The 57,319-nt window shown below is 62.1% G+C and carries 51 protein-coding genes and 1 pseudogene (1 of these 52 cut by a window edge); 32 read left to right on the forward strand and 20 right to left on the reverse strand.

Going from position 1 to position 57,319, the window contains the following annotated elements; genetic code table 11:
* Together NCS03_RS20480 and NCS03_RS20485 are read right to left on the reverse strand one after the other, a co-directional pair.
* A pseudogene (locus NCS03_RS20480) lies at nucleotides 1-526 on the reverse strand (IS3-like element ISBcen22 family transposase); the annotation flags it as partial.
* Between the two features lie 139 nt (nucleotides 527-665).
* The gene (locus NCS03_RS20485) at nucleotides 666-1,421 is read right to left on the reverse strand and encodes a GntR family transcriptional regulator (RefSeq protein ID WP_034470980.1); all 756 of its coding nucleotides are present in this window, start codon (nucleotides 1,419-1,421) and stop codon (nucleotides 666-668) included.
* Between the two features lie 164 nt (nucleotides 1,422-1,585).
* Here NCS03_RS20485 and NCS03_RS20490 point away from each other — a divergent pair, with 164 nt between their 5' ends.
* From NCS03_RS20490 to NCS03_RS20520, 7 genes are all read left to right on the forward strand, one after another.
* Nucleotides 1,586-2,806 carry a pyridoxal-phosphate-dependent aminotransferase family protein gene (locus tag NCS03_RS20490; RefSeq protein ID WP_250529677.1) on the forward strand — a complete coding sequence of 407 codons (1,221 nt, stop codon included), beginning with the start codon at nucleotides 1,586-1,588 and terminating at the stop codon, nucleotides 2,804-2,806.
* On the forward strand, nucleotides 2,803-3,567 hold the full coding sequence (locus tag NCS03_RS20495; RefSeq protein ID WP_250529678.1) for a 2-keto-4-pentenoate hydratase: 765 nt from the start codon (nucleotides 2,803-2,805) through the stop codon (nucleotides 3,565-3,567). The genes NCS03_RS20490 and NCS03_RS20495 overlap by 4 nt, the downstream gene beginning before the upstream one ends.
* A 54-nt stretch (nucleotides 3,568-3,621) precedes the next feature.
* Nucleotides 3,622-6,660, forward strand: coding sequence for an FAD-binding and (Fe-S)-binding domain-containing protein (locus tag NCS03_RS20500; protein WP_250529679.1), 3,039 nt, complete (start codon nucleotides 3,622-3,624; stop codon nucleotides 6,658-6,660).
* Between the two features lie 253 nt (nucleotides 6,661-6,913).
* Entirely contained in the window at nucleotides 6,914-8,203 is a 1,290-nt protein-coding gene (locus NCS03_RS20505; protein ID WP_250529680.1) for an MFS transporter, read from the forward strand.
* 65 nt (nucleotides 8,204-8,268) lie between these two features.
* Entirely contained in the window at nucleotides 8,269-9,078 is an 810-nt protein-coding gene (locus NCS03_RS20510; RefSeq protein ID WP_008347833.1) for an enoyl-CoA hydratase/isomerase family protein, read from the forward strand.
* Nucleotide 9,079: 1 nt separating this feature from the next.
* Complete coding sequence (locus NCS03_RS20515) at nucleotides 9,080-10,318, forward strand: CaiB/BaiF CoA transferase family protein (protein WP_250436430.1); 1,239 nt, start codon at nucleotides 9,080-9,082, stop codon at nucleotides 10,316-10,318.
* 93 nt (nucleotides 10,319-10,411) lie between these two features.
* Nucleotides 10,412-11,560 (forward strand): DSD1 family PLP-dependent enzyme, encoded by a 1,149-nt coding sequence (locus NCS03_RS20520; RefSeq protein ID WP_250529681.1) that lies wholly within the window; start codon nucleotides 10,412-10,414, stop codon nucleotides 11,558-11,560.
* On the opposite strand, the gene NCS03_RS20525 is transcribed toward NCS03_RS20520, so the two are convergent.
* The 6 genes from NCS03_RS20525 to NCS03_RS20550 form a co-directional block, all read right to left on the reverse strand.
* Nucleotides 11,557-12,606, reverse strand: a complete 1,050-nt coding sequence (locus NCS03_RS20525; RefSeq protein WP_250529682.1) for an FUSC family protein — start codon at nucleotides 12,604-12,606, stop codon at nucleotides 11,557-11,559. The genes NCS03_RS20520 and NCS03_RS20525 overlap by 4 nt on opposite strands.
* Nucleotides 12,607-12,851: 245 nt before the next feature.
* Nucleotides 12,852-14,048 (reverse strand): c-type cytochrome, encoded by a 1,197-nt coding sequence (locus tag NCS03_RS20530; RefSeq protein ID WP_175980686.1) that lies wholly within the window; start codon nucleotides 14,046-14,048, stop codon nucleotides 12,852-12,854.
* Nucleotides 14,049-14,122: 74 nt separating this feature from the next.
* Complete coding sequence (locus tag NCS03_RS20535) at nucleotides 14,123-15,862, reverse strand: methanol/ethanol family PQQ-dependent dehydrogenase (RefSeq protein WP_250436434.1); 1,740 nt, start codon at nucleotides 15,860-15,862, stop codon at nucleotides 14,123-14,125.
* Nucleotides 15,863-16,102: 240 nt separating this feature from the next.
* Nucleotides 16,103-16,384 (reverse strand): pyrroloquinoline quinone biosynthesis peptide chaperone PqqD, encoded by a 282-nt coding sequence (gene pqqD / locus NCS03_RS20540; RefSeq protein ID WP_175980691.1) that lies wholly within the window; start codon nucleotides 16,382-16,384, stop codon nucleotides 16,103-16,105.
* A 66-nt stretch (nucleotides 16,385-16,450) separates the two neighbouring features.
* The gene (pqqA, locus tag NCS03_RS20545) at nucleotides 16,451-16,525 is read right to left on the reverse strand and encodes a pyrroloquinoline quinone precursor peptide PqqA (RefSeq protein WP_008347847.1); all 75 of its coding nucleotides are present in this window, start codon (nucleotides 16,523-16,525) and stop codon (nucleotides 16,451-16,453) included.
* A gap of 206 nt (nucleotides 16,526-16,731) precedes the next feature.
* Nucleotides 16,732-18,675: a sigma-54-dependent Fis family transcriptional regulator gene (locus tag NCS03_RS20550; RefSeq protein ID WP_250529683.1), complete on the reverse strand. Its 1,944-nt coding sequence runs from the start codon at nucleotides 18,673-18,675 to the stop codon at nucleotides 16,732-16,734.
* A gap of 353 nt (nucleotides 18,676-19,028) precedes the next feature.
* Here NCS03_RS20550 and NCS03_RS20555 point away from each other — a divergent pair, with 353 nt between their 5' ends.
* Nucleotides 19,029-19,223: a hypothetical protein gene (locus NCS03_RS20555; protein ID WP_008347853.1), complete on the forward strand. Its 195-nt coding sequence runs from the start codon at nucleotides 19,029-19,031 to the stop codon at nucleotides 19,221-19,223.
* Nucleotides 19,224-19,371: 148 nt separating this feature from the next.
* On the opposite strand, the gene NCS03_RS20560 is transcribed toward NCS03_RS20555, so the two are convergent.
* The 3 genes from NCS03_RS20560 to NCS03_RS20570 all read right to left on the reverse strand — a co-directional run bounded on the left by NCS03_RS20560 (nucleotide 19,372) and on the right by NCS03_RS20570 (nucleotide 22,728).
* Nucleotides 19,372-20,016 (reverse strand): LysE family translocator, encoded by a 645-nt coding sequence (locus NCS03_RS20560; RefSeq protein ID WP_250529684.1) that lies wholly within the window; start codon nucleotides 20,014-20,016, stop codon nucleotides 19,372-19,374.
* 96 nt (nucleotides 20,017-20,112) lie between these two features.
* On the reverse strand, nucleotides 20,113-21,636 hold the full coding sequence (locus NCS03_RS20565) for a sensor domain-containing diguanylate cyclase (RefSeq protein ID WP_250529685.1): 1,524 nt from the start codon (nucleotides 21,634-21,636) through the stop codon (nucleotides 20,113-20,115).
* A 255-nt stretch (nucleotides 21,637-21,891) separates the two neighbouring features.
* A complete protein-coding gene (locus NCS03_RS20570) occupies nucleotides 21,892-22,728 on the reverse strand; it encodes a FadR/GntR family transcriptional regulator (RefSeq protein ID WP_008347857.1) in 837 nt (278 codons plus the stop codon).
* Between the two features lie 212 nt (nucleotides 22,729-22,940).
* Here NCS03_RS20570 and NCS03_RS20575 point away from each other — a divergent pair, with 212 nt between their 5' ends.
* From NCS03_RS20575 to NCS03_RS20605, 7 genes are all read left to right on the forward strand, one after another.
* Entirely contained in the window at nucleotides 22,941-24,149 is a 1,209-nt protein-coding gene (locus NCS03_RS20575; protein ID WP_008347858.1) for an ABC transporter substrate-binding protein, read from the forward strand.
* Between the two features lie 84 nt (nucleotides 24,150-24,233).
* Entirely contained in the window at nucleotides 24,234-25,094 is an 861-nt protein-coding gene (locus NCS03_RS20580; RefSeq protein ID WP_250457235.1) for a branched-chain amino acid ABC transporter permease, read from the forward strand.
* A 23-nt stretch (nucleotides 25,095-25,117) separates the two neighbouring features.
* On the forward strand, nucleotides 25,118-26,113 hold the full coding sequence (locus NCS03_RS20585) for a branched-chain amino acid ABC transporter permease (protein WP_250529825.1): 996 nt from the start codon (nucleotides 25,118-25,120) through the stop codon (nucleotides 26,111-26,113).
* A complete protein-coding gene (locus NCS03_RS20590) occupies nucleotides 26,110-26,877 on the forward strand; it encodes an ABC transporter ATP-binding protein (RefSeq protein ID WP_008347861.1) in 768 nt (255 codons plus the stop codon). The genes NCS03_RS20585 and NCS03_RS20590 overlap by 4 nt, the downstream gene beginning before the upstream one ends.
* Complete coding sequence (locus NCS03_RS20595) at nucleotides 26,874-27,575, forward strand: ABC transporter ATP-binding protein (RefSeq protein WP_175980699.1); 702 nt, start codon at nucleotides 26,874-26,876, stop codon at nucleotides 27,573-27,575. Before NCS03_RS20590 ends, NCS03_RS20595 begins: the two co-directional genes overlap by 4 nt.
* Before the next feature lie 36 nt (nucleotides 27,576-27,611).
* The gene (locus tag NCS03_RS20600; protein WP_008347863.1) at nucleotides 27,612-28,871 is read left to right on the forward strand and encodes a Zn-dependent hydrolase; all 1,260 of its coding nucleotides are present in this window, start codon (nucleotides 27,612-27,614) and stop codon (nucleotides 28,869-28,871) included.
* Nucleotides 28,868-30,349: a M81 family metallopeptidase gene (locus tag NCS03_RS20605; RefSeq protein WP_250529686.1), complete on the forward strand. Its 1,482-nt coding sequence runs from the start codon at nucleotides 28,868-28,870 to the stop codon at nucleotides 30,347-30,349. The genes NCS03_RS20600 and NCS03_RS20605 overlap by 4 nt, the downstream gene beginning before the upstream one ends.
* A 24-nt stretch (nucleotides 30,350-30,373) precedes the next feature.
* Here NCS03_RS20605 and NCS03_RS20610 read toward each other — a convergent pair whose 3' ends face one another.
* Entirely contained in the window at nucleotides 30,374-31,195 is an 822-nt protein-coding gene (locus NCS03_RS20610; RefSeq protein ID WP_250436448.1) for a hypothetical protein, read from the reverse strand.
* 94 nt (nucleotides 31,196-31,289) lie between these two features.
* On the reverse strand, nucleotides 31,290-32,756 hold the full coding sequence (locus tag NCS03_RS20615) for a mannitol dehydrogenase family protein (RefSeq protein WP_250457242.1): 1,467 nt from the start codon (nucleotides 32,754-32,756) through the stop codon (nucleotides 31,290-31,292).
* 121 nt (nucleotides 32,757-32,877) lie between these two features.
* Here NCS03_RS20615 and manD point away from each other — a divergent pair, with 121 nt between their 5' ends.
* From manD to NCS03_RS20675, 12 genes are all read left to right on the forward strand, one after another.
* Nucleotides 32,878-34,086, forward strand: a complete 1,209-nt coding sequence (gene manD / locus NCS03_RS20620; RefSeq protein ID WP_250529687.1) for a D-mannonate dehydratase ManD — start codon at nucleotides 32,878-32,880, stop codon at nucleotides 34,084-34,086.
* A gap of 47 nt (nucleotides 34,087-34,133) precedes the next feature.
* Complete coding sequence (locus tag NCS03_RS20625) at nucleotides 34,134-35,504, forward strand: MFS transporter (protein ID WP_250529688.1); 1,371 nt, start codon at nucleotides 34,134-34,136, stop codon at nucleotides 35,502-35,504.
* Nucleotides 35,505-35,559: 55 nt separating this feature from the next.
* On the forward strand, nucleotides 35,560-36,597 hold the full coding sequence (locus NCS03_RS20630; protein ID WP_250529689.1) for an L-idonate 5-dehydrogenase: 1,038 nt from the start codon (nucleotides 35,560-35,562) through the stop codon (nucleotides 36,595-36,597).
* 91 nt (nucleotides 36,598-36,688) lie between these two features.
* Nucleotides 36,689-37,987 carry an MFS transporter gene (locus tag NCS03_RS20635; protein ID WP_250503618.1) on the forward strand — a complete coding sequence of 433 codons (1,299 nt, stop codon included), beginning with the start codon at nucleotides 36,689-36,691 and terminating at the stop codon, nucleotides 37,985-37,987.
* Nucleotides 37,988-38,052: 65 nt separating this feature from the next.
* Nucleotides 38,053-38,859, forward strand: a complete 807-nt coding sequence (locus NCS03_RS20640; RefSeq protein ID WP_008347879.1) for a GntR family transcriptional regulator — start codon at nucleotides 38,053-38,055, stop codon at nucleotides 38,857-38,859.
* 132 nt (nucleotides 38,860-38,991) lie between these two features.
* Nucleotides 38,992-40,146, forward strand: a complete 1,155-nt coding sequence (locus NCS03_RS20645) for an efflux RND transporter periplasmic adaptor subunit (protein ID WP_239294906.1) — start codon at nucleotides 38,992-38,994, stop codon at nucleotides 40,144-40,146.
* A 1-nt stretch (nucleotide 40,147) separates the two neighbouring features.
* The gene (locus tag NCS03_RS20650) at nucleotides 40,148-40,840 is read left to right on the forward strand and encodes an ABC transporter ATP-binding protein (protein ID WP_008347883.1); all 693 of its coding nucleotides are present in this window, start codon (nucleotides 40,148-40,150) and stop codon (nucleotides 40,838-40,840) included.
* A 6-nt stretch (nucleotides 40,841-40,846) separates the two neighbouring features.
* On the forward strand, nucleotides 40,847-42,001 hold the full coding sequence (locus tag NCS03_RS20655; RefSeq protein ID WP_250529690.1) for an ABC transporter permease: 1,155 nt from the start codon (nucleotides 40,847-40,849) through the stop codon (nucleotides 41,999-42,001).
* A 9-nt stretch (nucleotides 42,002-42,010) separates the two neighbouring features.
* Nucleotides 42,011-43,177 (forward strand): ABC transporter permease, encoded by a 1,167-nt coding sequence (locus NCS03_RS20660; RefSeq protein WP_250529691.1) that lies wholly within the window; start codon nucleotides 42,011-42,013, stop codon nucleotides 43,175-43,177.
* Between the two features lie 103 nt (nucleotides 43,178-43,280).
* Nucleotides 43,281-43,673, forward strand: a complete 393-nt coding sequence (locus NCS03_RS20665) for a tautomerase family protein (protein WP_008347888.1) — start codon at nucleotides 43,281-43,283, stop codon at nucleotides 43,671-43,673.
* Nucleotides 43,674-43,702: 29 nt separating this feature from the next.
* Nucleotides 43,703-44,074: a GFA family protein gene (locus NCS03_RS20670; RefSeq protein WP_008347889.1), complete on the forward strand. Its 372-nt coding sequence runs from the start codon at nucleotides 43,703-43,705 to the stop codon at nucleotides 44,072-44,074.
* 142 nt (nucleotides 44,075-44,216) lie between these two features.
* Complete coding sequence (locus tag NCS03_RS20675; protein WP_008347891.1) at nucleotides 44,217-45,686, forward strand: alkaline phosphatase family protein; 1,470 nt, start codon at nucleotides 44,217-44,219, stop codon at nucleotides 45,684-45,686.
* Between the two features lie 16 nt (nucleotides 45,687-45,702).
* Here NCS03_RS20675 and NCS03_RS20680 read toward each other — a convergent pair whose 3' ends face one another.
* Entirely contained in the window at nucleotides 45,703-46,221 is a 519-nt protein-coding gene (locus NCS03_RS20680; protein WP_250529692.1) for a GNAT family N-acetyltransferase, read from the reverse strand.
* 245 nt (nucleotides 46,222-46,466) lie between these two features.
* Between NCS03_RS20680 and NCS03_RS20685 the strand changes: the two genes are divergently transcribed.
* From NCS03_RS20685 to NCS03_RS20705, 5 genes are all read left to right on the forward strand, one after another.
* Entirely contained in the window at nucleotides 46,467-47,552 is a 1,086-nt protein-coding gene (locus NCS03_RS20685; RefSeq protein WP_008347896.1) for a linear amide C-N hydrolase, read from the forward strand.
* Nucleotides 47,553-47,659: 107 nt separating this feature from the next.
* Complete coding sequence (locus NCS03_RS20690; protein WP_175980727.1) at nucleotides 47,660-48,346, forward strand: DUF3348 domain-containing protein; 687 nt, start codon at nucleotides 47,660-47,662, stop codon at nucleotides 48,344-48,346.
* A 10-nt stretch (nucleotides 48,347-48,356) separates the two neighbouring features.
* Entirely contained in the window at nucleotides 48,357-50,603 is a 2,247-nt protein-coding gene (locus NCS03_RS20695) for a DUF802 domain-containing protein (protein ID WP_250529693.1), read from the forward strand.
* Nucleotides 50,600-51,247 carry an OmpA family protein gene (locus NCS03_RS20700; RefSeq protein ID WP_008347904.1) on the forward strand — a complete coding sequence of 216 codons (648 nt, stop codon included), beginning with the start codon at nucleotides 50,600-50,602 and terminating at the stop codon, nucleotides 51,245-51,247. Before NCS03_RS20695 ends, NCS03_RS20700 begins: the two co-directional genes overlap by 4 nt.
* Complete coding sequence (locus NCS03_RS20705; protein WP_250436471.1) at nucleotides 51,240-51,821, forward strand: DUF2894 domain-containing protein; 582 nt, start codon at nucleotides 51,240-51,242, stop codon at nucleotides 51,819-51,821. Before NCS03_RS20700 ends, NCS03_RS20705 begins: the two co-directional genes overlap by 8 nt.
* A gap of 42 nt (nucleotides 51,822-51,863) precedes the next feature.
* Here the strand turns inward: NCS03_RS20705 and NCS03_RS20710 are convergent, their stop codons facing one another.
* The 6 genes from NCS03_RS20710 to NCS03_RS20735 all read right to left on the reverse strand — a co-directional run.
* Complete coding sequence (locus NCS03_RS20710) at nucleotides 51,864-52,847, reverse strand: transketolase family protein (RefSeq protein WP_008347908.1); 984 nt, start codon at nucleotides 52,845-52,847, stop codon at nucleotides 51,864-51,866.
* A complete protein-coding gene (locus NCS03_RS20715) occupies nucleotides 52,844-53,686 on the reverse strand; it encodes a transketolase (protein WP_250529694.1) in 843 nt (280 codons plus the stop codon). Before NCS03_RS20715 ends, NCS03_RS20710 begins: the two co-directional genes overlap by 4 nt.
* Before the next feature lie 24 nt (nucleotides 53,687-53,710).
* Nucleotides 53,711-55,039 carry an MFS transporter gene (locus NCS03_RS20720; RefSeq protein ID WP_250436473.1) on the reverse strand — a complete coding sequence of 443 codons (1,329 nt, stop codon included), beginning with the start codon at nucleotides 55,037-55,039 and terminating at the stop codon, nucleotides 53,711-53,713.
* A gap of 55 nt (nucleotides 55,040-55,094) precedes the next feature.
* Nucleotides 55,095-55,844 carry an SDR family NAD(P)-dependent oxidoreductase gene (locus NCS03_RS20725; protein WP_175980737.1) on the reverse strand — a complete coding sequence of 250 codons (750 nt, stop codon included), beginning with the start codon at nucleotides 55,842-55,844 and terminating at the stop codon, nucleotides 55,095-55,097.
* 93 nt (nucleotides 55,845-55,937) lie between these two features.
* Nucleotides 55,938-56,831: a LysR substrate-binding domain-containing protein gene (locus tag NCS03_RS20730; RefSeq protein ID WP_175980739.1), complete on the reverse strand. Its 894-nt coding sequence runs from the start codon at nucleotides 56,829-56,831 to the stop codon at nucleotides 55,938-55,940.
* A 6-nt stretch (nucleotides 56,832-56,837) separates the two neighbouring features.
* Nucleotides 56,838-57,319, reverse strand: partial view of a peroxidase-related enzyme gene (locus NCS03_RS20735; RefSeq protein ID WP_250503623.1) — the 3' portion only. It continues 106 nt past the right edge of the window; 482 of the gene's 588 nt are visible here — the last part of the coding sequence; its start codon lies beyond the right edge, outside the window — the gene reads right to left on this strand; its stop codon occupies nucleotides 56,838-56,840.

Consider the following 57,319-nt stretch of genomic DNA (forward strand, 5'->3'; position numbering starts at 1 on the left):
TCGGCGTAGAGCCGATAGACCCGATTACGGCTCACACGCCAACCTTCACGCTTGAGCAGCACGTGCACGCGCCGGTAGCCATATCGAACGCGCGTCTGCGCAATCTCGCGCATGCGTTGACGCAGTGCCGTTTGCGGGTCCTTGACGCTGCGATAGTAGTGGGTACTGCGAGCTTGCTTGACCAGCCGGCACGCCCGCTGCGTCGGAAGACCGTAGTGATCCACGATGTAGCTCACTGCCTGTCTCTTCAGCGCGGGCGCGGCCACTTTTTTGTGGCGATATCCTGCAGGATGGCCTTGTCCAGACTCAGTTCCGCAACTAGCTTCTTGAGCCGCTCGTTCTCATCCTGGAGTTGCTTCAGTTCGCGGACCTGGTTCGACTCCAGACCCGCGTACTGCTTCTTCCATCGGTAATACGTCTGCTCCGATATCCCGAGCTGCCGAACCAGATCCGCCACCGGCATGCCCAGCTCAGCCTGCTTGAGCGCGGCCACGATCTGCTCCACCGAATATTGCTTGCGCTTCATCGCCAACCTCCCGTTCCTATTGGGAAAATTGCCTCCGAAACACTAACACTCATTTGTGTCCAGGATTTCTAGAGCAGATCATCTGACGCCCTTCGCGCCATACCTTACCTTCCGCGAAATCACGCGACCGTTCTATTCGCTACCGCCCGTCCGGCGTCGGCTTGGCCGTTGAGCGCTTTCTCGATGGCGCCGGCTTCACCGTCGTCAACGTGCGCTCCGCGAGCACCGCATCGCGCTTGGAGAGCAAATGCTTGCGCAGGATCTCGCCCATGCGTCGGCCATCGCGCGTTTCGAGCGCTTCGATCATTTCTTCGTGATCGCGAATCGCGCTGTCCCACTTCGGTGTCTGGAAATTCGAACGAAAGCGCAATGCCATGAGACGCCGGTTGATCGATACGTAAGTCTGACGCAAGGCCGTATTGCGCGCCGCTTCGTTGATCTTGTCGTGGATGGCCTGGTTGCGGCTGTAGTAGCCGGAGAGATCGTTCTGCGCGCGGCACGCGAGCATCGCGTAATGCAGCGCCTTGATCTCGGCGATCTCCAGCGGCGTGATGCGCTCGCACGCGAGTTCGCCTGAGAACGCCTCCAGCCCGCTCATCAATTCGAACATCTCGCGAATCTCGAACTCGCTCATCTGCGATACCGACGCGCCCCGGTTCGGCGAAATCTCGATCAGCCCTTCGGCCGCTAGCACCTTCAACGCCTCGCGCAGCGGCGTGCGCGAAATGCCGAGCGTCTCACACAGCTTGCGCTCGTTGAGCTTGACGCCGGGAGCAAGCAAGCCTTCGACGATGAAGCCGCGCAAGTGATCGACGACGGTGTCGTGCAGACGCAGGCGCTCTAACTTCGGAAGCGAGGACGAAACGTGCACGTCTGGTAAATCGGGATTTTGCATTCAATACCTCGCAATCTATTTACGGCAATTTTAACGCAGTGCCAGCGGAAAAAACCGCCAGCGGGTTATCCCTAGGCCGTTCGGCCTATGTATTCCTTTACCTGCGGTGGTCGCTGCGTTATTGTATTTTGCATGCAAAATTACATTTATAAGGACGCGGACCCATGTTGAAGCTCGATTTCCATCCTGCTGGCCGTCACTTCCTGCAGATCCCGGGGCCGAGCCCTGTGCCCGATCGCATCCTGCGCGCGATGAGCTATCCGACGATCGATCACCGTGGGCCGGAGTTCGGCGCGCTGGGTCTCAAAGTGCTCGATGGCATCAAGAAGATCTTCAAGACGAGCCAACCGGTGGTGATCTATCCGGCATCGGGCACGGGCGCATGGGAAGCGGCGCTTTGCAACACGCTTAGTTCCGGCGACACGGTGCTGATGTATGAGACGGGCCACTTCGCAACGCTATGGAAGAAGATGGCCGAGAGCCTCGGGCTGAAGCCCGAGTTTCTCGGTCTGCCCGGCATCGAAGGCTGGCGGCGCGGCGTACAGGCCGACATGATCGAGAAGCGTCTGCGTGACGACACGAATCACGCTATCAAGGCCGTCTGTGTCGTCCATAACGAAACTTCGACGGGCGTGACATCGGATATCGCCGCCGTGCGACGCGCGATCGACGCCGCGAAGCATCCCGCGCTGTTGATGGTGGACACGATCTCGGGTTTGGCATCGGCTGACTATCGTCACGATGAATGGGGCGTCGACGTGACCGTTTCCGGTTCGCAGAAAGGTTTGATGCTGCCGCCGGGGATCAGCTTCAATGCGGTATCGGAGAAGGCGCGCGAGGCGTCGAAGCGCGCCACGTTGCCGCGCGCATTCTGGGATTGGACCGACATCATCGAGATGAACAAGCAAGGCTACTGGCCTTACACGCCGAACACGAACCTGCTCTACGGCCTCTTGGAAGCGCTCGACATGATCCTTGGCGAAGGGCTCGACAACGTGTTCGCGCGCCATCAACGGCTCGCGGCCGCGTGCCGCGCGGCGGTGAACGCGTGGGGACTGGAGATTCAATGCGCCGATCCCGCCGTGTATTCGCCGGTGCTGACGGGCGTGATGACACCCGAAGGCGTCGATGCCGATGCGGTGCGCAAGCTCATCTACGAGCATTTCGATCTGTCGCTCGGTACGGGGCTCGGCAAAGCGAAGGGCCGCATGTTCCGCATCGGTCATCTCGGCGATTGCAACGACCTCACGCTGATGGCCGCGCTCACCGGTTGCGAGATGGGACTGAAGCTCTCGGGTATCGCGTTGAAGGACAGCGGCGTGGCGGCGGCGATGAACTATCTGACGAGCCACGTCGCGAAGCCCGCGTTGAAGGCGGCCGCATGAGCGCCGCGTTCGACGCCGATGCGCTCGCGCGGCTTCTCGTCGACGCGCGCGCGCATCGGGCGAAGCTCGACGCGCTGCCCTTGGGCGCACGTCCGTCCGACGCCGACGATGCCTACGCGGCGCAGGACGCGACGCTGCGTGCGCTGAACGCAGACATCGGCGGATGGAAGGTCGGCGCGAAGACGCACGACGGGCCGATCCAGGGTGCACCGCTTCCCGCCGATGGCATGCATAAAACCGGTGCGCGTCTCTCGATGCTCGCTTTCGGCAAGGCCGGTCTCGAACTCGAAGTGGCATTCAGGATCGGCCGGCGCTTCGAACCGAACAGCGGACCGTATAGCGATGAAGACGTGGTCGCTGCGATCGAGTCCGTGCATGCGGCCATCGAAGTGGTCGCGAGCCGTTTCGCCGCGTGGCCCGATGTCGAAAAGCCGTGGCAACTCGCCGATTTGCAGAATCACGGCGCGTTGATCGTGGGCGAGGGCGTGCCTTACGACGCGGCGTTCCCGTTCGTATCGCCCGCGATGGCGTTCACGTTCGGCGGCGCGTCGCTTTTCGACGGCGTTCCGGCGAATCCTGCGGGCGACCCGCGGCGCCTGCTCGCGTGGACGGTCAATCACAGCGTGGCGCGCGGGCTCGCGGTCGAACGCGGGACCGTGCTCACGGCGGGTTCTTACACCGGCATGGCGTTTCCGGATGTGCCCGGCACGGCCATCGGCGCGATCGAAGGCTTGCCCGCCGTCGAATTGCATTTCGCATAACGCATTCATAAGGCCAGGAACCGCAAGGCACTCCGGCACTCACCGACAGCGACGATGCTCAATTCCCCCACAGACCGGCTCGTCAAGCCGATTCATCTGATGCCCGCTTCCGCGCGTGCGCGGGTCGCGTCAACGGCGACACCGCTGCAGGCGCGATTGCAGCGCGAGCTGAAAGGCGATGTGTTGTTCGATCGCGCATCGCGCGGACGCTATGCGACCGATGCGTCGATCTATCAGATCGTGCCGCTCGGCGTCGTCGTGCCGAAGGATCAGGACGACTTGCGCGTTGCGCTGCAGATTGCCCGCGACAGCCGCGCGAGCGTGCTGGCGCGCGGCGCAGGCACGAGCCAATGCGGGCAGACAGTGGGCGAAGCGCTCGTCATCGACACGACGAAGTGGCTCAACAACATCATTCACTTCGACAAGGACGCGCGCACGGTCACGGTCGAACCGGGCGTCGTGCTCGATCACCTGAATGCGTGGCTCAGGCCGCATGGCCTCTGGTTTCCGGTGGACGTATCGACGAGCGCGCAATGCACGATCGGCGGCATGGCGGGCAACAACTCGTGCGGCTCGCGATCGATGGAATACGGGATCATGGTGCATAACGTCGACGCGATCGACGCGATCCTCGCCGACGGTCACGAAGCGCGCTTCGGCAAGCTGTCGTCGATGACGACCGATGCACGCACGCGCGATCTCGTCGATGGCGTGCGGGGCATCGCCATGCGCGAGCAACAGCAGATGCGCGAACGCATTCCGAAGGTGCTGCGACGCGTCGCGGGTTACAACCTCGATCTCTTCGATTGTCAGAGCCCGCTTGCATTCACCAACGACGGCGAGCCGAATCTTGCAAACCTTCTGGTCGGCTCCGAAGGCACGCTCGCGTTCAGCCGTCAACTGACATTGACGCTCGCGCCGTTGCCCGCGCACAAAACGCTCGGCGTCGTGAACTTCCCGAGCTTCTACGATGCGATGGACATGACGCAGCACATCGTGAAGCTGGGGCCGGTGGCGGTCGAGTTGGTCGATCGCACGATGATCAACCTCGCGATGTCGAATCCGGCGTTTCGTCCCGTCATCGCGAAGGCTTTGGTCGGCGAGCCGGAAGCGATTCTGCTCGTCGAGTTCGCGGGCGCGGATCGCGATACGCAAGTAGCAAAGCTTGCGCAGCTCGTCGCGTTGATGAGCGATCTCGGCCTGCCGGGATCGGTCGTTCAAATGCCCGATGCGGGGCCGCAGAAGGCCCTGTGGGAAGTGCGCAAGGCCGGTCTCAACATCATGATGAGCATGAAGGGCGATGGCAAGCCGGTGTCCTTCATCGAAGACTGCGCGGTGCCGCTCGAACATCTCGCCGAATACACCAGCCGATTGACCGATGTATTCAGGAAGCACGGAACCGAAGGAACGTGGTACGCGCATGCGAGCGTCGGCACGCTGCATGTGAGGCCGATTCTCGACATGCGCCGCGACGGGGCCATCAAGATGCGCGCGATCGCCGAAGAAGCCGCGGCGATGGTGCGCGAATACAAGGGCGCGTTCTCGGGTGAGCACGGCGATGGTCTATGCCGCGGCGAATGGGTGGCGTGGCAATACGGCCCGCGCATCAACGAGGCATTTCGCGAGATCAAGCGGCTCTTCGATCCGGTGAACCGGCTGAGCCCTGATCGCATCGTGGCGCCGCCGAAGATGGATGATGCGCGCAACTTCCGCTTTCCGCCTTCTTATCGCGAGCGTGGATTGACCCCTCGTCTCGACTGGTCGGCATGGAACGTCACCCGCGATCCATTGACGGGCGAGCACGGCGTGCCGGGATCGGGCGGCGATCTGTCGGGCGGGCTCGCGAAAGCGGTCGAGATGTGCAACAACAACGGCCATTGCCGCAAGTTCGATGCAGGCACGATGTGCCCGAGCTATCGCATCACGAAGGACGAGCAGCATCTCACGCGCGGCCGTGCGAACACGTTGCGGCTCGCATTGTCGGGACAATTGGGCGATGACGGCCTCGCGAGTCAGGATGTGAAGGACGTCCTCGATCTATGCGTCTCGTGCAAGGGTTGCAAGCGCGATTGCCCGACCGGTGTCGACATGGCGCGCATCAAGATCGAGGCACGCGCCGCATGGACGCAGCGTCATGGCGTTCGATTGCGTGAGCGCCTGATTGCGTTCCTGCCGCGCTATGCGCCGTATGCGAGCCGCATGCCTGCGCTGTCGCATGTTTTCGAATCGAACATGCCGGGCGTGGCGCGCTGGCTGAAGTCGAAACTCGGTCTCGCGCGGCAACGTGCGTTTCCACGTTTCGAAAAACCGTTTCTCGCGAATGCCACGGACAAACCGGTTGCGTCTGTAACTAACGAAGTCCTGCTCTTCGTCGACACGTTCAACAACTACATCGAACCCGAGAACGCGCGCGCAGCCAAGCGCGTGCTCGAAGCGGCAGGCTATGCGGTTCATCTGAACGTGAAGGCGGCCGAGCGGCCGCTCTGTTGCGGGCGCACGTTTCTTTCCGCCGGTCTCGTCGATGAAGCGAAGGTCGAAGCACGCCGCACGCTCGACGCACTCATGCCTTATGTCGAGCGCGGCGTGATGATCGTCGGCCTGGAGCCTTCATGTCTGCTCTCGCTGCGTGACGAGTTTCTCGGGTACGGCTATGGCGATGCCGCGCGCAAGCTGTCGCAAGCGTCGTTTCTGTTCGAGGAATTTCTCGTGCGCGAAGAAGCGGAAGGGCGATTGCAACTGAAGCTCAAACCGCTCGGTCGATCCAAGGCTCTGTTGCACGGACATTGTCACCAGAAGGCATTCGATGCCGTGCGTCCCATCGAGAAAGTGCTCGGCTGGATTCCGGGGCTCGATGTGAGAACGATCGAATCATCATGCTGCGGCATGGCGGGCAGCTTCGGATATGAAGCGGAACATTACGACGCATCGCAGGCGATGGCGGAGTTGTCGCTGCTGCCGGCTGTTCGCGCCGCACACGATGCGCTGATCGTGGCGGACGGCACGAGTTGCCGTCACCAGATCGCGGATGGTGCACAACGTGAGGCGCTTCATGTCGCGCGAGTTCTCGCCATGGCGCTCGATGCGATGGATTGAAAAGAGCAGGACAAGCGTTTCATTCACCGAAGCAAAAAAAGCGGACATCGACGAGCCGCGATCAGGAGACGAACCATGACATCACCGCGCAAACCACGCATTCGCAAACTGCGCCGCAGAACGCAATAGGCAGGCTCATACCGAGCTGCAGTCCTCATCCGACGTATTCACGTGAAGTTCCGCATGCCGTGACATCGGGCGCCTTTCGACATTCGAAGGTGGCTCGCGCACGCACGCGGCCAACAAGGAGACGATGATGTTCCGTCGAGCCACGACGCGCGTTCTACTATTGCTATGCGCGATGTATTTCATCACCTATATCGACCGGGTCAATGTCAGCACGGCGGCGGCCCAGTTTGGCGCGGAGCTTGGCCTCTCGCACACGCAAGTCGGTTTCGTGTTTTCCGCCTTTGCGTATCCGTATCTCGTGTTTCAGATCATCGGCGGATGGGTCGGCGACCGGTTCGGACCGCGGCGAACGCTCACGCTATGCGCAATCATCTGGGCGGGCGCCACCGTCCTCTCCGGTCTCGCGGGCGGCTTCGTGTCGCTGATCGTGGCTCGCGTGCTGCTCGGCCTCGGTGAGGGCGCGACCTTTCCGACCGCGACGCGCGCAATGTCGAACTGGATGCCCGCCGATCAGCGTGGTTTTGCACAAGGCATTACGCATGCAGCATCACGCATCGGCAATGCAGTGGCGCCGCCGCTCATCGTCTGGCTGATGGTCGCGACGAGCTGGCGCGGCGCGTTCATCATCACCGGCGTCATCAGTTTCCTTTGGGCGCTCGCATGGGTCTTCTATTTCCGCGATAACCCACGCGATCATCCGCGCATCACGGAAACAGAATGCGCGACGCTCGCGACGTATTCGGGCGTGAAGCAACGCACGCCTGTGCCGTGGCGCACGCTGCTCGGCCGCATGGCGCCCGTCACGGCCGTGTATTTCTGCTATGGCTGGGTCCTGTGGCTTTTTCTCGGCTGGATTCCGCAATACTTTCTGCACAGCTATCACATGCAGCTCGGCAAATCGGCGCTGTTCGCCTCGGGCGTGTTTTTCGCTGGCGTACTCGGCGACTGGCTCGGCGGCTCGCTCACCGATCGCATCCTGAGAAAGAGCGGCAACGTGCGGCTTGCGCGCAACGTGATGGTCGGCGTGTGCATGCTGCTGACGCTGCTCTCGCTCGCGCCGATCATGCTGATCTCCAATATCTCCATCACGCTCGCGGCGGTGTGCCTCTCGGCCGGCTTCTTCTTCAACGAAATGACGATCGGCCCGATGTGGTCCGTGCCCATGGATATCGCGTCCAAGCATTCGGGCACCGCGGCCGGCATCATGAATTCCGGTTCGGCGCTTGCGGCGATCATCAGCCCGGTCGTGGGCGGCTGGCTGATCGACCGCACAGGCAACTGGAACCTGCCGTTCACCGTGTCGATGATCCTGATGGCGGCCGGCATCGTCCTTTCGTTCATGATGCGCCCGGACCGTGCTCTGGAAGTCGAGGAGGAAAAGAGCGACGCGGCAGACACCCGCAAGTTCGTCTGACTCTGCGCACGCGGCGGTTCGGTGCATTTTGCATGCATTGAACCGCATCGAATAAAGCATTCAGCATGCAGCATTCAATTCTTGGAGGCGACGTGGCGGAACCATCCATCCTGATCGAGCGTGACGGCGATATCGCGACAGTCGTGATCGACCGGCCCGAGAAGCTCAACGCAATGACCAAGCACTTGTGGCGCTCGCTCGGAGAGACCATCGAGACGCTTTCCGGCGACGACACGCTGCGCTGCATCGTGCTGCGCGGCGCGGGCGAGAAAGCGTTCTCGCCGGGCAACGACATCGCGGAGTTCCGCACGGATCGCTCGAACGTCGAACAGGCGCGTACGTACGGCGCGATCATGCATCGCACTTTGCATGCATTACGCGAGTGCCGGCATCCTATCGTCGCGATGATTCATGGCATCTGCGTCGGCGGCGGTCTCGAAATCGCGGCGATGTCCGATCTGCGCATTTGCGGCGAATCGAGCCGCTTCGGCGTCCCCATCAAGAATCTCGGCCTCGTGATGGCGCATGCGGAAATGGAAGGGCTCGTGCGTCTTGCGGGGCCTGCCGTCGCGCTCGAGATTCTTCTCGAAGGACGCATCTTCGATGCAAAGGAAGCGCTTGCAAAAGGACTCGTCACGCGTGTCGTCGCGGATGGGGAAGTGACGGCGCACGCGTATGAAACCGCGCGGCGCATCGCGGACGGCGCACCGCTCGTCGCGCGCTGGCACAAGCAGTTCGTGCGCCGCGCGATGGAGCCTCAGCCGCTTACCGACGAAGAGCGCGATGAAGGCTTCGCATGCTTCGGCACTGAGGATTTTCGCATCGGCTATCAGGCCTTCCTCGACAAGATCAAACCGCAATTCAAGGGACGTTGACATGGCAGACACGAAATCGACAGCAGCGCCCGGCTCGGGACCGCTTGCGGGGATGCGCGTGATCGAACTCGCGCACATCATGTCGGGGCCCATCTGCGGGATGATGCTCGCGGACATGGGCGCCGATGTCATCAAAGTGGAGAAGATCCCCGGCGGCGACGATTGCCGTCGTTTCGCACCCATTCTTGCGAGCGGCGAATCCGCGTCGTTCATGATCGTGAACCGCAACAAGCGCGGCATCGCCCTCAATCTCAAGACCGAGGGCGGCAAGGAAGTGCTGAGGAAGATGCTCGCGAGCGCGGACGTCGTGACGGAGAACTATCGGCGCGGCACGATGGAAAAGCTCGGCATGGGCTACGAAACGCTGAAGGCCGTGAATCCGGGACTCATCTACTGCGCGATATCGGGCTATGGCCGCAGCGGGCCGATGGCCGACAAGGGCGGCTTCGATCTCATCGCGCAAGGGCTGAGCGGTTTGATGAGCATGACGGGCGAGCCGGGGCAGGCGCCGATCAAGGCGGGCTCGCCCGTCACCGACATAAACGCGGGCATCCTTGCGGCGCTCGGCATCAGTGCGGCTTATGCGCGCAAGCAGGCGACCGGTCTCGGGCAGATGGTCGATACGTCGCTCTTCGAAGCCGGCCTGCAGCAGATGTACTGGGCCTTTGCCAACTACTTCGCCGATGGCACCGTCCTGCCTAAAGCCGGCTCGGCCAACCCCACGAGCGCGCCGTATCAGGCGTTTCGCACGCGCGACGGCTGGGTGAACATCGGCGCGGCGAATCAGAGCAACTACGAGCGTCTCGTCGGCGTGTTGAATATTCCGGGACTCGCTGAGGACGAGCGCTTCCAGACCAACGCGGGACGTCTGAAGCATCGCGAGGCGCTCGTCGATATCCTGACGGCGCGTCTCATCGAACGCACGACCGACGAGTGGCTCGTTTCCTTCGATGCCATCGGATTGCCGAGCGGCGCGGTGTTGGGCGTGCCGGAAGCGTCGTCGCACGAGCAGGCCATGGCGCGCGGGATGATCGTCGAAACGGAGCATCCGCTTGCCGGCCCGATGCGCGGCATCGGGTTGCCGATTCACTTCTCCGAAGGCTGCACGAAGGCTTCGCGTCCCGCGCCGCTGCTCGGTCAGCACACCGGCGAAGTGCTCGACGAATACGGTTTCGACGAGGCGCGCATTCAGGCGCTCAAGGACGAAGGCGCGATTCTGGAAACGGAGGTTCCCGCGTGAAAGCGACGGGCGAGCAAATGGTTTTATGCATTCATCATGCAGTATGCAGCGCTATGATCGATGTCTGATCCAACTTCATCGACACCCTCTGCCATGACGCTCGCACCTCCTCCCGCCGCTCGCGCGGGCGATTCGCTCGCTTCGGTCGCCACGCCTTCCCTGATGATCGATCTCGATGCCTTCGACGCCAATCTCGCGGCGATGTCGGCGTTCGCCGCGCGTCATGGCGTCGCGTTGCGTCCGCATGCGAAGGCGCACAAGTGCAGCGAGATCGCGAAGCGTCAGGTCGGCGCGGGTGCGGTCGGCGTGTGTTGTCAGAAGCTGTCGGAGGCGTATCCGTTCGCGGCGGCGGGCATCGCGAGCGTTCATGTCAGCAATGAGTTCGTCGGCGCGGACAAACTCGCGATGGCCGTCGAACTCGCATCGCATGTGCATCTTTCGGTATGCGTGGATGCGTTGCCGCAAGTTCAGGCCCTCGGCGACGCAGCGGCACGCGCGGGCGTCACGATCGACGTGCTGCCGGAAGTCGATGCAGGTCAGCATCGCTGCGGCGTGACGAGCGAAGATGCGCTGCTCGCGCTCGTCGACGGCATCGCAGCGCAGAGCGCGCTGCGCTTCGCAGGACTGCAGGCGTATCACGGCGGCATCCAGCACGTCGCGGATTGGATTGCACGCAAGGCCGAAGCAAGCCGCGCCGCCGATATCGCCGCGCGCTACGTCCGCGCGCTCGATGTTCGCGGCGTGCGTTGCGGCATCGTGACGGGCGGCGGCACAGGCACTGTCGAGTTCGATGCTGCGAGTGGCGTCTTCACCGAATTGCAGCCGGGCTCGTATCTGTTCATGGACGGCGACTATGGCGGCATCGGTTGGGGCGGCGAAATGCGCTGGCGTCACAGTCTCTTCGTGCTGTCGACGGTCATGAGCGCCACGCGCCCCGGCATGGCCGTATGCGATGTCGGCCTGAAAGGGCTCGCGGTCGATTCGGGCTTGCCGCACAGCGTGAACTGGCTCGGTGCGGGCGCCAAGCCCACGTTCAGTTATATCTCCGCGAACGATGAGCACGGCATGCTGCAAGCCCAGCACGATGCTGAAGGCGATTTCGCAGATCTCGTCGGCAAGCGTGTGCTGTTGCCGCCGGGTCATTGCGATCCGACCGTGAATCTCTACGATGAATACGTCTGCTATCGGGACGAACGCGTGACCGACATATGGCCGATCGACGCGCGCGGTCTTTCGCGCTAAGCCCGTGACTCCTTCGGCGGATAGATCGTGGCGATCAGCGCATCGACGTCGGCAACGATCAGTCCGATCACGAACTGCGCCACTTCCTGCGCGCCGTGCGTCGCTTCCTGTTGCTCGAGCATGGCCTTGAGTTCGTTCACGGCGGAACGTGCGCGCGCGAGCTTCTCATCGTCCTGACGATTCGCTGCAAGCACGCTCGCGAGCGTCTCGAACAAAGCCTGCAATTCGCGACCGGCCGCGCCGAGCCGAGCCGCGCAAGTATCGCGATCGAGGCGCGATACAGCTTTCGCGAGAAAGAGCGCATCGCTATGGAGACGCCGCAGAAACGGTGCGGCCTTGTCGATGGCATCCGAGCGGCGGTTCTGCACGAGCACGATGATGTGTTCGCGTTCGGCTTCCTTCAACGCATCGTCGAAGGCTTTTTGCGCCTCGGTGCTTTGCGCTTCGAGGCGCGTCGCGCGAGCATCATCCCGCTCGCCCGAAAGATGGAGCGCGATCAACTGGCCGAGGCTCTTCAACGTATCGGCGACGCTGCGATGCGCGGCCGTAAGCGCACGATTGGGCCAGAGCGCCGACACGACGAACGACGAAGCCGCGCCGATCAGAATCTCCAGCACGCGATGCATCGGCCGCTCGAAAGGCGATCCCGGTCCCGCCGGAATCAGCACGACGATCACGAGCGTCACGCACGCAAGCCTGAACGCAGGCCGCTTCGCGCTCAACGCGGCAAGCGGCACGAGCGCGACCGAAAACACCGCGAGCGGCGGCGCGCCGCGGTTCATCGCGACAATGCCGAGCACGCCCGCGATGGCGCCGATGAATGCGCCGATGATCTGATCGCGAGCAATATCGACCGCCTGCGAGAGGCTCGGTTGCGTCACGATGACGAGCGTCGTGATAAGTGCCCAGTAACCTTCGGGCAGTGCGGCCAGTCTTGCGGCGGCATAGCTGATCGCGCAACTCATCAGTGTGCGAAGAAGGCGTCTTGCTTCGGGTGCGCCGAAGAAGGCGCGCACCTGAACTCGAGTACGAGTGATCGAAGTCATGCGGTCTCGGTCGTTGACGAAATGGGACAAGCGAAGGAGACGCGAAGCATGCGCGCCCGTGCTGCATTATGCCAATGTGCACGGTGCGAAAAAATGAAGCTGTTCAGGAAGGGAAAGACAAGGCGGCACATATGCCCGATGTTTCCGGGGCACATGTGCCGCCTTCGTGTCGCGACGTAAGCATCGGCACGGCTTCCACCAGCGTCGCTATATGAGCCTGAGTGGCCGGTGCTGGCATGGCGACTTCATCGGGCCGGCCCGGCGTTGAGCGGGAGTTTCGACGCGCGGGCACTGTCGGCTGTCATCTTTGCACCGCCGGGCTTGTAGCCGTTCGACATCAGCAGGAAGGCCATGATGTCGGCATAGTCCTGGTCCTTCATCTTGCCTGGACGGTCCGCGGGCATGTTGGTGGCCATGTAGGTGAAGATGCCGCCCACGGTGAGATGCGAATTCGACGGCGGTGCGAACGACGGACCTTGCAACGCGGGCGCTGTGATGCCTTGCAACTGTGCCCCATGGCACTTCGCGCACGAGCTCGAATAAAGCGCCTTGCCGTGCGTCGTTTGCGCTTGTTCGAACGTCGGCGGCTCGACGGTTCCCTCATTCGCGACCTTGATGAAGCGGCCGGCGCGCGCGCCATTCATGTCGGCGAGCATGATGCCGGAGTGCTTCGACGGTGCTGCAGAAGACGATGCAGTTTGCACGGGCAACGCCCACTGTTTCGTGAGCGCCTGAAGGCGGCCATCGTCGATCATCGATTTGAGCGCATCGTCGATGCGCGGACGCAACGCAGCGCTCCTGTCGCCGAATGCGAATGCCAGATGCCAGTCCGCGTAGGGCGAATTCGCGGCTGCGACGGTGAAGCTCTGTTGCGGATGCGCAATGCGATAAGCCACGACAGCGGGATACCACACGATCGCACGATAAGCGCGTCCGTTCGCGACTGCATCGACCGTCGATGCCGACGTGTTCTCCAGATCGAGCGTCACGTCGCGCTGCTGCACGGCGATCAGTTGTGCGGGGCTTGCATAGGTCGCGGCGACCGTGCGCTTTGCGGCATCGTTCAGGACCACGTCAGGCGCTTCGATGCTGACATAGCCCGCACGCAGATAGCCGCGCGAGAATTGCATCTTGCCACCCGATGCATCGGCGACGGTGGAACGGGGAAAGCCAGCGATCACATCGCAATCGCGCGCGAGCGTCTTGTCGAGTTCGTGAAGCGACACGCCGTCGTCGTCGCCTTCGCCGATACCGTGCGATACGAACGTTGCTGCGATGTTGGCGCGGGCGAAGACCGCTTGCGCGACGCTGCGGTCCAGCGCGGCCGAAGGACTGCCGGGAAACGTGCAGATCTTCACGGCCGCGTCGGAAGCCGATGGTGCGAGCGCGATGCATGCGGCCAGCATGCCTGCTGCGCGAATGGAGTTGAGCGAATGATTCATGTCGAAGCGTCCGGTGATGTCGGTGAGCACCGCAAGCGCGGGGCGATGCGCGCTCGCGGTTCGATCAGCATGGGTCAGGCGCGATTGAGCGCGAACACATAGAGCGTGCCGCCGCGCGGCACCTTGTCCGCGGCCTTCGCCATCGGTCCGCCCCAGATCGGATTGGCGCCACCGTATCCCGCGAGAATGGCAACGTATTCCTTGCCGTCGATCTCGTACACCGAAGGCTGGGCGATGATGCCGCTCGCGAGTTTGGGGCTTTGCCACAAGACCTTGCCGGTCTTTTCATCGAACGCGTAGAGATGGCCGTCGAGCGAGCCGCTGAATGCGAGGCCGCCCGCCGTCGTCGCGACGCCGCCGTTCCAAGGCAGCTTGGTCCAGTGGCTCCAGATCTTCTTGCCGGTGTCGACATCGATCGCCTGCAGTTCGCCGTAGCCCTTGCTGTTCGGTTCCGGCTTGATCTCGAAGCCTTCGCCGAGATAGGGCAGGCCTTCCATGTAGTTCACCGATTTGCCGGACAAGGACATGCACGCATGCAGCGCCGGCACGAAGGCTATATGTTTCTGCGGATCGTATGAAACGGACCACCAGTTCTTGCCTCCGAGGAAGCTCGGACACGTTTCGATGGTCGTGCCGGTCTTCGGATACTTGGCGGGATCCTGAATCGGCTTGCCATCGTCCGTATAGCCTGTGACCGATGTCGCGGTGACGAAGGGCCGCGCATAGATTAGCTTGCCGTTGCTGCGATCGATCGCATGGAAAAAGCCATTGCGGTCTGCGTGAATGATCGCGTCGTAGTCCTTGCCCTGATACTTGATGTTCGCGAGTACCGGCGTATTGACGCCGTCATAGTCCCACGTGTCATTCGTCGTGTATTGATAGTGCCACTTGAGGTCGCCCGTCTTCGGATCGAGCGCGAGCAACGAGTCGGAATAGAGGTTGTCGCCAGGACGAAGATCGGCGAGCCACGGTCCCGGATTTCCGACGCCCCAATAAAGCGTCTTGCTCGCCGCATCATAGGTGCCGGTGAGCCACGCGGGGGCGCCGCCATGCTCCTGCATGCCATCGGGCCATGTGTTGCCGCCGGGCTCCTTCGCGCCGGGCACCGTATAGCGTTTCCACAGCACCTTGCCGTCGTTGGGATCGAGTGCTGCGATGAAGCCGCGCGCGCCATACTCGCCGCCCGAGCTGCCGACGACGAGCGCGCCATCGAGTGCGAGCGGTGCGAGCGAGAACGCATATCCGACGCCCGGATCGAACATCGCCTTCTTCCACACGAGCGAGCCCGTTTGCGCATCGAGCGCGGCCACTTCGCCGTTCAACATCGCGACATAAACGTTCTTGCCGTATAACGCGACTCCGCGATTGACCACATCGCAACATGCGGTCTTGAACGATTTCGCATCGAGATTCGGCTCGTATTTCCAGAGTTGTTTGCCCGTTGCGGCATCGAATGCATAGACGTTGTCCTTGGGCGTCGTCACGAAGAGAAAGCGACCGTTGACGATGGGCGTGGCCTCGAAGCCTTGCTGCAAGTCCTTTGGAAACTTGTAGCTCCACACCTGCTTCAGGTTCTTCACGTTGCTCGTATCGATCTGCTTGAGCGGCGAATGCCCATGACCGTTATACGTGCGGTAATACGTGAGCCAGCCGGGGTCGTCTTGCGCGTTCGCGAGGCGTTCATAGCTGACGTCCGGGTACTGCGCCGGTGTGCCTTCCGCCGCGATGGCAAGATGCTGCGCCACGCTGAACGCAGCGACGGCACCTGCTGCAAGGGCCGCGACGCGCAGGGCCGGACTGAAGCGAATGTTCATCGTTGTCTCCTGGATATTGTCGATGCAACGTCTTATTGAAACTCGATAGCGATGCGAAGCAGTTGCGACGTCATCAAGGCAAGTCATGTGCCATCGACGACCGATACGCGCAATCGCCTTGCTGTATGCGGTTGTCGCGTCCGAAGCGCTCGATGCGGGCGCATTGAGGCGTTATTGAAGAGGTGTTGCATCGTGGAGCAGTGGGACGTTTGACGTGTTGCCCGATGTGACAACGCGAGCTCAGTCGAGCCAACCTAGTCGACGTGCTGCATCGACGAAGCGATAGACATCCGCGGCGAGACCTGCGATGCCGAAGCGCGTCTCCAGTTCGCCGATGATCTCGTCGAGCGCGCGCGTGCCATCGCAGCGTGCGAGTATCTCGCCCGCGCTGCGGTTCAGTTCGACGCTGCCGTGCCGATGAACGATCTCGCACGTTTGCATGTCCGCATGCCAATGCAGCTTGAATGACGCACGCAGGCGCGGGCGCGTGCATGCGTCCGCATGCGCGGTCGTAGAGTTCATGTGGGACGGAAAGGGAAGGGTGCAGGCCCGGGGCAGATTCGCCCCAGGCTTGCCGTCATCGAAGGATCAACGTGTAGCGATGTACATCGTGATCTCGAAGCCGAAGCGCAGGTCGGTGAAGGCGGGTGTCGTCCATTGCATGTTCATCTCCTTGATGATGTTCGAGTTGGATCGCGAGCCGTTTCGCGACCGGACCTCGAAATGCAAGGTCCATGCCTTCGATCATCGACAGTGCATGTGCACGCTCTTTGCCTTTCAATTCGATTTCGATGACGCGCAATGGATGTGACGATGTTGTTCCGCTTCGCAACAAGGGTGTACCGAAGTGAAACACTGCACTGAACAACTCATTGCTCCATCGATGAACATGCGGGCATCTTTCGATAGATGGTGTTGCGCGATATGCCCAAGGCGCGCGCGGCGGCGGAGACATTGCCACGATGTTGCGCGAGCGCCGCCGCGATCACGGATGCCGTGACTTCCTGCAGGCGTCCCGAAGCGAGCGCCGATGGAGCGCATGCTTCGGACACGCGATGCACGTTGGCGCGAGGTTCATCGAAGAAGTCTTCCGGTAGATGTTGCCGGCGAATGCAGCCGTCGTCGTCGACCATCGCTGCAGCAGTGCGTAGCAGGTTGCACAGTTGCCTGAAGTTGCCGGGCCACGCATAGCGCTCGAAGAGCGCCATTACGTCATCGTCGATGGACAGGCGCATGCCGCTCCCATCATCGGCGCTTACGGCGTGGAGCATCTTCGTTATCACGGCTGCGAGATCGGTGCGTTCGCGCAATGGCGGTAGTTTGACGACGAGCCCGTTCAGACGGTAGTACAAGTCCTCACGGAAGCGACTCTGCTCGATCATCTCGCGCAGGTTACGGTGCGTCGCGCAGATGATGGCGACATCGACAGGAATCGACTTGCTGGAGCCGAGCGGATCGACGACGCGCTCTTGCAGCACGCGCAAGAGGCGCACTTGCAGCGGGTACGGCATGTCGCCGATTTCATCGAGAAAGAGCGTGCCGCCATTGGCCTGTAGCAGCTTGCCCGCCGCGCCCTTGCGCCGTGCGCCCGTGAACGCGCCTTCCTCATAACCGAAGAGTTCCGATTCGATCAGGTTCTCCGGGATCGATGCGCAGTTCACCGCGACGAACGGCCCCGCGCGACGCGGCGAATCGCTGTGAATGGCTTGTGCGAGCAGTTCCTTGCCGGTGCCGGTCTCGCCGGTGATGAGTATCGGTATGTCCTTGCCGATGACCTTGCGTACCTTGCCGATGACCGCGGCCACTTTCGGGTCGCCCGTGTCGAGCGATGCGAGCTTCGACGATGAATCGATCGCAGCCGATGCGCGCGGCGCGGATCTCATCGGCAAGGACGTGGACGCCGTTTCGACGAAAGGCGCGCGGTTGAGGCGCACGCGGGCGCATACGACTGCGCCATTGTTGAGATCGAGCGACATGTGCGGCGCGCGGCTCGCTTGCGAACGATCGATCAGTTGCGCGCTCGTCAGTCCGAAGAGCGACGACAGCGTATGCGCGCGCAGCGCCGAGAGCGGCAAGCCGAACTGAAACTGCGCGCTGCGATTGGCGGAGAGAAAACGTCCATCGCAGGTGAAGGCCATGATCCCTTCCATCAGCGTGCCGAGAAACTCGGGGCGGCTGTGAAATGCGATCTGCAACATCCCCTGAAAAGTGCTGGAAAACAGGTGGTTTTCGATCATCTGGACGGACATGCGCGCGAGGGCCATCGTGTGTCGATGGTAGCTGCGATGATCGCCGGTGACGTCGAGCACGCCGATCAGATCGCCGTACGGATCGAGAATCGGCACGCTGGAGCAGGTCAGAAAACGATTGGCCGCAAGATAGTGTTGATCGCCGTGCACGACCGTCGGCGAGCGCTCTGCGATGGCCGTGCCGATGGCGTTGGTCCCTTGCCGTTCCTCGGCCCAGTTCGCCCCCGCCCTGAGCGCGACCTTTTCTGCGCGTGCGAGGAAGTCGTCATCGCCTGTGGAGTGGAGGATGAGCCCTTGTGCGTCGGTCAGTACGATCATGCTTTGCGTGTTGACGATCTGTTCACGCAGCGTTTCCATCACCGGCGTCGCGTGCGCGCATAGCACGCGGTTCTGCTCGAGCTTGAGGAGCAACTCGCCTACGGTAAGCACGTCGTAGTCGGGTCGTGTCGAGGCGTTCAGACCGAATGTCTCGGAGCGTTCGTGCGCCTTGCGTATCGCGGGAATCAGCCAGGCGCTCTGTCGTTCATCGTGGGTAGCCGCGATCTCGTGGATGTTGTCTTGCATCGTCTCCTCCGTTGTGCAAGTGCCGGTCATGTCGCCGGATATTTGAGCGGGGAGGAAAGCAAGTCCTGCGCCAATGAGCGCCGTCGACGGCTGTTGTTGGCTAATCGAAAGGATGCGGGATGTCATCGTGACGCCGACAGCTCCGCGGACGTTGTGTTGGGCTGCGTATGACTCGACGCGCTGACGGAGCACGTGTGTCTGCACCCTGCGAGCGCGCCGCGCAAGGCGCTGCCGGGCATCCGAGCGTTGCGCCCGCGCGTTGGCATATCCAATGCAAAAGACCAGGCGAGCGCCGACACACGCTCGATTCGACTCAAACGAACGCTTGCTCACGCACCGTAAGGAGAAACACCATGACGAACCTGAAGCTCGACGATCTGCAACATAGTCAGGAGCTTTCCGCTTCCGAGATGAAGCGCATCATCGGCGGAGACAAAAAGGAGCCAGCCGGCAGACCCATCCATATCGACGCTCAGAGCGGCGTGCTGACGTTCAAGGACGGCTCGAAGTGGACGATGGATCTTGACGGCAAGCTGCATCCGCTGTGATTAGCGCACATCGATGCTGCTTGCAGGAAGGCCGGACGAGCCTCGCGGCGCGGCCGGCCTTTTGTCTTTTGCCTTTTGCCTTTTGCCTTTTGCCTTTTGCATTCAGAGTTTCCGAAGGCTTTTTGAGTTACGGGTTTTGCATGCGAAATCAAAGGCCGGTTCGACCCGCCGTCAGCACGAGGCGCAGGCCGAGCATCGCGATGACGCTCGCTGCGAAACGGTCGATCCACTTCCTCGCCCGCAGATACATCTCGCGCGGACGCTTGCTTGAGAAGCCAAGCGCGACGATGGTGTACCAGCCCGTCTCGATCACGAAGACCATAGGCGGCAATACGAAGTAGCACCACAGCGGAGGATGCTGCGGCAAGAGCGCCGCGAAAATGCTGCCGTACCAGATGGCTGTCTTGGGATTGCTCAGTTGCGTCGAGAGGCCAAGCCAAAAGGACTTTCGAGCGCGCCCGGTGAGCCGGGACGCGCCGTCCGTTGCCGGCATCTCCATCGGCTCCGCGGCGCCTCGCCAAATCTTCGACGCCACATAAATCAGATACAGGCCACCGGCGACCTTCAGCGCGAGATAGAGCCACTCGACGGCAACGAGCAGCGTGTACAGTCCCGCGAGGGCGACGCCGCCGAAGAAGATGCCGCCCACGCCCATGCCGAGCGCGGTCGCGAGGCCATCGGCGCGTGATATGCCGATGGCATTGCGCGCCACGATTACGAAGCTCGGGCCCGGAATCATCGCGCCCAGCAACAGTGAAAAGAGAATCGCGAGTACGGCGGTCGAAGCGGTCATCGGAATAACTCCTTCGGATGTGCAGTTTGAATGCGGCATGCAAAACGCCGGATTGCATTCACGACGCATGATACGTCCGACTTCACGTGCATCGCGTCAGGCGCCGCTGCCGGCGACGCTGTCTTCGTGGATGGCGCGATTGCGCCCGCTGCGTTTGGCGAGATAGAGCGCGGCGTCGGCATTGTTCAGCAACTTGAGCGCGTCGTCGTTATGGCGTGGCGAGGCCGTGGCAATGCCGATGCTGATCGTCAGCACGCTCCTTGGCGCCGCGCTGTGAGGAATGGCGAGTTGTTCCACGTTCTCGCGCAGACGCTCGGCAAATGTGAGCGCGCCGCTCGCCGCGGCGCCCGGCAAAACCACGACGAATTCTTCGCCGCCATAGCGCGCGACGATGTCGCCGGGGCGCTTCGCGGCATTTTGTATGCAGTCGGCCACGGCGATGAGCGCGTCGTCGCCCATCGCGTGACCGTAGGTGTCGTTATAGAGCTTGAAGTGGTCCACGTCGATGAATAGCGCGGACAGGGGCTGATCGACGCGGCGCGCTCGCCGCCATTCTTCGTCGAGCTGCCGGTCCAGCGCGCGGCGGTTGCATAGTCCGGTGAGCGCATCGGTACCCGCGAGCCGTTGCAGCTTCTCTTGCGCAATTGCTCGCGAGCGCAGTGAAATTGCGAGCAGCCATGAGATGACGATGAAGCCGCCTCCGAACGCCATCGTCAATCCGCCGATGACGAGGCTGCGTTCGCGCCACGCCGCGAGGACGTCATCCTCGGCGGGCGCGACCGCCGCGATCAATCGGGTGCCGGGTACGTGCTGGAATGTATAGAGCCGCCTGACGCCATCGAGCGGAGACCGTGAGATGTATGAGCCTGAAGCCGCGTCGCGCATCGCGGAGAAGGTCGGCGATTTCGCGACGTAGCCGTCGCTATCGCCTGGCAGCGCAGGCTTGCGCGCGATCATCACGCCATCCTGCTGCACGATGAACACCGCGCCCGAAGTGCCGAGCTTCACGCGCGACAGCAGGTCCTTGAAGTAGGAGACGTTCAAGGCGATCACGGCGACGCCCGCAAACGAGCCATCCGATGCATCGATGCGCCGGCTCAATGCGAGCGAAGCCGCGCCCTTGCGCAATCGCGACGCATAGGGTCCGGAAATGTAGAGACCGGCGTTCGGGTGTTCGGCGTGGACCTTGAAGTAGTCGCGATCGTTGAAGAGCAAGTCGGCATGATCGGAAGGATCGCGTTCCATGACGATGCGTCCCTCGCGATTCATCACGAATGCGCCGCCGACGGAGTTCATGCCGGTGGCGCCATCGAATAGAACAAGCTTGCGCAGATCAGGCGGAAGCCCCATTACGGCAGGGTTTCTAACGCCATTGACGATGGTGCGCAGCGACAGGTCGCTCGATTCGATATTGCGCGCGATATCGGCGCTCAAGGTGGCGACGAGGTTGGCCGCAGCCTGATGCGCGTTTTGCAGCGCTTGCGCGCGTCCCTGCCACAGCGCGGCAAACGACAACACGGCCATACAAATGGCGATGGCGGTGCCGATAAGACCAGCGAGCGCCGGAAAGTGCGAAAACACTTCGGCGAAGCGGATTGCGGCGGTGCTGTTGCGTCGCATCAACCGGCGACTGACCATGCGTCCGGTCTTACGAACGGCTTTTAATCTGGCGGGCATTCAGGTTCTCCGCGCGGCGCGATTTCCGCACATCCGGGCACGACATGATGTGCGGCGCGACTGCGCTATGCGTCGAAAAACTCCGTATCTTATGGATTGGTTTGCATCTTATGCGCTATGTGGTGAACAGCGCCGCGCGTATTTGCACCCCGATTGTAGTCGCTCAGGCTCAATCCTTTCTGCACGGCCATGCTCGAATCACCCGCCGCGCCCGCCCATGCGCTTGCGAATCTCCGAGTCGAGAATGAGCCGCCCGCGCAGCTTGCCCTTCATGCGCTTCACATAGCGCGGCGCCTCGGTCATGTGAATCACCATCAGTTCTCGAACCTTGTCCGCGTCCCGCGCGCGCGCCGCTTCGGTGATCGCCTTGTGAATCTTCACGTTCGCGCGGCCGAAGCGTTCATGTTCGGCTTGCGGCGTGTCGTTCCTGAACTCGATGAGTTGCCGGATCATTTCGTTGATCAACTCGCAGGTGAAGCGCAAAAACGGATTGGGATTCGCAGCGGCCAGAATATCGTGGAAGTTCACGTCTTCCTGTCGTTGCCGGACGATGTCGCGATTCGCGTGCGCCGAGGCCGGCTCGTCGCAACAAGCGATGTTCGCTTCCAGCGCGTTGAAGTCATCGTCGGTGAGATGCGGCACTGCGCCCGCAGCGAGCTCCGGTTCGAGCAACTGACGCACCGTATAGATATCGTCGATGGTCACGTCCTTGAAGAACAGATAGTTCTGCAAGAGTTGCAAGGTGCGATCGAGCGGCACCTCGACGATCGTGCCGCCACCCGAAGGTCCCGTCGTCACTTTGATCAGCCCTTGCACTTCCAGCGATTTGAGCGCCTCGCGCGTCGTGCTCTTGCTGACGGAAAAGAGCTGCTGCAATTCCACTTCACGCGGCAGCTTGTCGCCGGGCTTCAGGTTCTTTTCCGTGATCAGCCGCTTGATCTCTTCGGCGACGAGATCCGCGCGCTTGGGCTGTTTGATCGGCTGCTGCGCGATTTCGATTGCCGCCCCGGTGCGTTTTGCACGCTCCATCACCATGTCGATGCTCCCTGTCTTTGTCTGCTTTATACGCGCGCGTGTCGCGAATTCGCAGACTGGAATATTGCCTTATTGACACCCGAATTTATTGTTCCTAGCATCAGGTTCATTCTATTTATCATGATAAATAGAATGAACCGAGCCGAGGCTTGAACCTACCACGAAAAAAAGCGGGGCGGCTGCGCGGGTCATCTTCTCAAGGAGCGTCAATTTTGAATCGCCGAAACATGTTGAAGCTGGCCGCGCTGTCGGCCATTCCAGGATCGTTCGAAGCGCTCGTCGCAAGAAGCGCCTTTGCGCAGGGCTCGCCGATCCAGTTCGCATGCCCTGTGCCGATGTCCGGTCCGTTCGCGGCCAATGGCAAGTACGCCGATCTCGGCATGAAGCTGGCTATCGAACAATACGGCAAGGTGCTGGGTCAACCGCTCGCCTATGCGACGCTCGACACCGAGGGAAAACCCGCAACGGCCGTGCGCCGCGTGCAGGAAATCGCGCAGCAGAAGAACGCACGTTATTTCGCGGGCGGCATTCTTTCGTCGGAAGCACTCGCGATGGGCAAGGAAGCGGAGAAGGCCGGCGGCATCTTCATCACGACTGCGGGCGCCGACGAACTCACCGGCAAGGATTGCAACAGCGCGACGTTTCGCTGGTCGGTGCCCACTTTCGGCGCGATCGAGCAAACGGTGCGGCCGCTCATTCAGTCGATGCCCAATGCAAAGCGCTGGTACACGATCACGCCGCAATACGTGTTCGGAGACGGGCTTTTATCGGCGGCGAAGAACATCTTCAAAGAGAAGGGTATCGAGCATGTGGGCAACAGCTATCACTCGCTCAATGAAAAAGAGTTCAGCGGTTATTTGACGAATGCTGTCGCGGCGAAGCCCGATGTTCTTCTTATCCTCAACTTCGGCTCGCAATCATCGGACACGTTGCGTCAGGCCGTGAGCTTTGGCATGAAGAACAACTGCACGATCCTGATGGCATGGGCGTCGGGGCTGGAGCAATTCGAAGCACTCGGACCGGAAATCTGCGAGGGCGTCTATTTCGGCGCGCAATACTGGCATGCGGTCGATACGCCGCTCAATCAGGACCTCGTCAAGCGTGTGAATGCGGCTTATAAATCGAACCCTAACTATAGCCTCGCGGGTTCGTACATCTGCACGAAGATTTTGCTCGACGGCATCGTAAAAGCGGGCACCGCCGACCCGAAAAAAGTCGTCGCTGCGCTGCAAGGCATGAAGTACGCGGGCCTGACCGGGCCGGAGGAAATTCGCGCGGGCGATCATCAGGTGTTGAAGAACTACTATCTTCTCAAAGGCAAGCCCAAGAGCAAGATGAAGGATAAAGACGATTACGCCGACATCGTGAGTTCGGGCCAGTCGTTCCTGCCGCTCGACAAGACGCAATGCAAGCTTGCGTGATCGCCTGATCTTGTGACGCGCGTTGTTTTCATGCGAATGCGGGCGAGTTCTGCATTCGCGTTGCCACTCTTCTGATGCAAGGCCATGAACGTTTATCTGTTGCAGGTCGTGAACGGCATCGGCGTGGGCATGCTGTATTTTCTGCTCGCGGTCGGGTTGTCGATCGTGTTCGGGTTGCTGCGCTTCGTGAACTTCGCGCACGGCGCTTTCTATCTGCTGGGCGCGTACTTCTGTTATCAGGCGATGCAGTGGTCGATGAACTTCTGGAGTGCGCTCGTCGTCGTGCCCATCGTCGTCGGCGTGATCGCATGGATCGTCGAGAAAGTCGTGCTGCGCCACGTCTATGCACAGCAACACGAGTTCCATATTCTCGCGACAGTCGGCCTTGCGCTCGTGATTCAGGAGTGCGCGATCATCGCGTGGGGACCGCTCGGCGATAACGTCCCGGTGCCGGACGTTCTCAACGGCGTTGTGATGTGGGGCAGCTTCATCTACCCGAAGTATCGCCTCTTCGTCATCGCGTTCACGGCGGTGCTGGCGGGCATTCTATGGTGGGTGCTCGAAGGCACGCGGCTGGGCAGCGCTGTGCGAGCGGGCAGCGAATCGAGCGAGATGGTATCGCTGCTCGGCATCAACGTGACGCGCATCTTCAGTCTTGTATTCGCGCTCGGTGCGGGAACAGCGGCACTCGCGGGCGTGCTCGCCGCGCCGATACGCGGCGTCGATCCGTTCATGGGGATCGAAGCACTCGGCGTCGCATTTGTCGTCGTGGTCGTGGGCGGCATGGGCAATTTTCTGGGTGCGCTCGTCGGCGGACTGCTCGTCGGCATCGTGCAGAGCGTGATGAGTACGCTGTGGCCGGAAGGCGCGCGTCTCATGATCTATGTGGCGATGGCCGCGGTGCTGCTGCTGCGTCCGAACGGATTACTCGGGAGGACCGCGTGAATTCCAAACTGGATTCGAAGACAATGGACATGAGCGCGCCACCGCGATCTCTCAGGCAGTCGCTTCATCGCTATCGCTTTCTGTTGCTCGCGGCCATCGTCGTCTGCGTTCTTCCGCTGACGATCCGCTCCGGATCGCTCGCAACCGAAGTGCTCGTCTATGCGCTCGCCGCGCTCGGCTGTAATCTGCTGCTCGGGCATACGGGCCTGCTGTCGTTCGGACAAGGCATATTCTTCGGTCTAGGAAGCTATGCCGCGGGTCTGATCCTCACGAAGTCAGGGCTTCAGATTCCTGCGGCATTGCTCGGCGCCATCATCGCGGGTGCGCTCGCCGCGGCTCTCGTCGGATGGTTCTCCATTCGTCAGCGCGGCGCGTACTTCGTGATGCTCACGCTCGCATTCGGGCAGATGTTCTATTTCCTTGCCTATACGACACCCGATCTCACCGGCGGCGACAACGGCTTGCTCGATATTCCGCGGCCCGCGTTGTCATTCTTCGGGCAGCCACTCGTTTCGCTCGTGTCGCCGTGGCAGTACTACGCGTTCGTCGCCGTATTGTTCTTGATCGCATTCTGGTTCATGTTGCGCGTGTCGCATTCGGTCTTCGGCCGCACGCTGCTCGCAATCCGCGATAACGAGGCGCGCGCCGCTGCCGTAGGTTATGACGTAAAGCGTTTCAAGCTGGCCGCGTTCGTCGTATCGGGTGCGGTCACTGGCCTGGCCGGGGCATTGCACGCGATGATGACGGGCATCGCGCCGTTGTCGAACATCGACTACCACACGAGCGAGATGATTCTCGTGATGACCGTTATCGGCGGTACGGGCAATCTCTTTTCTTCCGTACTGGGCGCAGCGTTCTATGTGCTATTCGCCGACTGGCTTTCAACGCTATGGCCGCGCTGGCTGCTGTTGCTCGGGCTCGTGCTGATCGCGGTAAGTCTCTTCATGCAGCGCGGTTTGTGGGGTCTGGGTGAACGCATCTGGCGCGCGATGAAGCGCGATCGAGGAGAGCCGGCATGAGCGCGTCGATACTGGAAGCAAAGGGCGTCGTGAAGCGCTATGGCAAGTTCGCCGCGCTAACCGATGTGAATCTGCGCATCGCAAGGAACACGGTGCATTCCGTGATCGGACCGAACGGTGCGGGCAAGACCACACTGTTTCATGTGTTGACCGGGACCGTGCCGATCACCGCGGGCAATATCGTGTTCGATGGTCACGACGTGACACAGGAACCCGATCATCGTCGTGTGAAGCGTGGCATCGCACGATCGTTTCAGGTGACGAGCCTCTTCACGAATCTGTCGGTGCGTGAGAATCTGCGGCTCGCCGCGCAAGGCGTGGACTCGAAGCGCGCACTCAACGCATGGACGCCGCCGCGCGGCGCGCTGGAACATCGCGATACGGTCGATGGCATTCTCGAACGTCTCGCGCTGCAACGCCTGGCGTCGACGCAGGCGAGCGCGTTATCGCATGGCCAGCAGCGGCGTCTCGAAGTGGGCATGGCGCTCGCCGCCCGGCCCAAGGCGATCTTTCTCGACGAGCCGACCTCGGGTATGGGCATCGACGATCTCGACGACATGAAGCATCTGATCCGCAGTCTGCGCGATGACTACACGGTCGTGCTGATCGAGCACAACATGGATATCGTGATGGACATCTCCGACATCATCACGGTGATGCAGCAAGGCCGCGTGCTTGTCGAAGGCAAGCCCGCCGATATCCGCGGGGACGAACGTGTGCGCAGCGCCTATCTCGGCAACATGATCACCGGAGGACGCGCATGATGCTCGATGTCGATAACATTCACGGCTATTACGGCAAGAGCCATATTCTTCAAGGCGTCTCGCTCACGATGGGCGAAGGCGAAACCGTCACGCTGCTCGGCCGTAACGGCGCGGGAAAATCGACCACGCTGAAAAGCATCGCCGGCGTCGTGGCGCCGCAGCGCGGCAGCGTGAAGTTCAAGGGCGTCGAGCTCGCGAAGATGCCGCCGCACAAGATCGCTGCGCGCGGCGTGTGCTTCGTGCCGGAACATCGCGGTATCTTCAAGCTCTTGTCCGTCGAAGAGAATCTGCGGCTCGGCGCGCGCAAAGATTCTCCATGGCAACTCGCGGATATCTATCGCATCTTTCCGCGTCTCAAGGAGCGCCGGACGAACGGCGGTGGCCAACTCTCGGGCGGCGAGCAGCAGATGCTCGCGATCGGCCGCGCATTGATGAATCATCCGCGCTTGCTGATGCTCGATGAACCGGTGGAAGGACTCGCGCCTGTGATCGTCGAGGAAATCGTCGCGCAACTGAAGCTGATTCGCCAAGCGGGCGTGACGATTCTGCTCGTCGAACAGAATCTGGAAGTCTGCACGCAACTCGCCGACCGCCATTACATCATCGAGCAAGGGCGCATCGTGTACGAAGGAACGAACGATGCGTTCATCGCCGATGAATCGATCAAGGATCGCTATCTTGGCGTGGGCGTCGTCTGAACCTCATATCTGCATCACTCAGCTCAGGAACCTCGAATGCAAGCTCATGATATGCCGGCGCAGGCCGCTCTGCGCATCGACGGTGCGCGTCTCTGGAACAGTCTGATGGAACTCGCGCGCATCGGCGCGACGGAGAAGGGCGGCGTGTGCCGTCTCGCATTGACGCAACTCGACAAGCAAGGCCGCGATCTTTTTATCGCGTGGGCAAAGGAAATCGGCTGCACCGTGCGCGTGGATGCGATCGGCAACATCTTCGCGCGCCGTGCGGGCACGCGTGACGATCTTCCGCCTGTGATGACGGGCAGCCATATCGATACGCAACCGACGGGCGGCAAGTTCGATGGCAACTATGGCGTGCTGGCGGGCCTCGAAGTGTTGCGCACGCTGAATGACAATAACGTGCGTACGGTTGCGCCGCTCGAAGTTGCCGTCTGGACTAACGAGGAAGGCTCGCGCTTCGTGCCGGTGATGATGGGTTCCGGTGTATTCGCGGGCGCGTTCACGCTGGATCATGCACTCGCGCAGAAGGATCGCGACGGCGTGTCCGTGCGGGACGCGCTGGCATCGATAGGTTATGCGGGAGATCGCGTCGAGGCGCATGACGTGGGTGCGTATTTCGAAGCGCACATCGAGCAGGGTCCGGTGCTGGAGGCGAAGGACAAGGTGATCGGCGTCGTTCAAGGCGCGCTCGGTCAACGCTGGTACGACGTGACGATCGAAGGCATGGAAGCGCACGCGGGTCCGACGCCGATGGAACTGCGCCGCGACGCCTTGCTCGTCGCGGCAGATCTCATTCGCGCCGTCAATCGCATCGCAATCGATCATGCGCCGCATGGACGCGGAACGGTCGGCTGGGTCGACGTGCATCCGAACTCGCGCAATGTCATTCCGGGGCGCGTCAAGCTGACCGTTGATCTGCGCGCGCCAGACGACGCGACGCTTCTCGCAATGGACCGTGCAATGCGCGACGCATGCGAGCAAGCGGATCTGCCGGTCAAGGTAGACGAAGTTGTCTACTTCGCGCCGCAACCGTTCGACGCATCGCTGGTTGCGTCGGTGCGCGAGAGCGCCGATGCGCTCGGCTTCACGTCGATGGATGTTGTGAGCGGCGCGGGTCATGACGCCGTCTATCTCGCACGCGTGGCGCCGGCAGCGATGATCTTCGTGCCGTGCAAGGACGGCATCAGCCACAACGAGATCGAGGATGCGCGCGCCGATCATCTCGAAGCAGGCTGCAATGTGCTTCTGCAAGCGATGCTGCGCGCAGCCAACGCGTCCGAAGGAGACGCAGCATGAAGATACTCATCGCCCGCATGAACCACGAGACCAACACGTTCTCGCCCGTTGCGACGCCGCTCGAAGCATTCGGGCGCGACGGTCCGTGTCATGGCGCCGAAGCGTATAACGAGAATGCCGGCATGCGTACGGCGATGTCCGCATTCATCGATGCTGCGAAGCGCGAACATGCGGACATCGTGACGCCGATATCCGCTTCGGCAAATCCGAGCGGTCCCGTCGCTGCTGCCGCTTATGACGCGATCTGCCAGTCGATCGTCGATGCAACAGAAGGCTGCGATGCCGTGATGCTCGACCTCCACGGCGCGATGGTCGCGGAGAATTCACCCGATGGCGAAGGCGATTTGCTGGAACGCGTGCGACGCGCGCTGCCACATGCGCCTATTGCTGTATCGCTCGATCTGCATGCGAACGTCACGCAGAAGATGATCGACAACGCGGACGTGATCACGAGCTTCAAGACCTATCCTCACGTCGATATGTACGAGAGCGGTGAGCATGCGGCGCGACTGCTGCTCGATCTGATTCATGACAAGGCGAAGCCCGTGATCGCTTGGGCGCAGCCGCCGCTGCTCACGCATACGCTGAGGAGTTCGACAGCGGACGGTGCAATGAAACGTGCAGTCGATGCCGCGCGCGCAGCCGAAGCTGAAGATGGCGTGCTGGCCGTGTCGGTGCTATCCGGTTTCTCGCTGGCGGATATCGCCGCCCCTTGCATCAGCGTGGTCGTGGTGGCGGATGACGAGCGCGCGAAGGCGCAGAGCGTGGCGGACCGCATCGCGCGGCAAATCTGGAACGAGCGTGACGCGTTCGTTTATCGCAGCGTGCCGCTCGCGCAATCGATCAGCGAGGGCGCCGCGCTCGCACGCGAAACGGACAAGCCCGTACTGCTGCTCGACCACGGCGACAACTGCATGTCGGGCGGAACGTGCGACACGACCGACGCATTCGAAGAAGCGTTGAAGCAAGGACTCGATGGCATCGTCGTCGGACCTTTATGCGATCCCGAAGCTGTCGCGCAACTCTTCGCAGCCGGCGAGGGCGCAACGGTCACGATCGGCGTCGGCAACAAGCTAGCGAGCGTGGCGTCGCGAGCAAAGCCGCCGCTCGAGGTTACCGGCATAGTGCGGGCGTTGACCGATGGCGAATACATCATCAGCGGACCGACGTATACGGGGCAGCGCGCGTTCATGGGCCGCGCGGCCGTGATCGAGACCGCCGCGGCGCGCATCCTTGTAACGGAACGCACGCACGAGCCGTGGGACCTGGGCGTGTTCGAGAGTGTCGGCATCGATCCACGCGGCGCGCGCTTTCTGATTCTCAAGTCGCGCATGTATTGCCGCCCCGTCTTCGTGCCGATATCGGGTGGCCTCGTCGAATGCGATAGCCGCGGTGTCACGAGTTCGGACTATGGACTCTTCGCATTCGAGAACCTGAAGCGGCCCGTCTATCCGCTGGATTCGAACGTCGAATATTGATCGAACAGAAGAGCGGCGCGCCTTTCACTTCACGAGGCGCAACCGCTTCGTAATGATCGTGCCTTCCTTGCGATCGATGAGCCACGCTGCATCGACATGGCCCATCAATATCGATGTTCTGCGCGTGATATCCGTGGGTTCTTCATCGGTGGGCGCGTTATGCTCGATGTCGTCCGTCACGTAGGGTGGCGCGAGCGTGCAGATGAGCACGATCGCGAAGTCATCGCTGCCATGCGCGCGGTCGAAGTTCGGAAGCACGATGCTGCCTCTGACCGTGGTTCTCGCGCTGCCTTCCTGCTTCAGTTCAATGCTGTCGAAGGTCTGAACGAAACCCTTTTCCTTCGCTTCGGGCGCAACAACGAGCTTGCGGCCGCTTTGCCCCTTCACCGTTTCCTTCAGCAGGATGGCATCCGGATCGTGAGACGCCGCCAGGGAGACGTTCACCGTCAGCACCTTCTTCTTCGACAGATAGCGCACGCCGTATGAAACCGGAATGACGAACGTGAAGGTGCGATCTGTCTGCGCGCCGGGTTGGCTCGCGGCATGCTGCGCCTTGGTGAAAGGCCGCGAAAGAAACGCCCGTACGCGGCCGGTTATCGATGCAGGCTGTCCCGGTGCGGAATGACCTGCCAGCGCATCGCGGACGTGTTCCGGATCGTCGCCGGTAAAGTTCGGTGCAAGCGCGTCGGCCGACATGATGCCTTGCGCCTTGGCGCCGCTCGCGATGTCGGCAGCGCTCGCTGCACGGCCAGGCTGCGGCGCGGCCGCCAGAGCGGATACGGATACCCACGACAGCGCGCATGCGATGCACAGAGCAGAGCTACGTCCACGTTTCAATAAATACACCTGCCACTCCTGGCGCGTCAGGGCCGCTCATGATGGAAGTGGCTATCTTAAAACGAAGCGGACTGTTCGGCATTTTGCATGCGTGATAATGAATTCAATCCAACCGCACATATTCGTCGATCGCCGTGAGCGCGCCGTTCGCGAGCCTTGTCGCGGCGCGCAGAAGCGCTTCCCGGAGAACCGGATTGCGTGCCAGCGATGCGGGGAAAACATCGCTTGCGCCGACGAGCGCATCGACGAGGCCTGCCGGCGTGGTCGCATCCTCCGCCGCTTTCGTGAGACGTTCGGCCAGCGGATCGCTGATCGCGTAACGGGTGCCGTCGTCCGCTCGTCCGCGGAGAAACGTGAACCATGCCGCCACCGCAAGCGCGAGCCGTTCGAACGGCTGACCCGCGTCGAGCCTTGCCTGAATGGTCGACAAAATTCGCGGCGGCATCTTCTGGCTACCGTCCATCGCAATCTGGCTGCAACGGTGTTTCAGCGCGGGATTCGCGTAGCGGTCGAGGAGCGCGTCGCGGTATGCGGCGAGATCGAACGATGCCGGTACCGCGAGCGTCGGCGCTATCTCGCGCGTCATCATCGCGTGGATCAGTGACTTCAGCGGCGGGTGGCCGACGGCGTCGCTGATCGTGTCGAAACCGGCGAGCATGGACAGATACGCGAGCGTCGAGTGTGTCGCGTTGAGCATGCGCAGTTTCGCGATCTCGAAGGGCGCGACGTCGTCGACAAGTTGCGCGCCTGCCGTTTCCCACGCAGGACGCCCGGCGGGGAAGCGATCTTCGATGACCCATTGCCTGAACGGCTCGCACGGCACGGGCACTTCATCGCCCACGCCCAGCGCCGCTTGGGCGGCTTCGCGATCCGCGTCGGTCGTGGCGGGGACGATGCGATCGACCATCGTCGACGGAAACGCGACGCGCGTCTCGATCCACGTCGCGAGCGCCGGGTCCAGCCTGCGTGCGAACGAACACACCGCCTGACGCAATGCATCGCCGTTGTGCGAGAGGTTGTCGCAGGAAAGCACGGTGAAGGGCGTGGCGTCCGCGTCGCGTCGCGCTCGCAACGCGGCGCAGAGTATGCCCGGCACGGTGGACGGCTCGTCCGGATGCGCGAGATCGTGCGCGACGCCCGCGTGCGCAAAGTCGGCATCGCCGGTTCGCGGATCGCGACAGTAGCCTTTTTCCGTAACCGTCAGCGACACGATGCGGACCCGTTCGTCGGCGAAAAGCTCGACGAGACGTGCGCGATCGAAGGGCATCGCCAGCACTTCGCGCAATGCACGCACGACCGTCACGCGCACGCCGTCCGGCCCGCGTTCCACGACGCTGTAGAGGCCGTCCTGTGCCATCAACGCATCACGCTTGGTGACGTCGCCCTGCAGCGTGACGCCGCAAATGCCCCAATCGCCCGGCTCGGCGAGCATCGCCTCTTCGGTATAGAGCGCTTCATGCGCGCGATGAAAGTTGCCGATGCCCAGATGCACGATGCCGATAGCTGGCTCGTGCCACTCGCGCGACAGGCAATGGCCTTCGAGTGCATTGAGCGATGTACGGGAGAGCATTGATTTCTCAGGCCTTTTCGATGGCATTTTGAATTAGGAATGGGGAAAACCCGTTATTGACGTCGTAACATACTGGTATGGTAGTATCCGGCACATCGAATGCCCATTCAAGGAAATACCTATGAAGATCATCCGCGCCGACGTGATCGTGACTTGCCCCGGCCGCAACTTCGTCACGCTGAAGGTGGAAGCGGACGAGGGCATCTACGGTATCGGCGATGCGACGCTCAATGGCCGCGAACTCGCTGTCGCGTCGTATCTGAAGGATCACGTATGTCCGCTGTTGATCGGGCGCGAAGCGGGCCGCATCGAAGACACCTGGCAGTTTCTCTACAAGGGCGCGTACTGGCGACGCGGCCCCGTCACGATGACCGCAATCGCCGCCGTCGACATGGCGCTCTGGGACATCCTCGGCAAGGCCGCGAACATGCCGCTCTACAAGCTGCTCGGCGGTGCGTCGCGCGACGGCGTGATGGTCTACGGACACGCAACCGGCCGCGACATCCCCGAAGCGCTCGACCGCTACGCGGAGCATATCGAAGAGGGCTACAGGGCGATTCGCATCCAGTGCGGCGTGCCGAACATGCGTTCGGTTTATGGCGTCGCGAAGGGCGACGGCATGTATGAGCCGGCGACGAAGGGTGCGGTCGAGGAGCAGAGCTGGTCCTCCGAAAAGTACCTGGATTTCGTGCCGAAACTCTTTGAAGCCGTGCGCGACAAGTTCGGTTTCGACACGCATCTGCTGCACGATGTGCATCACCGGCTTACGCCGATCGAAGCGGCGCGGTTCGGCAAATCGGTCGAGCCGTATCGCCTGTTCTGGATGGAGGATCCGACGCCCGCCGAGAATCAGGCCGGCTTCCGTCTGATCCGCGAGCACACCGTGACCCCGATTGCGGTGGGCGAGGTGTTCAACAGCATCTGGGACTGCAAGCAGCTGATCGAAGAGCAACTGATCGACTACATCCGCGCGACGCTCACGCATGCGGGCGGCATCACGCATCTGAAGCGCATCGCCGATTTCGCATCGCTGTATCAGGTCCGCACGGGCTGCCACGGTCCTTCGGATCTGTCGCCGGTCTGCATGGGCGCAGCGCTGCACTTCGACTTGTGGGTGCCCAACTTCGGCGTGCAGGAGTACATGGGCTTTCCGAAGGAAGCGCTCGATGTGTTCCCGCATGCATGGTCGTTCGATCGCGGGATGATGCACCCGGGCGAAGCGCCGGGGCACGGTGTAGACATCGACGAAAAGCTCGCCGCAAGGTATCCGTACGATCCGGCGTACTTGCCGGTGGCGCGCCTCGAAGACGGCACGCTCTGGAACTGGTAATCGCGTTCGGTCTAAGGCATTCAAAACACAAGATACCGGAGACAGACATGGCACACAGGGAAACCAGCGCGATGCTGCGCCGGGTGGCAGCGGCATCGACCATCGGCACGGCGGCGGAGTATTACGACTTCTTCGTATACGGCACGGCAGCGGTGCTCGTGTTCGGCGCAAAATTCTTTCCGAGCCACGATCCGCTGATCGGCACGCTGGCCGCGTTCGCCACGTATGCGGTCGGGTTCGTCGCGCGGCCTGTGGGCGGTATCGTGTTCGGGCATTTCGGCGACAAGATCGGCCGCAAGAAAGCGCTGATTGTCACCATTCTGATCGTGGGTCTGGGCACGTTCGCCATCGGCTTGTTGCCGGATTACTCGCAGATCGGCATCTGGGCGCCGGCGGCGCTTGTGCTGATCCGCGTGCTGCAAGGCTTCGGCGTCGGCGGCGAGCAGGCCGGCGCGGTCTTGCTCACCGCCGAATATGCGCCGCCGCGCGAACGCGGCTTCTTCGCGAGCCTCGTCCAGCTCGGCGCGCCCGCGGGCTTTCTGATCCCATCGGGCATCTTCGCCGTTCTCACCGCGATGCTCACGCACGAACAACTGATGGACTGGGGCTGGCGTCTGCCATTTCTCGGCAGCATCGTGCTTGTCGTCGTCGGGCTTTATATTCGACTGCGCACCGAGGAATCGCCGGTGTTCGCGGCGATCCGCGAGACCAAGGCGGTCGAATCGCGGCCCGTCGTGGAAGTGGTGAAGCAGCACGGCGCGACGATCGTGAAGGGTGTCGGCGCGAAGCTGATCGAGGCTTGCACGTTCGCGATGTACACGATGATCGTGCTCGCCTACGGCCGCGCGCACGGCATCGCGGACTCGCTGCTCCTGCAGACGATCATCGTCGCGGTCGTGCTCGAACTGATTGCGATCCCGCTCGCGGGCGCACTGTCGGATCGCATCGGTCGGTGCGCGACATTCATCGCGGGCGCAGTGCTGCATGTGCTGCTCGTCATGCCGCTCTTTCACGCTATCGATAGCGGCAGCCGCCTCGCGATCCAGACCGTGATGATTCTCGCGATCACCGTCGGCCACAGCCTTTGTTATGCACCGCAAGCATCGCTCTTTCCCGAGCTCTTTCCGGCACGCGTGCGATGCAGCGGCATTGCGCTCATCTGGCAGATCGGTTCGCTGATCGGCAGCGGCGTGCTAGGTCTCGTCGCGGTGAAGCTGATTCAGGCGACGGGCGGAAGCTCGATCGGTCTCATCGTGTACGTTGCCGCGCTCGGCATCGTCTCGACGATCTCGCTTCTGCTTCTGCCCGAGACCGCGCCGGCGCGCGTCGGCCGTGATCTGCACGACTGGGGCGCGCCGCAACACGATGCCGCGATCGCCGGATCGAACGCAGAACCGGCGCTCGCCGCCCGCCGTTGATTGCATGCAAAACGCTTTATACAAAGTGCAAACCGCAGATTCCAGGACATAGATCATGCTCGCAGCCGTTCTACACGAACCGAAGAAGCTCGTCATCGACGAGATCGACAGGCCCGAACCAGAACCCGGACAGGTGCAGATTCGCGTGCGCGCGGGCGGCATCTGCGGGTCGGATCTTTCGTATTACTTCAAGGGCAAAAGCGGCGACTTCGCCGTGCGCGAGCCGTTCGTGCTCGGTCACGAAGTCGCGGGCGAGATTGCCGCGCTGGGCGAGGGCGTGACGGGCCTTGCAGTCGGCCAGCGGGTCGCGGTGAATCCGGGCCTGAATTGCGGAACGTGCCGCTTTTGCGTGAAAGGCATGCCGAACCATTGCCTGAAGATGCGCTTCATGGGCAGCGCGTCGACGTTCCCGCATATGCAGGGCATGTTCCGGCAATGCATCACGGCAGCCGCGCGGCAATGCGTTCCGGTGCCGGATACACTCGATTTCGCGCAGGCGTCGATGGCCGAGCCGCTTGCTGTCGCGCTGCACGCGTTGAAGCTCGCCGGCCCGCTCGTCGGCGCGAAGATGCTGCTCGTGGGTTGCGGGCCGATCGGCTGCATCGTGTTGGCCGCCGCGCGGCGCGCGGGCGCGCATCGCATCGTCGCGCTCGATCTTGCTGACAAGGCGCTCGCGATGGCGGCGTCGCTCGGCGCCGACGAGACCGTGCTCGCAAACGATCAGGCGCGCATCGATGCCTGGTCGCGCGAACGCGGCACCTTCGACGTCGTGATCGAGGCATCGGGCAGCCCCGCCGGTCTCGACACCGCGTTGCGCTCGGTGCGTGCGGGCGGCACGGTGATCCAGCTCGGAAATCTGCCGGCCGGTCAGTCGCCGGTCGCGGCGAACCTCGTGATGGCGAAAGAGCTGCGTTATCAGGGCTCGTTCCGCTTCACCGATGAATACGCGATCGCCGCGGATGAAATCGCCTCGCAGCGCATCGACCTTCGTCCGCTGATGACGCACGCATTTCCGCTCGCCGAAGCGAATCGTGCATTCGTAGTCGCGCTGGATCGCTCTCAATCGATGAAGGTGCATCTCCAGTTCGACTGACGGGCGCCACTTGGCATCGGCATTCAAAATTCATCATTCATGAAACCGCCGGACCGGAAGGCCACAAGAAGCGGTGCATCGGAGACTCGACATGATCAAAAGTCAGCGGTGGTTCGTCGTCGGCCTGCTGTTCCTCGCGGGCGTCGTCAACTATCTCGACCGCGCGGCGCTTTCCATCGCCGCTCCGCTCATCCAGAAAGACCTGCATTTCACGCATGCACAGATGGGCATCGTGTTCAGCAGCTTTTTCATCGGGTATGCATTATTCAATTTTGTCGGCGGCGTGCTGTCGGACAGGATCGGCGCGAAGAAAGTCTTCGGCGGCGCAATGGGCATCTGGTCGCTGTTTTGCGGTGCGACTGCGCTGGCGAGCAGTCTCGTGTCGCTGATCGTACTGCGCGTGCTCTTCGGCATGGGAGAGGGACCGTTCAGCTCGTCGAACAGCAAGATGGTGAACAACTGGTTTCCGCGTCGTGAAGTGGCGAGCGCGATCGGGGTCATCAGTTCGGGGACGCCGCTGGGCGGCGCGCTCGCCGGCCCGGTCGTCGGTTACATGGCGATCCAGTTCGGCTGGCGCTGGGCGTTCGTCATCATCATGATGATCGGCTTCGCGTGGCTCGTGCTTTGGGCGCTTTCGACGACCGAGCATCCGCAACAGAACAAGCGCGTCACGCAGGCCGAACTCGATCTGATCGTCGCGGGCCAGCAGGACGCCGCGTCGATGGAGCACGGCACGCACGGCAAGCAGGCGAATCTCGGCTTTTATCTGCGTCAGCCGATCATCCTCGCCACGGCATTCGCGTTTTTTGCATACAACTACGTGCTGTTCTTCTTTCTCTCGTGGTTCCCGACGTATCTGACCGAAGCGCATCACATGTCGCTGCGCGACATGAGCTTTGCGACGGTGATTCCGTGGCTGCTCGGCAGCATCGGGCTCGCGGCGGGCGGCTTCATCACCGATGCGATTCTGCGTATCACAGGCAAGCCGCTCATGTCGCGCCGCGTCGTGCTGACCGTGTGCCTCGGCATGGCGGCGCTGTGCGTCGCGTTCGCGGGGCGTGTGGAGAGCACGCAGGGCGCGGTGGCGTTGATGTCCGTGACGATCTTCTTCCTCTATGTAACCGGGTCCGTGTACTGGGCCGTAATTCAGGACACGGTGCGGCGCGAGAACGTCGGCGGCGTGGGCGGTTTCGTGCATCTGCTCGCGAATCTCGCGGGCGTGATCGGACCGGCGGTGACGGGCTTCATCGTCGAGGCGACGCACGGGGCGTATGGCAGCGCCTTCGTTCTGGCGGGCGCGATCGCGGTGCTCGGCGCGCTGTGTTCGCTCGTATGGATTCGCGAGCCGAAAGCGCGCGCGAAGCGTGAAAGCGCGGCGAGTGCTGCGTGATAGTATCGGGAAGCGAGGCGCGCGAACGTGGCTCGCTTTCTCCTCATTAGCGTTCAGGTTCAATCATGCAAGACGGTATCGTGTCGAATGGCTCGGCTGCAGTGCGGCGTGCGCGCGTACGCAGGCCGCTCGCATCGCAGAAGTTCGAATTGCCCGATCTGACTTCGGCGATATCGCACGACTCGCATGAGCCCATCGGCAAGCAGATTTTTCGGGCGCTGCGTCAGGCTATCTTCGCGGGACAACTCGTGCCCGGCACGCCGCTTTCCGAAAAGGAAGTCGCGGAGATGTTCCAGGTTTCGCGGCAGCCGGTGCGCGAGACCTTCATCAAGCTCGTCGAGGCGGGCGTGCTGCAAGTGTTGCCTCAGCGCGGCACCTTCGTGAAAAAAATATCGCCGCGTCAGGTGCGCGAAGGGCGTTTCATTCGCGAGGCGATCGAAACGGCGGTCGCGCGCAAGGCCGCGGTCGCCATCACCGATTCGCAACTCGACGATCTCGCCGCGAATCTTCGCGAGCAGAAGAGCGCATCGAAAGTGAACGACACCACTGCCTTTCTCGCACTCGATGAACAGTTCCACATGCAGATCGCGCAATCGATCGACTGCGTCGCTGCATGGGACACGATCCAGGACATCAAGGCGCAGATGGATCGAGTGCGTTATCTGAGCTTGCCGGATGTATCGCCGCTCGATCTGCTCATCAAGCAGCATGCGCGCATCGTGAGCGCGTTGAAGGCGCATGATCCCGATGGCGCCGAGGAAGCGATGCGCGCGCATCTGCGCGAGATTCTGGTGTCATTGCATCCGATCGCGGAACGCAATCCCGATTGGTTCGAGCCCGACGAGCCGGAGCGGGTGGCCTTGGGAAGCTGATTGAAAGGACAGCGCTATACTGACCATCCTTTCACCGCATGCCGATCCGCGGGCCCATCCCGCGGCGCACGTCCAAAATTGGCTGAACACAACTTAGAAAAACTCAAGATCGACCGGGGTCCGTCTGCCGCGATGCCGCGGCGCCGGCGCAACTGGCTTCGTTACGCCATCATCGTTGCGATTCTGCTCGCGCTCATCGGCGTGGCGTTTCGTCTCACCGGCCCGCAGGCCGTCGAAACCGCCACGGTCACGTCGGTGTATCCGTCGCAGAGCTATACGCTTCTGAACGCCACGGGCTATGTCGTGCCGCAACGCAAGGCCGCAGTCGCATCGAAAGGACAAGGGCGCGTCGAATGGCTCGGCGTGCTCGAAGGCACGCCGGTGAAGGAAGGGCAGATCATCGCGCGGCTGGAGAGCAATGACGTGGCTGCGTCGCTCGCGCAGGCCCAGGCGCAGGTCAAGGTCGCGCGGGCGAATCTCGAGCTGCAGCGCGCCGAACTGAAGAACGCGGAAGTCGATCTCAAGCGCTACAAGATCCTCGCACCGCAAGGCGCGATTCCGGCGACACAGTACGATGCCGCGCTCGCCCGCTTCGACAAGGCCAAGGCGTCGATCAACAGCGACGAAGCCGCGATCGTCTCCGCGCAAGCCAACGCGCAGGCAGCGCAAGTAGCCGTCGATCAAACCGTGATTCGCGCGCCCTTCGACGGCGTCGTGATCGAGAAGCACGCGAATGTCGGCGACAACATCACGCCGTTCTCATCGGCGTCGGACAGCAAGGGCGCGGTTGTCACCATCGCCGACATGAAGACGCTCGAAGTCGAAGCCGATGTCGCCGAGTCGAACATCGCGCGCATCGCTGTCGATCAGCCGTGCGAGATTCAACTCGATGCGCTGCCCGACGCGCGCTTCGCGGGCCGCGTGTCGCGCATCGTGCCGACGGTCGATCGATCCAAAGCCACCGTGCTCGTGAAAGTGCGTTTCGTCGAACGCGATTCGCGCGTGCTGCCCGATATGTCCGCGAAAGTCGCGTTCCTGTCGAAGCCGGTGCCGCCCGAGGAGAAGAAGGCGGTTGTCGCCGTGCAGCCATCGGCGGTCGTCACGCGCGATGGCAGGAAAGTGGTCTACGTGGTCGATCACGACGCCGCGCGCGAAGTGCCGGTGACGACGGGCGAGCGCATCGGCGATCTGCTGGCCGTGCAGGGCGTGAAGCCCGGCGACGTGCTCGTGCTCGCGCCCGGCGACAAGATCAAGGACGGCGCCAAAGTCACGCTGGCGAAGAAATAACGTGAGCACGACGCCTCTCGTTCAGATCAGCCACGTCGCGAAGTCGTATCGGCGCGGCGTGCAGACCGTGCCGGTGCTCACCGACATCACGTTGTCCATCGCGGAAGGCAATTTCGTCGCGTTGATGGGGCCGTCGGGTTCGGGCAAGAGCACGCTGCTCAACCTGATCGCGGGCATCGACCGGCCCGATAGCGGCGAGTTGCTCGTCGGCGGACTCGATATCACGCGCCTGCCCGAAGCCGCGCTTGCCGACTGGCGCGCGGCGAACGTCGGCTTCATCTTCCAGTTCTATAACCTGATGCCGGTGCTGTCCGCGTTTGAGAACGTCGAGTTGCCGCTGATGCTCACGCGCCTCACGCGCCACGAGCGCAAGGAACGCGTCGCGATGGTGCTCGACATGGTCAACATGGCCGATCGCATGAGTCACTATCCGTCGGAGCTGTCGGGCGGGCAGCAGCAGCGCGTCGCGATCGCGCGTGCGCTGATCACGGACCCGAAGCTGATCGTCGCCGACGAACCGACCGGCGATCTCGACCGCAGCTCCGCCGCCGATGTCCTCGCGATGCTGCAACGTCTCAACGACAAGCTCGGCAAGACCATCATCATGGTGACGCATGACGCGCACGCGGCCGGCGCGGCGAAGGCGCTCGTGCATCTGGAGAAAGGCGAGCTGATCGATGGAACCGTGGGCTAAGCCATCATGTTCGTGTTCAAGCTGATCCTGCGCAACGCGATGCGGCACAAGCTGCGCACCACGCTGACGGTGCTCGGGCTGACCATCGCGGTGCTCGCATATGGTCTTTTGCATACCGTCGTCGATGCGTGGTATGCAGGCGCCGCGGCTGCATCGAACGCGCGGCTCGTCACGCGCAATGCAATCTCGCTCGTGTTTCCGTTGCCGCTCGCCTATGAGAACCGCATACGCGGCGTCGAGGGCGTGACGCTCGTTGCGCGCTCGAACTGGTTCGGCGGCGTGTATCGCGATCCGAAGAACTTCTTCGCGCAGTTCGCCGTGTCCGACAACTATCTCGATCTCTATCCCGAGTTCATCGTGCCCGAGCAGCAACGCGCCGATTATCGACGCGATCGCAAAGGCGCGCTCATCGGCCGGCAGCTCGCGGATCAATACGGCTTCAAGGTCGGCGACGTCATTCCGCTCAAGGGCACGATCTATCCGGGAACATGGGACTTCGTCGTGCGCGGCATCATGGAAGGGCGCGACGAATCGACCATCACGCGGCAACTGATTTTTCATTACGACTATCTGAACGAGACGATCCGCAAGACGACCAAGCGCAATGTCGATCAGGTCGGCGTGTACGTGGTCGGCATCAAGTATCCGGACGAAGCGGCTGTCGTGTCGCGCAAGATCGACAATGTCTTCAAGAACTCGCTCGCCGAAACGCTGACGGAAACGGAGCAGGCGTTTCAGCTCGGCTTCGTCGCAATGTCGAATCAGATCATCGCGGCGATACGCGTCGTGTCATATGTAGTGATCCTGATCATCATGGCGGTGATGGCGAACGCGATGGCAATGAGCGCGCGCGAGCGCATCACCGAATACGCGACATTGAAGGCGCTCGGCTTCGGCTCCGCATTTCTATCGGTGCTCGTGTTCGGCGAATCGATGGCAATCTGCGCGATCGGCGGTGGCATCGGCATCCTGGCGACGCCGCCGATGGCCGAAGTCTTCAAGCACGCCACAGGCGGCGTGTTCCCGGTCTTCATGGTGTCGCACGAGACGATGCTTCTGCAGGCGGCATGCGCGTTCGCCGTCGCGATGGCAGCGGCGATCGTGCCGGCGGTGCAGGCGAGCCGCGTGCGCATCGTCGAAGGCCTGCGGGCGATCGGCTGAGGACGCGCGATGGCCATTCCCGTTTCATACGTCGCACGCAATCTCTGGGCGCGCCGTCTCACGACCATGCTGACGGCAGGCGGTCTCGCGCTCGTGGTGTTCGTGTTCGCGACCGTGCTGATGCTCGACGCGGGACTGAAGAAAACGCTCGTATCGACGGGCGAAGCGGACAACGTCGTCGTGATCCGAAAGGGCGCGGAGACGGAGATACAAAGCGCGATCGACCGCAATCAGGCGAACGCGATGGAGATGCATCCGTCGGTCGCGATGAACGGCGACGGCGAGCCGCTCGCATCGAAAGAAACCGTCGTGCTGATCTCGCTCACCAAGCTCGGCACCAACACGCCCGCCAACGTCGTGATTCGCGGCGTCTCGCCGATGGGCGTGCAATTGCGTCCGCAAGTGAAGCTCACGGCGGGGCGCATGTTCAGGCGCGGCTCGTCGGAGATCATCGTGGGCAGCAGCATCGCGAAGGGGTTCGGCGGCACGCGCATCGGCGACTCCCTGCGTTTCGCGCAGCGCGACTGGACCGTCGTCGGCTATTTCGATGCGGGCGGCAGCGGCTTCGATTCGGAAATATGGGGCGACGTCGATCAGTTGATGCAATCGTTCCGGCGCACGAGTTATTCGTCGATGGTCGTGCGGCTCGCCCGCAGCGATGCATTCGAGCGCTTTCGCGGCGATATCGACGTGGACCCGCGCCTCGCCGACGAAGCGAAGCGCGAACAGGTGTTCTACGGCGATCAGTCGAAGGCGCTGTCGACGTTCATCAATATCCTCGGCTTCACGCTGTCGATCATCTTTTCGATCGCGGCGATGATCGGGGCGATGATCACGATGTACGCGTCGGTGGCCAATCGTGTCGCGGAGATCGGAACGTTGCGCGCGCTCGGCTTCAAGCGCTTCGACGTGCTCGGGGCGTTCCTGCTCGAAGCGTTGTTGCTCGGGCTGGTCGGCGGCGTGGCCGGACTTTCGTGCGCCGCGCTGATGCAATTCGCTTCGTTTTCCACGACCAATTTTCAGACCTTCGCGGACTTGTCGTTCCGCTTCATCCTGACGCCTTCGGTGATCGCAAAGACACTCGGGTTCTCGCTCGCGATGGGACTCGTCGGCGGATTCCTGCCGGCGATGCGGGCGTCGCGGATGAATATCGTGGACGCGCTGCGCGCGCGATGATCCCGTTTAGTCGAACGGTCGCTCCGAAAGTATTCAATATTCAACATGCGTTGTGCGGCGTAGAGTCGAGATCACCCGAACTCGATCTCGAAGGAGTTTCATCATGCCGCTCGTCAGAATATCGCTCATGAAAGGCAAGCCGCGCGAGCATATCCGCGCGATCTCGAACGGCGTGCACGAAGCGCTCGTCGAAGCGTTCAAGGTCCCCGCCGACGACCGCTTTCAATTGATCGACGAACACGAGCGCGACCACTTCATTTACGATCCCGGTTATCTCGGTGTCGAACGCAGCGACGACGTCGTGTTCATCCACATCACCGCGAGCGACTGGCGCGACACGGCGACGAAGAAAGCGTTCTACAAGACACTGGTGGCGAAGCTCGCGGCATCGCCCGGACTGCGGCCCGACGACGTGATGATCGCGCTCGCGCCGAATCGCCGCGAAGACTGGTCGTTCGGACGCGGACTCGCGCAGTACGTGGAGGACGCGGCCTGACCGAAAACCGCAAAGGAGCCGTATCCACGATGAACCCGACGACCCTGAAAGGCGCGTGTCACTGCGGCGCGATCACCTTCGAAGTCGAAACTTCGCCGGAACCCGCCGCGCGCTGCAATTGCAGTTTCTGCCGAAGGCGCGGCGCGGTCATGTCGCCGCCCTTTGTCAAAGAGAAGTTGCGCATCCTGTCGGGCGAGGACGAACTCACGCTTTATCAATTCAACACGCAGGTCGCGAAGCATTACTTCTGCAAGCGCTGTGGAATTTACACGTTCCATCAAACGCGTTCGAATCCTGCTGAATGGCGCGTGAACCTCGGCTGTGTCGATGGCGTGGATGCGTATTCGCTCGATGCACCCGTCAAGGACGGCGCGAGCAGTTCGGTAGTGGGGCGCGCATAGCAGCGTCGCCATGTGAGTGAAGGGTGCCGGGAACGCGGCGTGCTACAACCCGGCACCCACAAGCCGTTCGCGTTCGATGTTCAAGGCGCAACCGCGTTTCCGAGAACGGCGTTCGATAACAACACTCACATGGAGCGCCGTCATGGCACACAAGCCTTCCAACGAACCCGACGCGGTACGCCGGCGTCTGCTTGCCGCGTTCGCCAGCACGGCGATGCTGTCGGCCTGCGGTGGCGGCGGCAGCGACGATGACTCGGGCACCGTCACGCCGACGAGTCCTATCGGCACGATTCCGTCCGATCGCGCGAATCTGCCGCGTCCGGCGTTGCCCGCGCCGGAGACTTCGGGCATCGATCACATCGTGCTCGTGACGATGGAAAACCGCTCCTTCGATCACATGCTCGGCTGGGTGCCGGGCGCGGAGGGCGTGCAGGCGGGCAAGCAGTTCACCGATGCGTTCGGCACGGTGCAATCGACATTCGCGCTGTCCGCCAACGCTGCGTTTGGTTATCAAGGCTGCCAGTTTGCCGATCCCGATCACGCCTACGACGCAGGCCGCACGCATCTCGCGAACGGCGCGATGAACGGCTTCCTGCTCACGCCGGATACGAACAAGACGCGCGGCGATCTGCTGCCGATCGGTTACTTCACCGGCAGCGATCTCGAGTTCTATCGACAGGCGGCGACGCAATACACCGTCTGCGATTACTACATGAGCGGCATTCTCGCCGACACGTTTCCGAACCGCGTCTATCTGCATAGCGGCGAAACGGATCGCTTGAGCGATACGCTCGATACATCGTCGCTATCGACGATCTGGGACCGGCTCGATGCGAAGAACGTGTCGTCGAAGTATTACTTTCATGACGTGCCGTTCACGGCGCTTTACGGCACGCGTTACGTCGGCCGCTCGAAGCTCTTTTCCGATTTCCTGTCCGATGCGGCGGGCGGCAATCTGCCGTCGTTCTGCATGGTCGATCCGAGCTTTGCCGGCGAGGCGAACGGCACGTCCAACGACGATCATCCTCATGCCGATGTCCGCAACGGCCAGGTCCTGCTCGCGCAAATCTACGAAGCGCTGCGCACGAGCCCGAACTGGAGCAAGACGCTCATGATCGTCGTCTACGACGAGTGGGGCGGATTCTTCGAGCATGTCGCGCCGCCGGTCAAGTCGCTGTCGGAGGCGGAACAGAAGCTCGGCAACGACGGCCGCTTGGGGTTTCGTGTGCCATGCGTATTGCTCGGACCGCGCGTGCGCGCGAACAACGTGGCGCGCTATCCGTTCGATCCGAGTTCGATCCATCAACTGCTTGCCTGGCGCTTCGGGCTCGATCCGCTGGGCGTGCGCGCGAGCGATCCGACCACGTTCAACATGGCTTACGCGCTCGATCTGAGCGATGCGCCACGCACCGATGCGCCCGCGATTACGGTGGCGCAAGGGCCGTTCGGACTCGAATGCTCGAACACGGCGTCGACAGGATCGGGTCTCGAGACCATCGACAAGTCGCGGACGGCGAAAGCAGCGGAGGGCGCATCGCAGACGCCGACGCCCGGCGGGCGCTTCGCCGACTTGCGCGCCAAGGCAACTGCGCTGGGATTCCCTTCTTCGTGATTTCCTGATCGACGCGCTATGCACCGCGCGCGAAGTCGAGCGTCATGAGGACCGAATCGTGATACGTGCCGTCGATCTTCAGCGCACGCGGCTCGCGCGCGTATTCGACGAATCCCGCCGCGCGATACAGCCTCATTGCAGCGAGATTGTCCGGCGCGACTTCGAGCTTGATTTCGTCGACGACGCCCCGCGCGTACGCAAGCACGGCATCGACGAGCGCAGCGGCAAATCCCGTGCCGCGCGCACTCTCGCGCACGTACATGCCCCAGAGAACGCCTTTGTGCCGGAGCTTTGCGCCCGTCGGCACCAGCAGCCCGGCTACCCCGGCTAACGTGCCATCGCGGCCGTCGCCACCGAACACCGCGTGATCCGCGATGCGCGCGCCGAACCATTCGGGCGTCTGCATGCGCTCGTCGTCATACGAAGCGCCGAACGACGTTGGATAACGCTGCAGGCCTTCGAGACGAATATCGCGGAACGCTTGTGCGTCGGCGGACGTCAGGCGTCTGATCGGCGGGATGATGGCATTCTGCATAACGCATGCAATGAACAAATGGGGGGACATCCATGATAGCCGGGCGCCTCACATCTCCTCTTCGCAGACGGACGAATCGGAAATAAATCCTTAGCCCATGCGCCGATCGAATGTCTTCAGGTAATTGTCACCATCGGGTAATCATAAAGACGACGCCCTTGTTGCCACCGGTGCGCTTTACAAAGCAGGGCGAATCCAATATTTCTGAAGGCGGCTTCACGAACCAACGAAAAGGGAACACGGCCATGACCCGTCTGATTCGAACGTTCGCTTTCCTCTTCGCGCTGGCATTGCTCTCCACGTCGCTCGCGCTTGCCTGCACGCGCACGCTCTATGTCGGCGACAAAGGCCTCGTCATCACCGGCCGTTCGATGGACTGGTCCGAGGACATGCGTTCCAATCTCTGGGTGATGCCCGCGGGCATCGAACGCGATGGCAACGCGGGGCCGCGCTCGATCAAATGGAAATCGAAGTACGGCAGCGTGGTGGTGTCGGGTTATGAAATTGGCACGGTGGACGGCATGAACGAGCGCGGGCTCGTCGCCAATGCGCTCTATCTCGCGGAGACCGATTACGGCAAGCCCGACCCGAAGCGCGATCCGATGTCTATCAGTCTGTGGGCGCAATATGCGCTCGATAACTTCGCGACCGTCGGGCAAGCCGTGTATGTGATGTCGCGCGAACCGTTCCAGATCATCGCGCCGCCCCTGCCCAACGGCAAGCCGCTGACGATCCATCTTTCTCTTTCCGATGCGCGCGGCGACTCTGCGATCTTCGAGTACATCAACGGCAAGCTCATCATTCATCAAGGCAAGAAGTACAAGGTGATGACCAACTCGCCGATCTACGATGAACAGCTTGCTATCGATACTTACTGGAGAAGCGTCGGCGGCATGGGCTTCTTGCCGGGCACGAATCGCGCGGCGGACCGCTTCGTGCGCGCGTCGTTTCTGCTCGATGCGATTCCGAAGCAGGCCGATGCGAATTACATGGCGGGCGTGCCGCAGCAGTCGTACGCGTTCCAGGCCGTCGCGAGCGTGATGAGTCTCATGCGTTCGGTGAGCGTGCCGCTCGGCATCAGCACGCCGGAGCAGCCGAATCTGTCGTCGACGATATGGCGCACGGTCTCGGATCAGCAGAACCTGATCTATTACTTCGATTCAGCGACGCGGCCCGATACGTTCTGGGTGTCGCTCAAGAAGCTCAACCTGAATCCAGGCGCGCCGGTGATGAAGCTGACGATCGATTCGGGACAGGTCTTCTCCGGCGAGACGGCGGGCAGCTTCGTCGCGACGCAGCCTTTCGCGTTCATGCCCGCGAAGGCGCCATGAGCCAGCATTTGCCTCGACGTTGTCGCGGCTCCGCACGAAACGGGGCATCGATTTCGCCCGCGCAGGTAAAATAGTGTCCTTTTGCCCCCGGTGATCCTGTGCAAGGCATGAAGCGCACGGCATTCAGCGGCCCGGCGCTCGTTCGCCTGCTGGCACATTTTGCCGATCTCGACGTTCACGAACCCGCTCAATCGCTCGCGGACCGCCTGAGCCAATGGCTCGGCTGGACCGATGCGATTGCGCTGTCCACTGCGCTCGCATCCGATCCGCCCGCCGCGTCGGGCGCGCGATCCGTTGCGCGCGAGGTGGAAGAAGAGTGCGCGCGCGTGCGCAACTCGCTCGCAGGCGCATTCGCACGCGAGGAAGCGGCCGTGCGCCGCAGGAATCGTGCGCCGGTGAAGCCGTCGTCCGACGATGCGCCCATCGACTACGCGGACTTTCGTCAGCGCTATGTGTCCTTGCAGCAAGCGATGGAATCCGACATCGGTGCGCTGCGCACGCGTCTGCGATCGACGCTCGCGACGAAATCGCCGGACATGGCGCGTCTGGCCGTCGTCGATGCCGTGATGGAACAGGCGTTGAGCGCGCGCGAACGCAGTCTGCTCGGCAACGTGCCCGCGCTGCTCGGCAAGCATTTCGAGCGTCTGAAGCGCGCTCAAGCCGCTGTCGAGACATCGGCGCCGAATGCATGGCTCGACGTGTTTCGCAAGGATCTGCAGAGCGTGCTGCTCGCCGAACTGGATGTTCGTTTTCAACCGATCGAAGGCTTGCTCGCGGCTCTTCGGCCCCGCTAACTGGCTCGCTATGCCCCGAAATCTTTTGAACATCGCTGTATTTTCGATTGGCCTCGCCGCGGTGCTCGGCATCGGCATTGCATACGTCACGTCGAATGCGATCGCGTTCGCCGTCACGCTCGTGATCGCCGCATGCTATCTCGCGGGCGCGGCGGAATTGCGCCGCTATCAACAGATCACCGGCTCGCTCGAACAGGCCGTCGCACAACTCTCGACCGCGCCGCGCAGCCTCGCCGTGTGGCTCGACAGCCTCGATCCGAGCCTGCGCAATGCGGTGCGTCTGCGTGTCGAAGGCGAGCGCGCGCCGTTGCCCGGTCCGGTGCTCGCGCCGTATCTCGTCGGTCTGCTCGTGTTGCTCGGCATGCTCGGTACGCTGCTCGGCATGGTCGCGACCTTGCGCGGCACCGGCACGGCGCTGCAAAGCGCATCCGATCTGACGGCGATCCGCGCATCGCTTTCCGCGCCCGTGACTGGGCTGGGCTTCGCGTTCGGCACGTCGATCGCGGGTGTCGCGACATCCGCGATGCTCGGCCTGCTGTCGGCGCTGTGCCGTCGCGAGCGTCTTCATGTCACGCAGCAACTCGACGTGAAGATCGCGACGACACTTCGCGTCTTCACGCAGGCGCATCAACGCGACGAAACGTTCAAGCTGCTGCAGCTTCAGACCGAACTGATGCCGAAGCTCGTCGATCGTCTTCAGTCGATGACGATCGCAATCGAACAGCAAAGCCTCGCCGCGAGCGAGCGTCAGATCGCGAGTCAGGATGCGTTTCATGCGAAAGCGGAGACGTCGTATCGGCGGCTCGCAACATCGGTCGAACTGTCGTTGAAGCAAAGCGTTGCCGATAGCGCGCGCGCCGCGAGCGCCGCGTTGCAGCCCGTCATGCAGGCGACGATGGACGGCATCGCGCGCGAAGTCACCGCGTTGCACGGCAATGTCGAGCAGGCGGTGGCGCGTCAACTGGAAGGCTTGTCGAGCGGCTTCGAGGCATCGTCGGCGAAGGTCGCGGACATCTGGAACGCATCGCTCGCGAAGCACGCGCAGTCGAACGCAACGCTCGTCGGCGAGATGAGCGCGTCGCTCGATCGCTTCGCGCAAGCATTCGAGCAACGTTCGACGCATCTCGTCGACGGCGTGTCCGCGCAAATGGATCGCGTGTCGGGCGCGCTGGCGTCGTCGGTTGCGAAGCACGAGCAATCGCGCGATGCGCTCGTCGCACGCATGGATGCATCGCTGGAACGCTTCGCACAGACTTTCGATACGCGTTCGTCCGGCTTGATCGACGATGTGTCCGCGCGCCTCGAAACCGCGACGGGAAACATGTCGCAAGCGTGGACCGATGCGCTCGCACAGCACGCGCGCGCGAGCGAGCAGGCAGCCGCGCAGAACCAGAACGCGTTGACGACCGCGGCGGCCAGCTTCGAGCAACATGCAGCGGCGCTCGTGCAATCGGTCGATCGTTCGCATGCGGATTTACGCGCCGAACTCGCGCAAAGCGGGGAAGAGCGCCTCGCCGCATGGAGCAGCGCGCTCGACTGGATGACCGGCTCGTTGCGCGAGCAATGGCAGCAAACGAGCGACGTCGCGGCGAATCGTCAGAAGGACATCTGCGATGCCCTCGCGCAGACCGCGCGCGACATGTCCGCGCAATCGCAGACACACGCGAGCGCGACCATCGCGGAGATCGAGCGGCTCGTGCAGGCTGCATCGGAAGCACCGAAGGCAGCCGCCGAAGTCGTCGCCGAAATGCGTCAGAAGCTGTCCGATTCGATGGTCCGCGATACCGCGATGCTCGATGAACGCAGCCGCTTGCTCGCCACCGTCGAGACATTGCTCGGCGCGGTGAACCTCGCATCGAACGAGCAACGCGCCGCGATCGATGCGCTCGTCGACACATCGGCGACGCTGCTCGAACGCGTCGGCGCGCAGTTCACCGGCACGGTCGAAGCCGAGGCCGGCAAACTCGTTTCGATGGCCGCGCAAGTGACGACGAGCGCCGTCGAAATGGCGAGCCTCTCGGATGCGTTCGGCGCGGCCGTGCAGTCTTTCGGCGAATCGAACGACAAGCTCGTCGCGCATCTCGAACGCATCGAAAGCGCGCTCGACAAATCGCTTGCGCGCAGCGATGAACAGCTCGCGTATTACGTTGCGCAGGCGAAGGAAGTGATCGATCTGAGCATGATGTCGCAGAAGCAGATCGTCGAGGACTTGCAGCATATCGCCGGGCAACGCGTGGCCGGAGCGCGCGCGGCATGAACGAGGAAATCGACGGCGGCGCGGAACACGCCGCGCCGATCTGGGCCGCGTTCGCCGATCTGATGTCGGTGCTGCTGGGCGCGTTCGTGCTGATACTCGTCGGCGTGATCGGCGTGCAGTTGCAGCTGGAGAACAAGCTCGACGAAGAGGTGAAGCATCGTCAGGAAGAGACGCAGCGCCGCAAGACGCTGGAACAGGCGCTCGCGGGACCGCTCGCATCGGGACGCGTGACGCTCGTGAACGGTCGCATCGGCATCAGCGGCAGCGTGCTTTTCGCGCTCAATTCCGATCAATTGCAGCCGCAGGGCCGCGATGTGCTGAAGAGTCTCGCAGCGCCGCTTTCGACGTATCTGCGTGCGCATGAAGAGATTCTCATGGTGAGCGGTTTCGCCGACGATCAGCAAGTCCACGAAGGCAACCGCCGATTCGCGGACAACTGGGAGCTTTCAGCGAAACGCGCACTGACGGTCATGCGCGCGTTGATCGATGCGGGCGTGCCTTCGTCGTCGGTGTTCGCGGCGGCGTTCGGCTCGGAACAGCCGGTGAGTTCCAATGCCGATGAAAGCGGGCGCGCGAAGAATCGACGCGTGGAGATTTCAGCTGTGCCGCGCTCGTCGGATGGCGCGGTGAAGGCGCATGAGTAACGTGGCCTCTGCACGCGCGATACTCGAAGCATGGCGCGCGAATGGCGACGATCGCGCGAATCCCGTGCGCTTCCATCTGATCGATGCGCTGGACAAGCGCGCGGCCGCGTATGAAGGCGAGGCGCGTCGCCTGCTCGATGAACGTGTCGCGCAATTGCTCGATGCGTATCGAAGCGATATGGAACGTGCTGCATCTTCGGATGCACCGATAAGCGATGCCGATGTGCGCGGTCCGCTGGCAACGCTGATCGCTGACATCGCCAAAGCATCTTCGATGCATGGAACATCTCATGCGGAGTTGCTCGATTACTTTCGCGCGGTATGGTCGAAAGTCAGTGCGGAAAAGCAGTTGCGCGATTCGCTCGCACAGGTGCCCCGAAACGCAGGACCGCTCAATTCGAGCAGTCTCGTGCATCGTTCGTTGTCGCTGATGCGCGAAGTATCGCCGGGTTATCTCCAGCAATTTCTTGCCTACGTCGATGCGCTTTCGTGGATGGAAGAGTTAAACGGGCCGACTGTGACCGTCGCGAAAGAAGCGTCGGGTGCGAAGAAGGGCGGACGCAAGAAGAAGTGATGAAGCGCCGCGCGATTCATCGATCGCGCGGCGTGCAGTCTGTTACGCGAGCCAGCCTTTGATCGTGCTCGACATCACGTTCGTCGAAATGCCGTAGCGATCGTGCAGCGTAGGCAACGCGCCTGCATCGAGGAACGCATCGGGCAATGCGATCTGACGATAAGCCGGCGCGACCCCCGCCGTCAGCAGTGCGGTTGCCACCGCTTCGCCGAGCCCGCCGATCACCGTATGGTTTTCCGCCACCACGACGAGACGTCCCGAGCGCTTCGCTTCGCGGACGATCGTCTCCGTGTCGAGCGGCTTGATCGTCGGCACATGCAGCACGGCGACATCGACGTTATCGGCTTGCAATGCCTTCGCGGTTTCGAGCGCGCGCATCGTCAGAATGCCCGACGAAATGATGAGCACGTCCCGGCCATCGCGCAGCAGCTTCGCCTTGCCGAGTTCAAAGCGATAGTCGTATTCGTCGAGCACGGCGGGCACGTTGCCGCGCAAGAGACGCGCATACACCGGACCTTTGTGCGCGGCGATCGCGGGCACCATCTGTTCGATATCGAGCGCATCGCACGGATCGATCACGGTCATGTTCGGCATCGCGCGCATCAGTGCGAGGTCCTCCGCGGCTTGATGGCTCGGGCCGTAACCCGTCGTGAGTCCCGGCAGCGCGGCGACGATCTTTACATCGAGATTGTCTTCCGCAATCGTTTGATGGATGAAGTCATACGCACGGCGCGTCGCGAATACCGCGTACGTCGTGACGAACGGCTGCGCGCCTTCGTGTGCGAAGCCCGCAGCCGCGCCCATCAGCAACTGCTCGGCCATACCCATCTGGTAGTAACGCTCGGGGAATGCCTTCGCGAAGATATGCAGGTCCGTGTACTTGCCGAGATCGGCCGTCATGCCGATGATATTCGTCTTCGTGCGCGCTTCTTCCACGAGCGCATGGCCGAAGGGGGCCGAACGCGTGACCTGTCCTTCGCTTGCGATCGACGCGATCATCGCGGATGTCTTCAAACGAGTGCTCATGCTTGTCTCCCTGCTTCGAGTGCTTGCAGCGCCAGTTGCCATTCATGGGCATCGACGCGGATGAAGTGGTTTTTCTCGCGTTGTTCGAGAAAGGGCACGCCACGGCCCATCTGCGTATCGCATACGATGATGCGCGGCTTCGCGTCCTCAAGATTGCGCGCGTTGTCGAAAGCGTTCTTCACCGCATCGATGTCGTTGCCGTTCACGCGCTGCACGTACCAGCCGAATGCTTCGAGCTTGTCGACGAGCGGCTCGAACGACATGATCTGCGTCGACGGGCCATCCGCCTGCTGATTGTTCACATCGACCATTGCGATGAGATTGTCGAGCTTCCAGTGCGCCGCCGCCATCAGACCTTCCCAGATCGAGCCTTCATCGAGCTCGCCATCGGAGAAGAGCGTGTACACGAAAGACTTCGAGCCCTTGCGCTTCAGACCGAGGCAGCGGCCCACAGCGATCGTGAGACCTTGCCCGAGCGACCCGCCGGACATTTCCATGCCGGGCGTGTAGCTTGCCATGCCGGACATCGGCAGACGGCTATCGTCGCTGCCATACGTTTCGAGTTCCTCTTGCGGCAGGATGCCTGCTTCGAAGAGCGCGGCATACAGCGCAATTGCATAGTGACCGTTCGACAGAAGGAAGCGGTCGCGGCCTTCCCATTCGGGATCGTCGGGGCGGTAGTTCATCGCGCCGAAGTAGGCGACGGCCAGCACATCGGCGATATCGAGCGCCTGGCCGATATAACCTTGACCTTGCACTTCGCCCATCAGAAGGGCGTTGCGGCGGATACGATAGGCGCGCTCGGCGAGCGTCACCTCTTCGATAACGGGAGCATTCATGCGTTGTCTCCTTGATTAATAAAATTAGCGATTGACCGTTTTCGCGGGCACGAAGAACACGAGCGCCGCGCCGATCACGATGGCTATGGAAATGAAGATCAGGCCCGCGGTCGATTTGCCGGTGAAGTCGTTGAGCCATCCGACGATGGCAGGCGAGAAGAAGCCCGCGAGATTGGCGAAGCAGTTGACCGCGGCAATGCCCGCCGCCGCCGACATGCCGCCCAGCACGGCCGTAGGCAAGGACCAGAATTGCGACGATGACGCGAGGATGCCTGCTGCCGCGATGCTCACGCAGACGATCGATGCGCCCACGCTGCCGAGCATCGGCAAGGTGGCGAAGCCGGCTGCGGACACGAGCATCGGAATCGCGAGATGCAGGCGGCGTTCGCGACGCTTGTCGGCACTTGCACCGATCAGCGGCAGCGCGACGATGGCGCAGAGATACGGAATCGCGGTGAGAATGCCGACCCACAGCGGGTCCGCTACGCCGGTGCGGCGCACGATGGTCGGCAGCCAGAACGTGAGTCCGTATTGACCCATCACGACGCAGAAGTAGATCGCGGCCATCAGCCAAAGACGACGATCGCCGATGAATGCGCGGATCGATACGTGCTTCACCGTCTGCGCGTTGTCCTTCTCGACATTGCGCCGAAGCAATGCTTTCTCTTCGTCGCTGAGCCACTTCGCGCCGGCGATGCCGTTGTCGAGGTAGAACAGGATCGCGACACCCAGGAAGAGCGAAGGCAGCGCTTCGAGCATGAAGAGCCACTTCCATCCGGCGAGCCCCTGCACGCCCTGGAACGCATGCATGATGTAGCCCGAGAGCGGTCCGCCGACGATGCCTGCGAGCGGAATCGCCATGAAGAACAGCGAGAGCGCTTTGGCGCGGCGCGCGGCGGGAAACCAGTACGTCAGATAGAGAATGACGCCGGGCGCGAAACCCGCTTCTGCGACGCCCAGCAAAAATCGCAGGACATAGAAGACTGTCGGTGACTTCACGAACACGAAGCTCGCGGATATCACGGCCCACGTCAGCATGATGCGTGCGAGCCAGTTGCGCGCGCCCACTTTATGAAGGATGACGTTACTGGGCACTTCGAACAGGAAGTAGCCGAGAAAGAAGATGCCCGCGCCGATGCCGTAGATGGTTTCGGAGAAGCGCAGATCGTTGAGCATCTGCAGCTTGGCGAAGCCGACGTTCACGCGATCCAGATACGCGCCGAGATAGCACAGCATCAGAAAGGGAATCAGGCGGCGTCCGACCTTGGCATAGGTCTTTGCTTCGAAGCTGGCGGCATCGTCGGACGATGTGAACTCAGCGCTTACCGCCGCCGCGGATAACTTTGGTTTCATGTGTGTCTCCATCCATGTTCGGCGCCCTGGTTTCCAGGTGCGCCCGTACGTGCAATCAATGAATCAGCATGCCGCCGTTGACATCGAGTGTGACGCCAGTGAGATAGGAAGAAAGATCGCTCGCGAGATACAGGCACGCGTTGGCGATATCCGCTGCATCGCCGAGACGCGCGAGCGGAATGCCCTTGATGATGTCCGCGCGCATTTCGGGCGTGAGCTTGTCACCGGTGATGTCGGTTTGAATGAGGCCCGGCGTGATCGAATTCACGCGAATGCCGTCGGCGCCGAATTCACGCGCCATTGCCTTCGCGAGGCCCAGCACGCCGGCCTTCGCCGCGCTGTAATGCGGCCCGCCGAAGATGCCGCCGCCACGTTGCGCCGACACCGACGACATGCATACGATGCTGCCGCTCTTCTGCTTTTTCATCTGCGGAATCACGGCTTGCGACATATACAGCGTGCCGCGCAGATTCACGTCGATGACGGCATCGAAGTTATCCGCGCCTATCTCCAGCGTCTTGATCGGCTGCGTGATGCCCGCGTTGTTGATGAGCGTGTCGATGCGTCCGTATTTATCGATGGTCGCATTGGCGGCCGCGATGCATGCGTTCTTATCGGTGACGTCGCAAGCGAGACCGAGATGGCCATCGCCCAGATCGTTCGCGGCGCTTTGCGCGTCTGCTTCCTTCAGATCCAGCACGACGATGCGCGCGCCTTGCGCCGCAAGCGCCTTCGCCGTTGCCTTGCCGATACCGCGCGCCGAAGCCGCGCCCGTGACGATCACTACCTGGTTCTCGAGCAACATCGTTGTCTCCGTTGGTTGTCTGGTGTAGGCGCAGTTTCCCCGCCTTCGACCTGACGATCAACGCAGTTTGGCTCAACTATTGCTGAGAAATTTTCAGGTATCGCCGCGACGCTCGATTTGCTGATCCATCCACGCCAGAAACTTTGCGACGCGCGGCAATCCGGCATTTTGACTCGGGTAAACGAGATGATGCGCGCCGACTTCGACCGCGTATTCCTTGCCGAATACAGGCACGAGCGAACCGCGTTCCAGATGCCCGGACGCGAGCATCGTGCTTTCGAGCGCGATGCCGTGACCGAGCGCGGCCGCTTCGAGCGACATGTACGAGCGGTCGAATGAAAAGTCGAATGCCTTGCGCTTCACCGCGACGCCGAACTTGCCGAACCACTGCTGCCATTGAACGAGCGGCGATTCGGAGAGAATCAGACGACGGTCGAGCAGATCATCGGGCGTAGCGACTGGAAAGCGTTCGAGATAGGCGCGCGAAGCGAGCGGCGCAATGCTTTCATGCCGCAGCGTCTTCACTTCGACATCGGTCCAATGAGCATAGCCATGACGCACGGCGATATCGTAGTAACCCGATGTGAACGACACGTCTTCATACGAACACGCGAGGTTCATTTGAATATCGCCATTGGCTTCCTGAAACGCGGCGAGACGCGGCAATAGCCACATCAGGCCGAAGCTCGGACTCGAATGAATGCGCAGTATCTCGACGGATGTTTCGCTCGATGCGCGTTCCGTCGCGCGATTCAATTCGGCGAGCGCGCCGGTGACGTCGGCAAGATATTGCGTGCCGGTCGGCGTGAGGACGAGACCGCGGCCGAACCGCGTGAACAACGGCCGACCGACGATGCTCTCCAGATTCGCCAGTTGATGACTGACGGCCGAAGGCGTGAGGCCGAGTTCGTCGGCTGCGCGGTTGACGCTCTTCGTGCGCGCGACGCTCTCGAACGCGATGATGGATTTGAGCGGAGGAAGGCGCATGGAAGCTTACTTCGGCTCCTTCGGCACGCGCCCCATCAAAAAGAACTCGTCGTTGGGCCGCATTGAAATGACATTCGCCATGCGATTCGATAACCCGAAAAATGCGGTGATCGCGGCGATATCCCAGATATCTTCATCGCTGAAGTCATGCGCGTGCAATGCCGCGAAATCGGCATCATCCACCGTGCCCGATGCGCGGCATACCTTAAGCGCAAAATCGAGCATCGCCTTCTGACGCGGCGTGATATCCGCCTTGCGATGATTCACCGCCACCTGATCCGCCACGAGCGCGTTCTTTTCATAGATGCGCAGAATCGCTCCGTGCGCGACAACGCAATAAAGGCAATCGTTCACCGCGCTCGTCGCGACGACGATCATCTCGCGCTCGCCCTTGCTCAGGCCGCCTTCCTTGAGCATCAGCGCATCGTGATAAGCGAAGAACGCGCGGAATTCATCGGGCCGGTGCGCAAGCGTGAGAAACACGTTCG

The organism is Caballeronia sp. ATUFL_F1_KS4A, assembly GCF_023630905.1.
Classification (GTDB): domain Bacteria; phylum Pseudomonadota; class Gammaproteobacteria; order Burkholderiales; family Burkholderiaceae; genus Caballeronia; species Caballeronia zhejiangensis.

Excerpts from the sequence above, each read along its gene's own strand:
- NCS03_RS20485 (WP_034470980.1), bottom strand. The coding sequence starts at position 1,421 with ATGCAAAATCCCGATTTACCAGACGTGCACGTTTCGTCCTCGCTTCCG.
- NCS03_RS20490 (WP_250529677.1), top strand. The coding sequence starts at position 1,586 with ATGTTGAAGCTCGATTTCCATCCTGCTGGCCGTCACTTCCTGCAGATC.
- NCS03_RS20495 (WP_250529678.1), top strand. The coding sequence starts at position 2,803 with ATGAGCGCCGCGTTCGACGCCGATGCGCTCGCGCGGCTTCTCGTCGAC.
- NCS03_RS20500 (WP_250529679.1), top strand. The coding sequence starts at position 3,622 with ATGCTCAATTCCCCCACAGACCGGCTCGTCAAGCCGATTCATCTGATG.
- NCS03_RS20505 (WP_250529680.1), top strand. The coding sequence starts at position 6,914 with ATGATGTTCCGTCGAGCCACGACGCGCGTTCTACTATTGCTATGCGCG.
- NCS03_RS20510 (WP_008347833.1), top strand. The coding sequence starts at position 8,269 with ATGCAGCATTCAATTCTTGGAGGCGACGTGGCGGAACCATCCATCCTG.
- NCS03_RS20515 (WP_250436430.1), top strand. The coding sequence starts at position 9,080 with ATGGCAGACACGAAATCGACAGCAGCGCCCGGCTCGGGACCGCTTGCG.
- NCS03_RS20520 (WP_250529681.1), top strand. The coding sequence starts at position 10,412 with ATGACGCTCGCACCTCCTCCCGCCGCTCGCGCGGGCGATTCGCTCGCT.
- NCS03_RS20525 (WP_250529682.1), bottom strand. The coding sequence starts at position 12,606 with ATGACTTCGATCACTCGTACTCGAGTTCAGGTGCGCGCCTTCTTCGGC.
- NCS03_RS20530 (WP_175980686.1), bottom strand. The coding sequence starts at position 14,048 with ATGAATCATTCGCTCAACTCCATTCGCGCAGCAGGCATGCTGGCCGCA.
- NCS03_RS20535 (WP_250436434.1), bottom strand. The coding sequence starts at position 15,862 with ATGAACATTCGCTTCAGTCCGGCCCTGCGCGTCGCGGCCCTTGCAGCA.
- pqqD (WP_175980691.1), bottom strand. The coding sequence starts at position 16,384 with ATGAACTCTACGACCGCGCATGCGGACGCATGCACGCGCCCGCGCCTG.
- NCS03_RS20550 (WP_250529683.1), bottom strand. The coding sequence starts at position 18,675 with ATGCAAGACAACATCCACGAGATCGCGGCTACCCACGATGAACGACAG.
- NCS03_RS20555 (WP_008347853.1), top strand. The coding sequence starts at position 19,029 with ATGACGAACCTGAAGCTCGACGATCTGCAACATAGTCAGGAGCTTTCC.
- NCS03_RS20560 (WP_250529684.1), bottom strand. The coding sequence starts at position 20,016 with ATGACCGCTTCGACCGCCGTACTCGCGATTCTCTTTTCACTGTTGCTG.
- NCS03_RS20565 (WP_250529685.1), bottom strand. The coding sequence starts at position 21,636 with ATGCGACGCAACAGCACCGCCGCAATCCGCTTCGCCGAAGTGTTTTCG.
- NCS03_RS20570 (WP_008347857.1), bottom strand. The coding sequence starts at position 22,728 with ATGGTGATGGAGCGTGCAAAACGCACCGGGGCGGCAATCGAAATCGCG.
- NCS03_RS20580 (WP_250457235.1), top strand. The coding sequence starts at position 24,234 with ATGAACGTTTATCTGTTGCAGGTCGTGAACGGCATCGGCGTGGGCATG.
- NCS03_RS20585 (WP_250529825.1), top strand. The coding sequence starts at position 25,118 with ATGGACATGAGCGCGCCACCGCGATCTCTCAGGCAGTCGCTTCATCGC.
- NCS03_RS20590 (WP_008347861.1), top strand. The coding sequence starts at position 26,110 with ATGAGCGCGTCGATACTGGAAGCAAAGGGCGTCGTGAAGCGCTATGGC.
- NCS03_RS20595 (WP_175980699.1), top strand. The coding sequence starts at position 26,874 with ATGATGCTCGATGTCGATAACATTCACGGCTATTACGGCAAGAGCCAT.
- NCS03_RS20600 (WP_008347863.1), top strand. The coding sequence starts at position 27,612 with ATGCAAGCTCATGATATGCCGGCGCAGGCCGCTCTGCGCATCGACGGT.
- NCS03_RS20605 (WP_250529686.1), top strand. The coding sequence starts at position 28,868 with ATGAAGATACTCATCGCCCGCATGAACCACGAGACCAACACGTTCTCG.
- NCS03_RS20615 (WP_250457242.1), bottom strand. The coding sequence starts at position 32,756 with ATGCTCTCCCGTACATCGCTCAATGCACTCGAAGGCCATTGCCTGTCG.
- manD (WP_250529687.1), top strand. The coding sequence starts at position 32,878 with ATGAAGATCATCCGCGCCGACGTGATCGTGACTTGCCCCGGCCGCAAC.
- NCS03_RS20625 (WP_250529688.1), top strand. The coding sequence starts at position 34,134 with ATGGCACACAGGGAAACCAGCGCGATGCTGCGCCGGGTGGCAGCGGCA.
- NCS03_RS20630 (WP_250529689.1), top strand. The coding sequence starts at position 35,560 with ATGCTCGCAGCCGTTCTACACGAACCGAAGAAGCTCGTCATCGACGAG.
- NCS03_RS20635 (WP_250503618.1), top strand. The coding sequence starts at position 36,689 with ATGATCAAAAGTCAGCGGTGGTTCGTCGTCGGCCTGCTGTTCCTCGCG.
- NCS03_RS20640 (WP_008347879.1), top strand. The coding sequence starts at position 38,053 with ATGCAAGACGGTATCGTGTCGAATGGCTCGGCTGCAGTGCGGCGTGCG.
- NCS03_RS20645 (WP_239294906.1), top strand. The coding sequence starts at position 38,992 with ATGCCGCGGCGCCGGCGCAACTGGCTTCGTTACGCCATCATCGTTGCG.
- NCS03_RS20655 (WP_250529690.1), top strand. The coding sequence starts at position 40,847 with ATGTTCGTGTTCAAGCTGATCCTGCGCAACGCGATGCGGCACAAGCTG.
- NCS03_RS20660 (WP_250529691.1), top strand. The coding sequence starts at position 42,011 with ATGGCCATTCCCGTTTCATACGTCGCACGCAATCTCTGGGCGCGCCGT.
- NCS03_RS20665 (WP_008347888.1), top strand. The coding sequence starts at position 43,281 with ATGCCGCTCGTCAGAATATCGCTCATGAAAGGCAAGCCGCGCGAGCAT.
- NCS03_RS20670 (WP_008347889.1), top strand. The coding sequence starts at position 43,703 with ATGAACCCGACGACCCTGAAAGGCGCGTGTCACTGCGGCGCGATCACC.
- NCS03_RS20675 (WP_008347891.1), top strand. The coding sequence starts at position 44,217 with ATGGCACACAAGCCTTCCAACGAACCCGACGCGGTACGCCGGCGTCTG.
- NCS03_RS20680 (WP_250529692.1), bottom strand. The coding sequence starts at position 46,221 with ATGCAGAATGCCATCATCCCGCCGATCAGACGCCTGACGTCCGCCGAC.
- NCS03_RS20685 (WP_008347896.1), top strand. The coding sequence starts at position 46,467 with ATGACCCGTCTGATTCGAACGTTCGCTTTCCTCTTCGCGCTGGCATTG.
- NCS03_RS20690 (WP_175980727.1), top strand. The coding sequence starts at position 47,660 with ATGAAGCGCACGGCATTCAGCGGCCCGGCGCTCGTTCGCCTGCTGGCA.
- NCS03_RS20695 (WP_250529693.1), top strand. The coding sequence starts at position 48,357 with ATGCCCCGAAATCTTTTGAACATCGCTGTATTTTCGATTGGCCTCGCC.
- NCS03_RS20700 (WP_008347904.1), top strand. The coding sequence starts at position 50,600 with ATGAACGAGGAAATCGACGGCGGCGCGGAACACGCCGCGCCGATCTGG.
- NCS03_RS20705 (WP_250436471.1), top strand. The coding sequence starts at position 51,240 with ATGAGTAACGTGGCCTCTGCACGCGCGATACTCGAAGCATGGCGCGCG.
- NCS03_RS20710 (WP_008347908.1), bottom strand. The coding sequence starts at position 52,847 with ATGAGCACTCGTTTGAAGACATCCGCGATGATCGCGTCGATCGCAAGC.
- NCS03_RS20715 (WP_250529694.1), bottom strand. The coding sequence starts at position 53,686 with ATGAATGCTCCCGTTATCGAAGAGGTGACGCTCGCCGAGCGCGCCTAT.
- NCS03_RS20720 (WP_250436473.1), bottom strand. The coding sequence starts at position 55,039 with ATGAAACCAAAGTTATCCGCGGCGGCGGTAAGCGCTGAGTTCACATCG.
- NCS03_RS20725 (WP_175980737.1), bottom strand. The coding sequence starts at position 55,844 with ATGTTGCTCGAGAACCAGGTAGTGATCGTCACGGGCGCGGCTTCGGCG.
- NCS03_RS20730 (WP_175980739.1), bottom strand. The coding sequence starts at position 56,831 with ATGCGCCTTCCTCCGCTCAAATCCATCATCGCGTTCGAGAGCGTCGCG.